Below are 55,734 nucleotides of genomic sequence, written 5' to 3' on the forward strand. Positions count from 1 at the left end.
CGGCTTCATGTTTCCGATCTTGAAACGGTTTAAAGCGGGCACAGTAGGATCCTTCCTTTCGATATCTCTATAATTAATAACTCAACTTTCGCACCTTGAAAATTAGTGTTAAGCCTTGAAATGACTAGGATTTCTTATTGAAAAATCTCGTTCTTGACAGAAAAACACCTTTCCGTTTGGTAAAATGGAAGTGGATAGTCTTCCCATCCCAAACAGAAAGGTGCGTAACTCTATGGTACAACACAACTTCCTGTCTGAAAAGGGCCAAGAACGAATCTCGACTTTATTTTCCGCTTTGCAAATCGGACAACTGTTGCGCAAAGCCGGCATTTCCAAGTCGTTCGGATTGTCCAGTCTTGCCATCTTTCAGCTGATCTTTACGCTCGTGTTTGAAGGGCGCAATTGGTTTCGTCTTCTGCATAGCGACCGCCGCCAGTCGTTGCCTGGCAAAGATGTAGTCTATCGATTCTTAAACCATCCACGCTTTGCCTGGCGACGATTTTTGCATGCCTTGAGTCTGAAGGTCGTTCAGCATTTTGATTCCTTAACCTCTTCGTCCCGCGTTCGGACGTTCATCATTGATGATTCGGTTCTTCGCAGGGATCGCAGCAAGAAAGCCGAGTTGCTTGCCCGCATCTTCGATCATACGACGGGGAGATATGCTCGCGGCTACAACATGCTCACGCTCGGATGGTCGGATGGCTTCAGCTTTGCGCCCATCGATTTTGTCATGCTCAGCTCGGCCAAGCTGACGAATCGCTTTTGCGAGATGAAGGAACGTCTGTCCAAGCGTACCCAAGGCTACAAACGCCGCATCGAGGCGCTTTCACGCAAACCGGATGCCGTGGCGGCTCTGCTTGATCGAGCGATTCAGGCTGGATTTAGCGCTGACTTTGTCCTGATGGACAGTTGGTTTACCCAAGCGCCTCTGTTGCGTGAACTGATGGCGAAAGGTCTGCATGTCATTGGGATGGTCAAGGCGATGAAACAACGATACCGGTTCGACGGAAAAAGCCTGACGCTCCATGAACTGTATGCCCTGTTGCCAAAGCAGAAAAACAAAGAAATCCTTGGCTCGGTCATCGTTCAAACCGCCTGCGGTTTGCCGATCAAATTGGTCTTTGTGCAAAACCGCCATCGGCGGCGGGATTGGCTGGTTCTGCTCAGCACCGATTTGGCGTTGGAAGAGGCTGAAATCGTTCGCATCTACGGCATGCGTTGGAGCATTGAGACGTTCTTCAAATTTGCCAAATCGTACCTGAAGCTGGGAACGGAGTTTCAAGGTCGTTCGTTTGATATGCTCATCAGCCACACCACGATCGTGTTTACCCGTTATCTCGTAATGGAATGGGAACGCCGTCACAACAACGACGCGCGGTCGTTGGGCGGTCTGTTTTTCCTGTTTTCCGACGAAGTTCGAGACCTGGATCTCAAAACGGCTTTGCAGCATCTGATCGCATTTTTCATGGCGTTCACGGAAGCGAAATCCAAACGGGATCAGTCTGCCGTTGTATGTCAACTCCAGCAATGGATTGCGAGTTTGCCCAATTATATCAAGGCTTTGTTCGGAAAATTAAGCTGCGAAAGTTGAGTTAATAAAATGTTTAAACCGGGTTTACAATTTAAATACCCTTAATATAATACATGAAATGTTATGAAGATGAAAATAAATCAATTCACCTCATTTAACAAGAAATTCCAAGTTAATGTCAGGTAAAGATCGATCTTATCGCCTTATTGACTTACCACCCCGGTTTTTGGTAAATTTAAGGCATCCGCAAGCAGTTCTTGCATGTAAGGAGAGATTTTGATGTCGGTGAGCGTTCTTAACTAATCAATTTCATAGCGACTGAAGAAAAGCAGAACGGGAAAGATCGCGTTTTTTTAAATGCGTCGTTTTCCCGACGATTTGCTGCACCCTTTTTCAGTCTGTGAATTAGTTAAGAACACACGATAGGACATCATTCAGCGTCTTTTTCCGCTGTTTGTATCTTCGGATGAATCGAGCCGAAGCCGTGCTGTTTTTCAGCGCGGCTTTTTTTGATTTTGCGGAGAATGACAAACGTTTTTATGCTTGCGGAAAAAAGAAGGGCAAAGGATGGCATTCGTCCGTCTTTTGTCCTTTTTTTGTTGCGGAAATCGGAAACATATTTATACGGGAGGCTTAACATGAACGAAAAATTTACGTTGCACATGTTGGAATATGAAAGCATCAAGCGGGAGCTGGCGGCGTTTGCCGTTTCTTATGAAGGAAGGGCGAGGATCGAAAGGCTGGCGCCGATGGAGGAGTTACGCCTGATCGAGCGGGCGATGGCCGAAACGGCGGAAGCGCGGGAACTGCTCGGCAAAGGCTCAAGCATTCCGCTTCCTTCGCTGGACGGGATCGAAACGGTGATGTCGCTGATGGGGACCGGATACCTGTTCACGGAGCAAGACTTGACCGCGATTCAAATCTTTCTGCAAAGCTGCGCGCAGCTCAAGAAATATATCGAGTCAAAAGGCGAAGCGGCTTGGCATATCGGAATTTACGCCGGTTCGTTGCGCGATCTGCCGGGAGTTCAGCAGGAAATTTTGCGCTGTATCCGGCATGGGGTCATTACGAACGAGGCCAGCAGGGAGCTTGAGAAGGTGCGCCGAAAGATCGAGATGCTGAAGGAGAAGATCGGGAAAAAGCTTCAAGGCGTCATGTCCCGCCATGCGGCGATTTTGCAGGAAAACATCGTGAGCGTCCGTGGCGGACGGTACGTCATTCCGGTCAAAAAGGAGTATTACCGCCAGGTGAAGGGACGTATGCTGGATCAGTCTACCAGCGGGCAGACCGTCTTTATCGAGCCGGACGAAATTTCGTCCCTCCAGGCCGAACTGGAGGCGCTGATGGGCGAAGAAGCGAGGGAGGAAGCGAAGATTTTGGGGTACCTGACCGATCTGGTGGAAAAAGAGGCCGAGCACTTTGCCAATAATATCGAAATCACGGGCACGTACGATTTTATTTTCGCAAAGGCCAAGTATGCGGCTTCGATGGACGCTGTCCCGGTACAACTGAACGATCGCGGCGAAACGGTCCTCCGGGGAGCCCGGCATCCGAAGCTGCTCGGCAGCATGGTGCCGCTGGATATGGAGATCGGCTCCGACTACAAAGCGCTGATTATCACGGGACCGAATACGGGAGGCAAAACGGTCGTGCTGAAGACGTTCGGCCTGCTCTCGCTCATGGTGCAATCCGGCCTGCTCATTCCGGTGCAGCAAGGCAGTAAGTTTGCCATTTACCGGGGAATTATGGCGGTCATCGGGGATGGGCAAAATCTGGAGCAGTCGCTGAGCACGTTTTCGGCGCAAATCCAAAGCCTGGTTACGATGCTGAAGCAGGCGGGTCCGTCAACGTTGCTGCTGATCGACGAATTGGCGGCAGGGACCGATCCCGGCGAGGGGATCGCGCTGTCGATCGCGATTTTGGAGGAGTTCAGCCGTAAAGGAGCCACCGTTTTGGTGACGACGCATTTTAACGAGCTGAAGACGTTCGCCTCCCGCGCGGAAGGGTTCGAGAACGCCAGGATGGAATTTGACGCGGAAACGCTGCGGCCGCTCTATAAGCTGACGATCGGGCACGCGGGGCAAAGCCACGCCCTTTCCATCGCGACAAAACTCGGAATCCCGGAAAACGTGATTGCACGGTCGGAGCATATCGCCGGCCGCCAACTCGGCGGGGAAGGAAAAATGGCGCTTTGGGATGAAATCGTTCCGCTCGCGGAACCGGAGGGGCAGGAAGCGAAAAGCGCCAAGGAGCCCCGCTCGATGACGACCGCCAGGCCTTTAGGTCCGGCCGAACCTAAGCACAAGGGATCGGGGGAGCCCGAACCGGAAAATGCGAACGATCCCAAACCGGCCCGGGTCCGGTTCGAAGTCGGAGACGCGGTGTACGTGCCGGCCTTCGGGAAGGTCGGCATCATCTGCGAGCCCGAGGACCATCGGGGGATGGTCGGGGTCATGATTCAAAAGCAGAGGCTCAAATTCAACTGGAAACGGCTGAAACCGTATCTCAAAAAAGAGGAGCTATACCCGGAAGATTATGACCTGGACATCGTACTGGATACGAAAGAGAACCGCAAAAAGCGGAAGCTGATGGGGAAACGTCATGTCGAAGGTTTGGAAATTGTCAGGAGAGATGGAGAGCAGTAAGCGGATAGATTGAACTGCGGATAAACTAAAGGGCCTTGTCGGGGACGTTTCGTCACACTCCGATGAGGCCCTTCCTGTTTAAAACAGGGACAGCGGGAGTTCAAGCCCGTCCGTAAGGATTTGAACGAACCGCTCCAGGAACACCTGGTCCTGCTCGTCAAATCTCCCTTTCAGCGGACTATCGATATCGAGTACCCCGAGAAGTTGCCCCTCCTTGACGATCGGGACGACGATTTCGCTATTCGAGGCGGCGTCGCAGGCGATATGCCCCGGAAAAGCATGGACATCTTCCACCCGAAGCGTCTCTTTGCGTTCGGCGCTCGTGCCGCAAACCCCCTTGCCCATCGGAATGCGAATGCAGGCCGGCAGGCCCTGGAACGGACCGAGCACCAATTCGCGTCCGTCGAACAGATAAAACCCGACCCAATTGATATCATTCATAAAAAAATTGAGGAGTGCGGAAGCGTTGGCCAGGTTGGCGGCGGTACTCCGTTCTCCTTCAATGAGCGAACCAAGCTGCGACAATATTGCGTTTTGTTGATCTTCGCGGGAACCTGTCAGATCACCGGCATGAAACATGGATGAATTCCCCCTTTATTGAGTACATCTCTTATTATACCGGATACGCGCTGTTTCCGCCCACTTTCCGACGGGTAATTTTAGATGAAAGATTTTACGCCGGAAAGGGGATCACGCTATGCGCGCCGACGTGCAAAATCTGTTTATACGCATTCAAATGCTTCATCAAGCTACCCTCGGAGATCTTACCGTCAGTGAGACCGTCCCGATCTTGGAGGCCCAAGGCTATAAAGTCGGGGAGCGGGAGGTTAAGCAGGAGCTGGAGCGTTTGACGGAGGACAATTTTCTCACCGTCCATAACGACATTTATTCGATGACGGGGGCGGGGATGGAAGAGCTGAAGGAAATTCGCGAAGTGCTCAAGCATTTATGCGACACGGTCCATTCGCCAAATCCCAAACAAGCGAAGGCAGGTTCAGCCTGATACGAAAAAACCATGATCAATGAAAAAGGGCGTTCCCGATGATGATTACGGGGAGCCCTTTTTACTTTTTAATGAAATGACACGCTCCGACAAAGGGTGCTATATTTTTTAAATTTTGCAAAATTTGTTTTTTGGCATCATCCGCTACAATAGTCCTAAGATGAAAAAGAAGGTGAAACGATGATTTACTCCTCCTCCTTCAGCCGCCTTGGCCAAAACCAGGCACGAACAAAAGTCAATGATGAACTCGTCGATATGATCGAACACCTGCGTTCCGAATTGATGAACGCCGTACAGCACGATAATTTCAGCAGTGAGGTAGTGTTGGAATTGAGCCAAAGACTGGACCATTATATCGTCATGGCGCAAAACCAGATGCTTGGAAAACAGGCTAAAAATAAAACCCGGTAAACAAAGCCGCTTAAGTTGCGGCGTAGGTTTCCGGCGACGATTGCTTAGGCAGGGGATGCACTCCCGTTTCTTCAAGATCCCGACCCAGCGCATCCTCGATCAAGGCATGGACCTCCTCCTCATAGCGTGCGGGATTGACTCCGTATGCATTGGCGTGCACCGCGCCCTCCACGAGAAGGAGACGTTTGGGTTCCGGCTTCCGCTCATACAATTCCTTGCTCATATATGTCGGCACATAATTGTCTTCGGTTCCGTGCACAAACAGGACGGGCATGCTGCTGTGCTCCACCGCTTCCAGCGGGCTGACCTGTTCCATCCGGAATCCCGCCACGCGCTGCATTCTCCGGTTCACGAGCCGCAGCAGCGGAAAAGACGGGATTTTGTTCAAGACTCTGACCTGATGGTACATCAGTTTGGATAGATCGGAGTATGGGCAGTCGGCAACGACAAACTTGACATGCGAATCCGCGATTCGCAGATACTCCAAAACGGTACCGCCCCCCAAGGATTGGCCGTGCAGGCCGATAACGGCATCCTCCCCGTAGTTTTTCAGAATCCAGTCGACCCAGGCTTCGACATCGAATTTCTCCATATATCCGTAGGTGGTGTAATGGCCTTGGCTGTTCCCGTGCCTGCGCTGATCGACGAGCAGCATATTGAAGCCTTCCTTTTCGAACATCCCGATATACTGTCCGGACACGTGCAGGGACACGGTATAACCATGGACGATAATGACCCATTTGTTAACGCCCGGAAAGGGCTCCAGCACAAACCCGCTCAATTTAAGCCCATCCTTTGAGGTGACGCTCACTTCCCTCTTCTGCAGGTTGTCGAATTTTTCCCGAGAAAACACGCCCGTTTTTTCCAAATAATTAAAAATGGCATCGGCCGTTTGGAGCTTCATTTGGGTAATTTGGCGAAAAGCGAATGTCGTCGCGCCACTGACGGCCAGCAAAAGCACCAGCAGCAAAATAATGAGAATCGAAAACATCATCAGAGGTTTCCTCCCTTTTCCCGTCCGGTTATAAATCTTTGTAAATAGTATCACCGAAAGAATGCGAAGAAAATCGCGATAACGTTATTTTTCATGTATGATACATGATGGGATATGTATGGCGAAAGTGCAAACTACATACGGCAAGGTGGGGAAAAAGTGTATAGATGCGGCGGTGACATTCCGGTAATCGATAGCGAGCGGCTTCGTCTGCGGCGGATGGAGCGGAAGGATGCCCGCGAATTGCACCGGTACTGGAGCGATCCGGAGGTTGTGCGGTATATGAATATACCTCCATTTGCTTCGATTGAAGATACGGTGGAAATGATCAATTTGCTGAACGGCCTGTCCGAAAGCGAGGATACGCTCCGCTGGGGGATTGAACTGAAGGAGACGGGCTTGCTGATCGGCAGCGTCGGTTTTAATGTGTGGGAGCTTTCCGGCGCTTACCGCGGAGAAATCGGATACGATCTTGGCAGGGATTTTTGGGGGCGCGGGTATATGTCCGAAGCTCTCAGGATGGTACTGGCTTACGGTTACGGGACGATGGGCCTTAACCGGATCGAAGCGCTGGTCGATCCAAGGAATACGGCATCCCGGGAGTTGCTCCGAGCGTTCGGGTTCCGGGAAGAGGGATTGCTGCGCGAATATCAAAAGACGGAAAACGGCTTTGTCGACTTGCTGATGTATTCCTTGCTTAAAAGGGAATATGCTCAGGGGAATTAGTCGGTGTGTAACAACGAAGAAAGGAAGTCATCACTTGTGAGTACTACTATAAAAAGAAAGTATATTTTGATCGGCCTGCTGCTCTCCACGTTTCTTGCCGCCATTGAGGGAACGGTCATCGGTCCGGCCGGGCCGAGAATCGTCGGAGATTTAGGCGGGGTGGACCTGCTAAGCTGGGTATTTACCGCCTATTTGCTGACGATGGCGGTAACGACGCCGATTTTCGGGAAAATCAGCGATTTGTACGGGCGAAAACCGGTGTTCGTGATCGGATCGGTCCTGTTTTTGGCCGGCTCGCTTTTGTCGGGTTTATCCCAAAGCATGGAACAGCTGATCCTGTTCCGGGCGATCCAAGGGATCGGTGCCGGGGCGTTGACGCCGGTTACGTTCACGATTGTCGGAGATATATATTCTATTGAAGAAAGAGCGAAGGTGCAGGGGTGGATCAGTTCGGTCTGGGGGATTTCGTCCTTGGTCGGTCCCTTGCTCGGCGGATATTTCGTCGATTCGCTGAACTGGCGGTGGGTATTCGGATTCAATGTGCCGTTCGGCCTGCTGTCGCTCATTTTTATCATCAAGTTCTTTAAGGAAAACGTGGAGAAACGAAAAGTAAAGATCGACATTGCGGGAGCGGTCACCTTTACGATCGGGGTTACGGCATTGCTGCTGGGCCTGGCGACCGGCGGGCAGCAGCTCGCTTGGAACTCGCCCCTGCTGCTCGGGTTGCTGGCGGTGGCGGTTTTGTCGCTGGGATTATTCTTTTTTGTTGAAAAAAGGGCGGAGGAACCGCTTGTTCCGCTTAAATTGTTCCGCGTCCGCGACATCGCCTTTTCGAATGTGGCGAGCTTGCTGGCCAGCGCGCTGCTGATCGGACTAACCTCCTATTTGCCGTTATGGGTTCAAGGGGTGCTCGGCAAAAACGCGACCATTTCAGGGCTTGTGTTGGCCCCGATGTCCATTAGCTGGATGCTCGGTTCCGTCGTTGGCGCACGCTGGATCATTAGCCGCGGCTCCAGGCTCACCTCGCTCATAGGGATGCTGATCATCGCGATCGGGGCGGGCGGAATGGCGTTTATTCAAGAAGGCACTCCTCTGTTCGTTATGCTAATATTTAATGCGCTGTATGGCCTGGGCTTCGGTTTTTCTTTTTCCGTGTTCACGATCATCGCCCAGTCTTCCGTCAATTACAATTTACGCGGAGCGTCCAATGCGTTGAATTCCTTCGTCAAATCCATCGGACAGACGGTCGCGGTCGCGGTGTTCGGCAGCTTGATCAATCTCGGAATCGTCTCGCGTACATCGGGCGGTACCGCGTCAGGAGTGCAGGTGTCCCAGGATGACATCAACAATCTTCTCTCTCCGGAGAAGGTGCATCTTCTTCCAAAGCCGCTTTGGGAGGAATTGAAGCATGTGCTCGGCGGCAGCCTGCATACCCTGTTTCTGGTCATGGCGGTTATCGCCGTTCTCGGCGTTTTGTCCACCCTTGGCTTGCGCAGCAAAGCGCCCGAACCGGAAGAGGGATAACATACTGGACTTTTTCGCTTTCGTCGTCCGGCGGGACTTCGCATAAAACATCGCGCTCTTTCGCACCATAAGGTGAAAGGGGAGGTGTTAACGTCATGAATGAGGAAATGAACCTTGACCAAAGCTCGTTGGTCCACGCATGGCAGGAGCAATTGCCGGCATACTTGAATCCGGGAGATTCGGCTCAGGTGGAAGCGGATCTCGGGAATCCGCAAGGATTACGCATTCATATTAATGCGGCGGGACGCCAATTCTATTCGTTTGACTTCGAATGCTCCTATATGGATCCGCGGGAGGTTCAGGTGAAACTGGTCGACGTGGAGAGGGAAGGGCAGACCATCAATGAACAGAATCCTAAGGTTCAGGAGTTGACCGAGGACTATGTCCGCCATCTCCATGAATGCGCCCAAGCTCTGCACCGGATCACCAAGCCCAACTAGGAAAGCGAGGACAGCTTGCCATGACGAAAGCCAAGCAATTTGCCGGCGATAAAAACCTCCAAAACGTCGTTCAGGATTTGGAGCATACGCCGGTAAACAGCCACGATGCGCAGCAAATGCAGCAGCAAACCAATGACCGCCGCCATCAAGACGCACTGAATCACGATAAAACCAAAGATATGGATCCTTCCCATTAATGAAAAGCGGCTGTTCCGGTGAAATTGTTTCCGGATCGGCCGTTTTGGTTTATGTGCTTTTAGCGATGTGGCGGCGGCTGGCTTCCGTCGATAAGGTGCGCCGATCCGCCTACGGCGGATAGGGTGAACCATCTGTTACGCTACCTGGCCGTATTTTCAGAAAATTTTGCCGGCTAAAGAGCTGCTGTCCCGCTGCTAACGGAACTCAGAGCCGCTATTTGGCCGGAATCCCAGTCTTTTGGAAATCTAACGGAACCCAGCGCCGCTATTTACCGAATGAAGGTCGGTTTTTGAGCAAAATGAGGCAAATAAGAGCGGTGAGATCCGTTAGAGCGGAGAAGTTTCACTTTTTCGCATGATAAGAGCACTGAGTTCCGTTAGAGTTCCACTAGAGTGCCAAGAGTGATCCGTTAGAGTTCCATTAGGTTGCCGCTAAAATTCCAAGCTCAGCCCAAGCTGTTACGCGCTACAGTCGAGTCGAATAAGCAACTCACCATCCGCTAACGGAACTCAGAGCCGCTATTTGGCCGGAATTCCCGTTTTTGAGAATCTAACGGAACTAAAGGCCGCTATTTACCGGATGGAGGCAGGTTTTTGACCAAAATGAGGCAAATAAAAGCGGTGAGTTCCGTTAACATAGGGGAATGCCCCTTTTTTCGCACAATAGGCGCACTGAGTTCCGTTAGAGTACCATTGGAGTTCCGCTAGACTACCGTCAAAGTTCCAAGCTCAGCCCAAGCCGTTACGCGCTACAGTCGAATAACTAACTCTGCACCCGCTAACGGAACTCAGAGCCGCTATTTGGTCGGAATTCCCGTTTTTGAGAATCTAAGAGCACTGAGTTCCGTTAGAGTACCATTAACGGAACTCAGAGCCGCTATTTGGCCGGAATCCAGCCTTTTGGGAATCTAACGGAACCTAAAGCCTTTATTAACTGAAAAGGGGAAAGTTTAGGAGCAAAATGAGGCAAATAAGAGCAGTGAGTTCCGTTAGAAAAGAGAAAGCCCTTTTTTTCGCATAATAAGAGCACTGATTTCCGTTAGCGTACCGAAACTCAATCCAAAGACGTATTAATGCGCTACATTCGAGCATACCACTCTTCCGCTAACGGAACTCAGAGCCGTTATTCGGCCAGAATTCTCGTTTTTGAAATTCTAACGGAAGCCACGGCCGCTATTTACCGGGGGGAGGTAGGTTTCAGAGCAAAATGAAGCAAATAAGAGCAGCGAGATCCGTTAGAGCGGGGAAGAGTCTCTTTTTCGCACAATAAGAGCACTGAGATCCGTTAGACTTCCGATACTCCAATCAACCTCCTCCTTTAGGCAGACGGCAACTCGAAAAAGCCGCCCAACACGCGGCCTGTACCAGGCAGTCACGTATTAAAGCGGCATGTGTTAATCACCAAGGCGTTTCAAGTTTTCTTGTTTTAAGCTCTAGTCTCCTACTTACGTGCCAATGGCGCCAGTTTCTCGGCTTCGCGACCCATCTTTTTGAGCAGTTCGATCATTACTTGTTTCTCTTCTTCGTTCAGGCCGCTAAGCGCATGATCAATCCGGTTGGAAAACTCGGGGTACAGCTGGTCCATCAATTCCTTACCTTTGGGCGTAAGCTCCGCAAAAATGACGCGCCGATCGCGCGGGCAAGGGGTGCGGTGCAAATAGCCGGCGGCCTCCAGTTTGTCGATCACATAAGTAACGTTCCCGCTTTGCAGCAGCAGCTTGGCCCCGATTTGTTGAATCGGCTGCGCTCCTTTGTAATAAAGAACCTCCATCACGGCAAACGCCGTAGGATTGAAGCCCTGGATTTTGCTTCCGGTCACGGCATGCTCGTTGACGCTTTTGAACGATTTGGCAAAGACCCGGTACAGGTGCAGCGATAAATCGGTTCCGCGTTCTTCGGTTTTCAACATGTTTATCCCGCCTTCTTTTATATTCTCACAATGTGCTTATTAGTAAGGAATATCATTATCTTAGATCAAGAAATTTTCGAAAAAAATATAATTTATCACAATTTGAGATTTAATATTTTTAAAATTGCAATGTTTTCAAGCTCATGCTCCGTCTGCGGACGGAGAAAAATTTCCTCCCGCAAATCCAGATCAAATCATGCGTCCGGCGGATGGAGGAAGGTTTCTGTTCCCTTAAGATGAATCTAGAAAAATAACGGAACAGGTGGAGATAAAAATGAAAAAGCTTACGGCGACTGCCGGTCAAAAAGGATTGCTTCAAAACCGCGCCTATTTGGCGTTAATGGCTTCCCAGTTAGTCTCGAATTTGGGCGATTGGCTGCATGTTTTAGCGCTGCTGACCATGATCGGCCTGAAGTGGAACGCGACTCCTTGGGAAATTACGGCATCGATGCTTTGCATGGTGCTGCCGATGCTGCTGGGAGGACCGGCTGCCGGACTGTTGGCCGACCGGTTTGAACGGAAAAAACTGATGATCCTGTCGGATGCGGCAAGAATAGTCATCGTGTTGGGACTCGTATTCGTGACTCAATTATGGCAGGTTTACATTTTGCTGGTGGCAAAAAGCATGTTCGATGTTTTGTTTTCCCCGGCGAAAAACGGAAAGATCAAAGAAGTCGTCGCACCCGAGCATCTGGATAAGGCCGTCTCCTATAGCGCGGTGATCGAGCAGGGCAGCAAAATCATCGGTCCGGCGCTGGGCGGCATGCTTGCCGCCGCTTTCGGGATCGCTTCCTGCTTTATGATCGATGCGGCCTCTTTTCTCGTGTCGGGCTTGATTTTGCTGGCGGTGCCGGGAAAAAGGGCAGCCGTGAGTCAAGATTCTCCGGAGCCTCGTAATACGGCCGAAAAGTCGGGCTTCTGGAAAGACATGGCTGCAGGAATGAAAGTGATCGCCGGCATTCCGCTCATCGCCTTCGGCCTGCTGACCCTTACGATGGCTTTGCTCGTTCTGCAGGTCGCCGATTCGCAAATCGTCGTCTTGTTTCGCGAAATCCCAGGGATTCCGGAGGATTATCTGGGATGGTGCATTACGCTAAGCGGCGTGGGAACGTTGGCCGCCGCGGGGATCTCGGGGGCAATGCGCCGATTGTCTCCACTGGCCAAGATGGGAGCGGGCGGTGCGCTGCTCGGAATCGTCTTCGCGGTCGCCGGATTCTATGGGCTGCACGGTCCGTTTAATCATATCGGTTATGTTCTCCTGATGGGGATGTTTTTCCTGGCGGGCGTCGGAGCGGGTTTCACGTTTATTCCGTTCCAAATCGCCCTTCAGCAGCGGACCCCCGAACCGTTGATCGGAAGGGTGTTCGGTACGGTAACGAGCGTTACCTCGGCGGCGGCGGCCATCGGTCCTGTCTGCGGCGGGTATCTGGTCACCGTTTTTGGCCCCGCGCCCGCTTTCATCGTATCGGGTGGATTAATGGCGCTGATCGGAATCGTGCTGTTATTCTTTAAACCGTTGATTATGAAAAGGGATGCGGCATCATTGGAGCCGGCTGCTATCGGTGCATAAACTGAAACCCCGCAGGGAATCGGCTCGTATAGAAGTCATCAGTAATAGAAAAAGCGGGGAGTATCAATGACGGATACACTAATGAGCGTAGCGATTTAAGAGGCGGGATACGAGGCTGGAAAGCCGATGATCGGGCAAGTGTTTTTCGCGGTCAGATCCGGAAATCTGACGGGCTTGATCGGACCAAACGGGGCAGGCAAGAGCACGGCCATAAAGGCCATTCTCGGCCTGCTGCCCGAGGTGAAAGCGGAAGTGAACTTTGCCGGAAGCCCGGAGAAATACGCGTATATTCCCGAGCATCCGGTCTATTACGAAACGTTGACCTTATGGGAGCACCTTGGTTTGGCCGCAGCCGTATGCGGCATGGAAGAGGCCGTGTTTGAACGCGAAGGCGGAAAACTGCTCGATAAATTCAGAATGCGGGAGGTGCGGGATCACCTTCCGGGCAGTTTTTCCAAAGGGATGCGGCAAAAAATGATGCTGATGATCGGCTTTCTGCAAAAGCCGGATGTTTATATCGTGGATGAACCGTTTATCGGATTGGATCCCCGCGCGACCCGGGATTTTCTCGGTTTGCTGGAGGAGGAGCGGCGGCGCGGGGCCGGCGTGTTGATGTGCACGCATGTTTTGGACACGGCGGAACGGATCTGCGACGATTTTGTGTTGCTTTCGGGCGGAAGGGTTGCCGCTGTCGGAACGCTGGATGACATCCGGGCGTCCGCCGGATTGCCGGATGCCCCCTTGTTCGATTGTTTTGAGGTGTTGACCGAATGAATGTGAAAAGCTTGTTTGCAAGAAGATGGAGCGATCATGTACGGGAGCAGTACCGTTTGCTGCGGTTTACCTTTGACGGGATCGTGATGCTGTATATCGGCATCCCGGCCCTTTTATTGCTTGGAAGGCTTTACTACGCCCTTTGGAAAGAAGCGCTTCCGGTCTGGCTGCAACATTTGCCGGACGCGGCAGTGCCGGTTTTTCTGCTGATTGTCACATTCGCCTTCAGCGGAATCTTGTTGTACATCGAGGCGGCCGATGTGCTCGTTTTGAAGCAAAAGAAGCGCTGGCTCCACGGCATCATGCTCAGGGGCGCAGCCGTCAGCATGCTCTGCAACTTCTCGGCTATCGCGCTTTGTTTCGCTTTGATCGCACCGCTGCTGGTCCGGATCTACGGGTGGGGAGCGCCTGACATTCTGGCCGTTTACGGGCTGACATGCGGAGTTAACGCCGTGTGCGCATGGATGACCCATTTGATCAGGGTGATCTGGTCGGGCTGGAAGCAAATGATGCTTCAGGCGGCGGGATTCATCCTGCTGGGCGGTTCCTTTATATTGGCGGGAACGGTGGGGTCGGCTTGGCACTCACCTGAAACAGCGTTTCCGGCTTTAGCCGTATGTACCGCCTTGACGTTCGTTCTAGCCTGGCATCGGTTTCATCTCAAGGGGCGATTTGAAGCCGAAGTACGCGAAGATGAACGGCAAAAAACGAGACTTACCGGTCTTTTGCTCGCCAATTCCGTCGATCCGCCGCAAAAAACGAAGTCCCGCCCTTGGTTGTTCCGTCGCAGCGGCAGACTGCTGCGTTCCGAACGGACGGAGGACCGGCTTGCGGAGACAATGTTCAAGTCGTTTTTGCGCGGAAGGACGTTAAGACTATACGGACAGTTTGCGCTGCTCGGTTGTAGTGCGGTATTCCTGCCGCCTTTTCCGGTCAATCTCATTGTTTACGCGGCGCTTCTGCTGCTCCTGGTCTATTGGCTGAATGGACATAGACAAGCCTTCTTCGCAGGAGATGCGATGTCCGTTCTCCCGCTCCGGGAGGACACGGAATTTCTCTCGGCCCCCCGGACGATGCGGCTGCTTCTCTATCCCGCCGTCGTCCCGTTGACCTGCGTGATCGGAGCCACGCTGGCTCACGCTTGGTGGGGGGCGGTGTTTGCCGTGCCTGCCGGCTTGATCATTGTCCGGTTCGTATCGCCCTTATGGACGCTGTTCCCGTCGAACGCCCGAAGCAGACGACGCACAACTCCCCGGTAACAGGTCCTGCCGGGGATCGGAAACTGCATTATAACTCTCCATGCGCGGATTTTGCGGCATGGTTTCCTGCCGTATATCCGGTCGCAAAGGCGGCCGTGATGTTGTAACCGCCGGTGTAGCCGTGGATATCCAGAACCTCGCCGCAAAAGAACAGGCCAGGCATCAGCTTGGAGCCCATGGTTTTCGGATTGATTTCCTTCAGATGAACGCCTCCGCCGGTGACGAACGCTTCTTCAAACGGCCGGGTTCCGGTGACCAGTACCTTAAAATTCAAGGCTGCCGCCACAAAATCCAGCCAAGGCTCCTTCGGAAGATGTTCATAAGTCGTGTCGCCGGACAAACCGGCTCTTTCGAACAGGAACGGAAGCAGCCGTTCCGGAATCGTCCCCTTCAGCACATTTTTCAGCGCCTTCTTCGGCTCGGCGGCCGCAAGGCTGCGCAAAAAGGCGTCAAGATCGCCGGGAGAGCGGTCGGGGAACAGATTGATCGACATCGTGACTTCGGAAACGCCATGCTTCTTTTTAACTTGGCGGATAAAACCGCTGCAGCGCAAGGCGATCGGGCCGGACAGGCCGAAATGCGTAAAGATCATGTCCCCCCGGTGGGCGATCACGGTTTTTCCTTTCGGGTCGAGGACGGACAGCTTTACATCGCGTAAGGACAAGCCTTGAAGTTCACGGCTGACGATAAACTTCTCCTTTGAAACGATCGGCACCTCGGTAGGGAACAGCTCGGTAATCTTATGCCCCGCGGCTTCCGCCCACGGGTATCCGTCACCGGTAGAACCCGTATGTGGCACCGATCTTCCTCCCGTGGCAATGACGACCGAATTTGCCGCTATCACCTCGCCGCCTTGAAGTTTGACGGCCTCCACGCCTTCCTCGCCGTAAATGATCTCCTGCACCGGATGATGGGTCAATAGCTGAACGCCAAGCGATCTCGCTTTGCCGATCAAGGCGTCCACAACGGTTTTGGCTTTATCCGAAACGGGGAACATTCTCCCGTTGTCTTCTTCTTTTAAAGCGATGCCCAGATTTTCGAAAAATGCAATGATATCCTTGTTGCTGAACAGGGAAAAGGCGCTGTACAGAAATCTCCCGCCTCCCGGGATATAAGTAATCAACTCATCGATCTCTTTGGCATTCGTCACGTTGCAGCGTCCGCCTCCGGAAATGCCGAGTTTCCGCCCGAGCTTGTCCCCTTTGTCGAGCAACGCCGTCCGGGCTCCCTGCTCTGCGGAAGCGATCGCGGCCATCAGTCCCGACGGTCCGCCTCCGATCACGATAACTTCGAAATTCCTCATCTGTTTTGCTCCTTTAAGTTGTTTGTACTTTTTCACAAATTATTATATTTATTTCACTAAAACATGAAATATTGTAAAACTTTGTCGCCTATGATTTAATCGAAAATAGATGAACTCTTCCGCCAAAGGAGGGAGAACGTGCGTGAGATCAAAGAAGTGCTGCTGCAAATGCTGATTGCGGGATTGCCTGCCTTTTTGTTTCCGTTGACTTATGGAAAATTCACCGTAAACCGGGCGTCCAGGAAAGGAACAAATTGTAAGATTAGCCATTTTGGAGAATTATTATACACCTGTACGGGAAGCATGCTGCTATGCACGGTATTTTCCACACATTTGTGGGATGAAGTCCCCGTCAATTATGGAATCTTGCCGTTATTTGCCCTGATGCTGTACGGCCGGCTTCGCGACGGAATCACGGTCGGGCTTCTCTATTTGCTTCTGTATCCCTTATTTGCATTAAACTTCACTTTTTCCGGATTTATTTTGGAAACCGGCATGCTTCTTTATCCTTTGGTTTTGATCGTCTCGGGATATTTCAAAATGACCGGCAGACACGGCAAAGTCGTCATCCTTTGCGCTTTTTTTGTCGCCGGCGAAATGATGATCACGTCTTCGCGGTTTCTCACGGGAACAGCGACGCTGCGAACCGATCTGGTTTCCCTGGGGACAGGGTTCATAAACATCCTTGTTACCTTGGTGATCGGCAGCCTCTTTGTCTACATGATCGAGCATACTCTGGAAAAAGAAAAGCTGAGACTGCAGGTCATGCAGTTGTCACGCAATTATTTCCGCGAGGCGGAGAAGCTACAGCAAAGCATGGATGCAGCGCCGCTGGGAATCGTTTTGCTTGACCGGCAGGCCGGAATCGTTGCCGTCAATGAGACGTTCATGCAATTGTACCGCCGCAGCAGCGAATCCACGGCGACCCGCGAGGATCTGTTCCGGAAGAAGCTCGATTCCGTGTTGTCCGAGGTTCATTTTGAAGTGCTTTTTTCCCGGGCCGTGCAAACGCTTAATGAAAACATCAAAACCCGCGAGCTTCTGCAAAGCGGTGATCAGATTTATTTTACCAGTACCTCTCCGATCAAAAAAGCCCATACCGATGAAACGACCGGCGCGGTGCTCATTATCCAGGATATTACGGAGCTGGAGACGTTCCGGAAGGAGTTGAACCATGTCGACCGCCTCTCCTTAGTGGGACAGATGGCCGCGGGCATTACCCATGAAATTCGCAATCCGATGGCTGTGGTCCGCGGTTTCCTGCAGTTAATGCGCGAGAAGAGCCCGTCCTCCTTGGATCATTATTATCGAATCGTCATGGAGGAGCTCGACCGGGCCAACCATATCATCAACGACTTTTTGTCCCTGGCCCAAAACCGGACGGTGACGATGGAGTTGTGCGGACTGCACGACATTATTAAAGAACTGACGCCTCTTTTATGGGCGGACGCGAATTTGCGCGGACAAAGCATCGAAGTCAAGGTGGACGAGGGGGTGCCCGAGCTGCGCCTGAATCGGAAGGAAATCAAACAGCTGATTTTGAATTTGAGCCGCAATGCCATGGAAGCGATGCAGGATAAAGGCCAACTGGAGCTTGAAACGAAGCGGGTATCCGGCGGGGTAGAACTATATGTGCGCGATAACGGTCCCGGGATTCCGCAGGCCCAACAGGAGCGGCTGTTTGAGCCCTTTTTTACGACGAAGGCGCAAGGGACGGGCCTGGGCTTGTCGCTCTGCCTTAGCATCATGGAACGGCATGGCGGAAAGATCGGCGTGGAATCCGAGGAGGGAAAGGGAACGGTATTTACAGCATTTTTTCCAATTTGACTTATAAAGGTAGTTCAACACGCGCTTATGATAAATAGGACCTTTGATGTAAAGTTGGCTTTCTTTTCCCGGAATTGTATAATTGAAATAAATCAAATTGAAATAAATCTAATTGGGAGTGAAAACATCATGTCAATGTCCTTCGATCAATATATGAGAGATATGGTACAACCGATGCGGGATGAGCTGACTACCTTGGGAATCCAGGAGCTGCGCACCCCCGAAGAGGTGGCAAATGCCTTGCCGGACGCGAAAGGAACCGCGCTGGTCGTCGTCAATTCGGTATGCGGATGTGCTGCCGGCCAATGCCGTCCAGGCGTAGCCAAAGCGTTGCAGCATGATCTGACCCCGGATCACCTGTTCACCGTATTTGCCGGACAGGATAAAGAGGCGACCGCGAAAGCGCGCGAATATTTTGCGCCATATCCACCGTCCTCGCCATCCATCGCACTGATGAAAGACGGAGAGCTCGTTCATTTCATCGAGCGGCATCAAATCGAAGACCGTTCGGCAGAGGAAATCGCCGCGGATTTGACCAGCGCTTTCGACCGTTATTGCAGATAACGACCAATTGCATAAGCTTACGGAGAGACGTCCCGCAATCCGGCAATAACCGCCGATTCGCCGGGGCGTTTTACATATATAAGGTAGTTTTTGAACATTCACTATAAAAAAAGGGAGAGGGCTGGGAGAATGAGCTTGCAAAAGGAGATTATTGAACGCTTGGGCGTCAAGCCGGTGATCGATCCGGAGGAGGAGGTTGTCAGACGCGTCGCGTTTTTGAAGGAATATGTGTTGAATTCCCGGACAACGGGCCTTTTGATCGCGATCAGCGGGGGAATCGACAGCGCCGTGGCCGCCGGGCTTTGCAAACGGGCGACGGATGAGCTGTCGCAGGAAACGGGGCGCGAGTATATGACGCTGGGCGTTTTTCAGCCTTACGGGGAGCAAGAGGATATCGGGGACAGCTATGAAGTCGCCAAAATCTTCGGATTAACCCATACGGTCGAGACGAACATCGAGGAGACCGTGGATGAAATCGCGCTGGAAGTGGAATACGGGTTGAAAAGAATCGGCCAGCACCGGCACATGAGTTATAAAGGAAAAGGTAACGTTAAGGCCCGGACGCGGATGGTCATCCAATATGCTTTGGCGACCGAACTGAATTTGCTCGTGGTCGGAACCGATCACGCCTCCGAGGCGGTTACGGGCTTTTATACCAAATGGGGGGACGGAGCCGTCGATATTACGCCGTTAAGCTCGCTGAATAAGCGTCAAATTCGACAAATCGCCTCCTATCTCGGCGTTCCGCAAAGCGTCATCGACAAGGCGCCGACGGCAGGCCTCTGGGAGGGACAGACGGACGAGAAAGAGCTCGGAATTAGCTATGAAGCCAACAGCGATTACTTGGAAGGCAAGGAAGTGGAACCGGAGGTTCGGGAGCGGATCGAAAAAATGTACCGGATCACGGAGCACAAACGCAGTGCGATTCCGGGAATTTGATACGGTTCAGTCAGGTCGCAACAAGCGCGTGTTGCTTTGGGGATGGCCCTTTGCAGTCCGCGTTTTTTTTTGCGTGTCCTAATTTGATGAATCTTTTGGCGGTACGGTCCCGTATACATAATAGCAGCTTGTTTCCAATACATACCTAGTGAAAGAAAATGGGAGCTTGGGAGGGAATCGTTTGAAAAACTTGTTCACGATTTTTGTGTCGCCGGTGGAGACGTTTCAAAGGGTAAAAGAGAGCAAAACGGCCTGGATCATTCCTCTGGTCGCCTTGATTCTCGTTTCGCTCGTTTTGGTTTATCTCCAAATGCCGATCCTGGAGCAGACGTTGCTGGAAGGCTTTAAGAATCAGCAGGGGATCGACCCCGCCACGCACGATGCGTTGATCGCAGGCAGTAAAATGATGGCTTGGATTACGACTCCGCTTTTTGCAGCGGCCGGCATTTTTATTATGGCATTGTTGTTTATGCTGCTTAATCTCATTGTCCGAGGTGAAGCCAAATACATGCAGCTCGTAACCCTGGCCGGTTATGCGGCTTTGCCGGGAATGGTCGGCGGATTGATTACCGGAGTCATGTTGTTTGTTTCGGATGCAAAGTCATTGACGGATGTGACGCTCAGTTTGGGGGCTTTTATAACGGAAAAAACGGGAGTCATGTATCATCTGTTATCCTTGGCCAACCCGTTCGGCATTTGGGAGCTGGCTTTGTATGTGGTCGGAGCCGCAGTGATGATGAATCGTCCCCGTAAAACCGTCGGACTTTGGATTGTCGGAATCTGGCTTATTTTTTCGGTAGGTTCGGCGCTGCTGATGTACCGGTAAACTATAGGACATAGGATAGGGTGATGGAAGTGTCAAAGAAAAAGTGGATCATCGGGGCTGTCCTGGGGCTTGTCGTTATTGGTCTTGTTCTGGTGAATATGTTGAACATGAAGCAGGCGGCCGCGGTGAAAACCGCGGAAGTGTCCGAAGGGACGATCACGGAGCAAATCTTTACGAACGGGAAGCTGGAGCCTGCCAATATCACGAAGGTTTATGCCGCCGGAAGCGGAATCGTGGAAGCCGTAAAAGTCAAGCTTGGCGATCAAGTCGCCAAAGGACAGGTGCTCCTGACGCTTAAGACGGAGGACATCAAGGAGCAGCTGGAGAAAGAGCGGCTGAATTTACAGCTTACGGAAGCCGAGCGCCTGCAGGCGAAGAAGCAGCATTTTGAAAATTTCAAAAAAATGATGAGCGAGGATCCCGGGCAGGAGGCGGAGGAGCTCGATTTGAGCTCTTACGATCTGCGGATTCAAAGCAGCAAACTGACGATTGCCGCGCTTGAAAAGAAGCTGGGCGGCAATGAAGTGCATGCCCAGGCCGACGGAACCGTAACCGCGTTGGCGGTCAATGCGGGACAGATGATCGCGGAGGGCAGCGAGGTCGCCTCGATCGCGGATTTGTCGTCGTTCAAAGTGCGGGCTTACCTGAATGAGCTGGATGCGGGAAAAGCCGGAATGGGCATGAAGGCCGTCGTGACCGGGGAATCGATTTCCGGGACATACGACGGGGAGGTGACTTACCTGGCGCCGACAGCGGAGATCGCCGATCCCGCCTCCAAGGACGCGACGGTGGAAATGGCCGTCACCCTGGAGACAGTGGCGCCCGAGCTGCGACCCGGCTACAACGTGTCGATCGCTATGGAGATCCCGGACAAGCCGCGTCTGCTCGTCCCGATCTCCGCGGTCCGGTACGAAGGGGAACAGCCGTATGTCTTTAAGGCTGAGGAAGGTATCGCCGTCAAAGTTCCCGTGACGATCGGCAAAGAGGGCGAGGAACAAATTGAAATCGTGTCCGGCGCCGCCAAGGGGGATCAGATTATCGTGGAGGGCGCGGAATCGTTAAGAGACGGCGACAAGGTGAAGGTCCAATGATTACCTTGACGGATATCACCAAAGTGTACAAAAACGGGCCTTTGGAGGTTGAAGCGCTGAGTCATATCGATTTGCGGATCGAGCGCGGGGAGTTCGTCGCCATTATGGGTACATCCGGCTCGGGAAAGTCGACGCTGATGAACATTATCGGATGTCTGGATGTTCCGACCTCGGGCAGTTACGTGCTGGACGGCGAGGAGGTTCATAAACTGAACGAGGATGACCTGGCCCGGGTGCGGAACCGCAAAATCGGCTTCGTCTTTCAGAGCTTCAATCTGCTCGGCAGGCAGACGGTGCTGCAGAATGTTACGCTGCCGATGATGTATGCCGGCATTTCCCGGGAAAAACGGCAGGCGAGAGCGCTTGAACTGCTGGACAAGGTCGGCCTGAAGGGCCGGGTCAAGCATCGGCCGAACGAGCTATCGGGCGGACAGAAGCAGAGGGTGGCGATCGCCCGGGCGCTCACGATGGATGCGCCGATTTTGCTCGCGGACGAGCCGACCGGCAATCTCGACACGAAATCCTCGCATGATATCATGGCGCTCTTCAAGGAGATTCACCGGGAAGGGACGACGATCGTCCTTGTCACGCACGAACCGGACATCGCGGAGCATGCCGACCGCGTGCTTCTGTTCGGGGACGGCAAACTGCTCAAGGATACGCGCAAAGGGAGTGTCCTTCAATGAGCATTTGGGAAAGCATATGGGTGGCTCTGGACAACTTGAGGATGAACAAGCTCCGTTCTTTTTTGACGATGATCGGCATCGTGTTCGGGGTCGCGGCGGTCGTGACCGTCGTATCCATCGGCCAAGCGGGGCAGACCTCGATCATTTCCATGGTTTCGAACTATAAGGATGGATATTTTGTCATCTATCCGAATATGAGCGATGCCGGTTCCCAAGGGGGGGACACCGACTTCAGACTCCGGGATTTTGCCGAAATCCGCAAGCTGCCGGGCGTTCAGTACGTATCTTCTTCGCTGACCTATGGAATGACGACCAAGCTGAAGCAGGATTCGCTGCGTTTTACCGTGACGGCGACCACCTCGGATACGGTAAAAATGCAAAAGATCGATCTTGCGGCGGGGAGGTTTTTTAACTCCCAGGAGGAAAGGGGCAGGCAGAAGGTCATCGTGGTCGACAAAAAGTACGCCGAAAAGGCGTTCGGATCGGCCGGCGGGGCCATCGGGAGAAAGGTCGTGCTGAATAGCGGCACATACCGGATTATCGGGGTATACAAGACGCAGGAGAGCATCTTGAGCGGCATGGAGGGGGAGCAGTATTCCGGATTTGCGCCGGTGACCGCCGTCACCTTCGGCGAGGCCGGAGACAACGAGCGCTTCGGCATGCTGGAGGTCGTCGCTTCATCGCCGGACCGGATCGACGAGACGATCAAGTCGCTGAAGGACTGGATTTCGAAGCGGAAAAACGTCGATCCCGACATCTACTTCACGCAAACGGGAAAAGAAGCCGAACAAATGGTGTCGAGCACATTCTCCGTTCTGCAGACGATCATCGGCTCGATCGCGGGCATCTCGCTCCTTGTCGGTGGAATCGGCGTCATGAACATCATGCTCGTGTCGGTCACGGAGCGGACGCGCGAGATCGGGATCCGCAAGGCGATCGGCGCGACGCCGGGAACGATCATGCTGCAATTCATGATCGAGGCGGTCATCCTGTCGTTTATCGGCGGAACGCTGGGGGCGCTGCTCGGTTTGTTTGCGGCCTATGTTTTCGCCCTTATATCAGGCTGGCCGTTCGTGGTATCGGTCTGGGCGATCCTGCTGGCCTTCGGTTTTTCGGCGGCGGTAGGGATTTTCTTCGGCCTTTACCCCGCAAACAAGGCGTCCAAGCTGCATCCGATCGAAGCGCTGCGTTACGAATAAAAGGCTAAAATCCCGCCAAGCGGCTGTTTATAGGCTTGGCGGGATTTTTTTGCGCGTGGGTGTATGATTTGGTGGGAGTAGTTGTGAAGTGTGCATATGGTGGTGCGTGTATGTTATAAAGTGTTATGTTGGGGTGGTTGGAAAATTTCCAATGAAGATGAGTAAAGTAAGGTCTGCGCAGGCGAGCTAATGTCGAGTTGCGGTAATGGCCGATGCTGGACTGTCGTACCCGTGGCAGTTACCGCATCGCAGACGAAAGGTGTGGCCCAGCAGTCAGGAACAATTGGCGGTACATTAAAGACGGTCATCCGGTACCGCGTGAGGCGGCATCCAGGGAAGCAGCCCTGTCGCCGACCAGATGGTCGCACTCCGGGTTGCTGCTCTGTCGCTGCCCGAAAAGGCTACCGCCCTGTCGGCGACAGGACGGCTGTACTCCCAGGCTAGCACACCGTCGCCGACTGAACGTCCGCACTCCCGTGCTACTGATCTAGTCACCGAACGGTAGCTCTCTCCGAACTATTGTCCTATTGTCCTGCCGCTGGCTGTACCGGAATGTATATATCGATCTGCTTGCCTTCTTCAGGCCAACAGCGCCGATCATACCACTCAAAGTCCGGAGCACAGGCCTGCTCGTAACCGGAAGAAGGGAACCACTCGGAGAAAATTTCGTTCCAGGTTTGCTGAATGGAATCGACAAATTGCTCCCCGTTCGCCGGCGGTGTCGTAAAGATGGCATAGGTCGCTTCGGGAACCTCGTATTCGACCGCGCCTTCCGGAACCACGGCCCCGGAGTCTGCCTCGAACCCGATGATGTACTGGAACGATCCGTCCTCATCGATCGTACCGCACAGCCCCAACTCGACGTCGGGGTACTTTTTGCCCGTAATACGCTCCCCGAGCCGGTCTTTCATGTAAGTTTGCCAAAAGGCAGGAATCTCGCGGCTATTTTGTCCATTCTCCGTCGTCGTCCTAATGGAGTACCCGATAACCCTCATGGCCGGGTATTTTTCAATTTTGTATTCCATATCCCATTCTCCCCGTTTTCTAAAAATTTGATCATCGAACGGCAGGTGAGGCACCGCTACGGCAGTGACAAAAGGCGGAGCCCCGAGCTTGCGGCAGGCGGTCGGCAGCATGCCGTACATTTTCCGGAACGCTCTCGTGAAAGCCTCGTGAGAACCGAAGCCGCACTCCAACGCGATATCGAGCACTTTCCGGTCCGTATACGCCAGCAGCTCCGCTGCCTTGGACAGCCGGCGTTTCCGGATGTACGAAGTGACGGTATCCCCGACAAGGTGCAAAAACGTCCGGTGAAAATGGTACTCCGAATAGTGCATCGCCTGGGCGATTCCTTTTAACGTCAAATCCTCATCTAGCCGTGATTCGATGTAATCAATGCATTGCCGAATGATTTTAAGCTGATTCATGAATCCCTCCAGACCGGTCTATGACATGAGTATAGAGAATGAGCGGGACGAAAACTTGATCATTCTTGCTGTCCGGAACCGCCAAGGGAGGATGGGAGGGTTAAATTGTCCCGGATGAAAGCTTGTGTAGCTTCAAGCGCCGCGGAGAACGGCGCGGTAAATCCCTGAAACGGGTGGACCGTACCAAAAGTATGATTGCCGTCGGGAATTTGAATCCATGGAATATCGGGACGGAGCCGGACCAGTTCCGCGGATCCTTTTCGCAAATGGGCGCCGTCTTCGGTTCCCTGGATTAGCGCGACAGGAAAGTCCTTGCTGCAGGCCAGTCTTCCGAGAAGATCGTAACGTTCGCGCTGCCGTTCCAAATCCTCGAGGATCACTTTGTCGAGCGGCATTTGTTGGCCTGTCCGTCCGTTTAATACGTGGCTTCGCCCGTTCCGGCGCATCTCTTCCTTTTGTCCGTCGCTGAACAGGTCCAGATTGGTGATTCCGTTCCATGAGATGACGCCTTGAACCTGGGCGGGGTGGTCCAGAGCATGAATGAGGCAGACCGCAGCTCCCTTGCTGTGGCCGATGAGGAACAACGGGAGCGCGGCGAGATCCGGGTCGGACCGAAGATGGGCGATCAGCTGCCGTAGATCGGAAAGCTCACGGTCATAAGTATTTATCGCAAACTTATCCAGTTCGGTAAATTCTTCGGGATCGTCGCCAATGCCGTTATGCGAAAAGTTAAACGTAATCACTTCGTTGGTGCGGCTTAAAAACTCGGCGGCGTGCGGGAACATGCCCCAATCTTTAAAGCCTTTGAATCCATGCGCGAGAACGACCAAGCTTTGCGGTGCCGTTTGTGCCGGGTAACGAGTGCATCGCAGAATATGGCCGCCTTCCAATGTGAGTTGAAAAGAGTCCGGCATGAATAACTCATCCTTTCCGGATTTTTTTACAGGAATCCTGTTTTTCCCATTATAGCATAGGGGAATGCTCGGACTCGCTTGGCGGGGGGTTCCCTGCTACAATGGAAATGTTGACGATTAACCAAGGACTAATTAGGAAGAGGGTCAATCTTTTGATATATGGAATCGGTCATGATGTAGTGGAAATCGGCCGGGTGGAGCAGATGCTGGCCGCAAAAACCGGCGAAAGGTTCAGCCAGCGCGTGCTGACTCCCAGGGAGCTTTTGCTGCCCGGATGCACCACGCGCCCTGCCGAGTTTTTGGCGGGAAGATTTGCGGCGAAGGAAGCCGTAAGCAAAGCGTTCGGATGCGGCATCGGACGGGTGCTCGGCTTTGCGGATATGGAAATTTTGCCGGTAGCTGAAGACGGGAGCGGGAAGCCGTATGTAAGGCTTTCGGACGATGCGTGGGAACGTTTGGGGCTCAGTGCGGCGAATTACGCCGTGCATCTCAGCATCACCCATGAACGGCATCTGGCTTCCGCTTTTGCCGTGGTGGAACGAGTAAGGTAAAGGAGAACGACATGCAGGAGAGTGCGAACAATAAACTATATTTCAGCACGGAGCTGCTGGAATGGTATGAACGGAACAAACGGGATCTGCCATGGCGGAGACACCGGGACCCGTATTTCATCTGGATCTCCGAAATCATGCTGCAGCAAACGCGGGTAGACACCGTCATTCCGTATTTCCAGCGGTTTATCGAACGGTTCCCGACGGTGAAGGATTTGGCGGAAGCGCCCGAAGAGGACGTGCTCAAATGCTGGGAAGGACTCGGCTATTATTCCCGGGCACGCAACTTGCAAGCGGCCGCGCGCCAGGTCATGGAGCGTCACGGCGGCGTCATTCCGGCGAACAAGGCCGATGTGGCCGCGCTTAAGGGAGTCGGCCCGTATACGACGGGCGCGATCCTCAGCATCGCATTCGATCAGCCGGAGCCGGCGGTGGACGGGAATGTGATGCGGGTGCTGTCGCGGTATTTTCTGATTCGGGAAGATATCATGAAAACAGGTACCCGCACGTTGATGGAAGAGCTCGCCAAGGAGCTCATTCCGCGCGGCCGGGCCGCGGATTTCAACCAGGCGCTGATGGAGCTGGGCGCGCTCGTGTGCACGCCGAAATCGCCGCACTGCCTTGTATGCCCGGTGATGGCCCAGTGCGCGGCCCGGCTTGAGGGCGCCGAGGAGACGCTGCCGGTGAAGAGCAAGGCGAAGCCGCCGCGTCCCGAGTACCGGCTTGTCGCCCTCGTGGAGGGAGGCGGCGAGCACGCCGGGCACGTGCTGGTCCGCCGGCGGCCGGACGCGGGGCTGCTCGCGCGGATGTGGGAGCTGCCCCACATCCCCGCCGCGGCCGATGCCGCCGAAGGGGCCGGCCTGCCCGACGGGCCGGCGATGGACCGGCTCGCCGCGGCGCTGGGCGCCGCGGGCGTAGCCGCCATGCCTGCGGAAGCGTTTATGGACGCGGAGCATACGTTCAGCCATATCCACTGGAGTCTCCGCGTCTTCCGCTTCCGGGAAGCTTCCGGCGGCATCGATGCCCTTCCGGGCCTCGCCGCCGTCGCCGAAGCCGGGGCCGCCTATGAAACCGGCGCCCCGGGCGAATCCCCCGCGGAGTACCGCTGGATCTCCCGGGAGGATATGGACGGCCTCGCTTTTCCGAACGTATTCCTAAAGATTCTCAATCGATACTTCTCAGCCGGCCGTTCGGAGGAATAAACCACTATATCGACAACAACCTAAAAAAGGCTGCCCTCGCCAACGTTATGTTTGCGGAGGGCAGCCTTTTTTCGTGCATAGGAGCTTCAAATCATCCGGTTTTCCGTCGTCTTCATCGTGTTCTGTTTGTCCGGCTCCCGGTGTTGATCGGGAGATACTTGCCCATGGTCAGTAGGCCGGTCCCCGCTGACGTTGCGGGCGAAGTTCGTGAATTGCGCTTTATGCGCATCCGCCTCATGCTTCGCCTTCAGCAGTTCCTGCGGATCGTTGGTCAAATCGTGTTGGTTATCCTTAGACATGGGATCGCCTCCTAAGTTTATTTTTTCGCAGCCTCGTACCGTTTGTTCACTTCGTCCCAGTTTATGACGTTCCAGAACGCCGCAATATAATCGGGACGCTTGTTTTGATATTTCAAATAATAGGCATGCTCCCAAACGTCCAGTCCGAGGATCGGCGTCAGGCCTTCGGACAGCGGGTTGTCCTGGTTCGGAGTGCTTGTTACCGCGAGCTTGCCGTCCTTGCCGACGACGAGCCAGGCCCAGCCGCTGCCGAAACGGGTTGTGGCGGCCTTAGTAAAGTCCTCCTTGAATTTGTCGAATCCGCCCAGCTCCCGGTCGATCGCCTCAGCTACGGCACCTTTCGGTGCGCCGCCGCCTCCGGGACCGATGATTTGCCAGAACAGCGTGTGGTTGGCGTGCCCTCCGCCGTTGTTGCGAACCGCGGTGCGAATGCTCTCCGGCACGCTGTCCAGATTGGCGATCAAGTCCTCGATGCTTTTATTTTGCAGCTCCGGCGCGCTCTCCAGAGCGGCGTTCAGATTGGTTACATAGGTATTATGGTGCCGATCGTGGTGAATGTTCATCGTCTGTTCATCGATATGGGGTTCCAGCGCATTTGCGGGATAGGGAAGTGCCGGCAATTCATAAGCCATGATCAAAGTACCTCCATTGTTGTTGTCGATTTTTGTGATGTCATTAAACTTTTTACCCGTTTATTCCAAAAACAAACGTTGTGTAAAACCAAGATGAACGAACCTATTATTGGAAAGCGTTAAAAATATTATTCATTTACATTTCCGGAACTGGAAAATAATATTCAACAAATAAATGTAAACGCTTCATATTAAGCGCTTACAGAAGAAAATTGATGTATTTCGTAGATTTATATGGTTTAATGGACAAGGAAGCAGTTTTTTCTCGTTTTTTGTCTGGATTCAATTATTCGGTGAATGTAAAAATGAACCGTCCAAATTTACATGAATCTATTATAAGTAGAGAAAAGGGAGATCATAGCATGCTTATTCGTTCCTTCCAGTTGAGTGATGCAAATCAAGTGATGGAGCTCTTGCAGGCCGCGTTAAAGGAAGACTGTTACGAAGACACAAAGCGGGCTTTCGCCAGACAATTGTCCTGGGATTCCGAATTGATTATGGTTGCGGAAGTGGATGGGGAGATAGTAGGAACGTTGATCGGTACGATTGACCAGAATACGGGCTTCATCTACCGTACGGCCGTACATCCCGACTATCGCCGCCAAGGCGTCGGCAAAAATCTCGTAACTGCTATGGAACAACGATTCAAACAGCGCAACATCAGCCGGATCATGATTGCCGGAGACGATCACAACAAGGCGATTGCTCCGTTGTACGAAGCGATGGGTTACGGCGCAAGCAAATTTCTGGAGGCGTTCCAGAAGCTTGGAATCGCAGCTGCGAGCTCGTTGTCCTAATTTATAGATAAATTTCACCGTTTTCTGCTATATTCTGCAGCTTTTAAGCATATCTTCCATCCGTTGCAATTGGGTGAAGGATATGCTTTTCTATATATTATGAGGTTTTAGTTTACTTGCCGAGGACTGTACTGCACTCGAAAATTTGGAGGTCGCTATCGTGAAAGAAGTAATGATTTATACGGATGGAGCCTGTTCGGGAAATCCGGGTCCCGGAGGCTGGGGTGCGGTTCTGTTGTATCAAGGGCATCGCAAGGAAATGTCCGGAGGTGAGCCGATGACGACCAACAACCGGATGGAGATCCAGGCGGTCATTTCGGCGCTGAGCCAGCTCAAGGAGCCATGCCGGGTCAAGGTGTACAGCGATTCCGCTTACGTGGTCAATTGCTTTCAACAAGGGTGGATCCGCGGATGGCTTAAGAACGGATGGAAGAATAGCAAAAACCAGCCCGTGGAAAATAAAGAGCTATGGGAGGAGTTGTGGCGCCTGATGGGCAACCATCAAGTAGAGTACGTGAAAGTGAAGGGCCACAGCGACAATGAACTGAACAATCATTGCGATTTGCTGGCGCGCGAAGCCATTAAGCGATTATCGGCAAAATAAGAAGAGCAGTACCAAGTGTCAGGTGCGGCCGAGACGAATTATAGACACCAAGATTACTTAAATAGGAAGGAGGGATAGAGGATGATGACAAGCGAACATTCATCGGCCGATTCCCGGGTGACGGACTTGTCAGCGTGGGATGAACTGAAGCGTGAAATTAAACGGATCGCCCCATCGCTGGGAATCGACGATGTCGGGTTTGCCTCCGCGGACCCGTTTTTGTCGTTGAAGTCGATCCTGTTGGACCGCCGGGAAAAAGGATACGAATCCGGCTTCGAAGAACCGGATATCGATAAGCGCGTCTATCCCGAACTGACGTTTGAGCAGCCCGCTTCGCTAATCTCGATCGCCGTGGCCTATCCTTCGAAAATGGACGATCCGCCCAAATCGGAGCCGGGAAAACGCCGGGGAATTCTCGCCAGATCGGCGTGGGGCCAGGATTATCATCAAGTGCTCCGGGAGGCGATGGCCAAGCTGAAGGCGTTTATTCTGGAACGGGTGCCCGATGCGCGGATTGAAGATATGGTAGATACGGGCGTTTTGGCTGACCGGGCGGTGGCGGAGCGGGCCGGCATCGGGTTCAGCGGCAAAAACTGCGCGATTATATCGCCCAAATGGGGCTCCTGGATTTATCTCGGGGAGCTTATCACCAACATTCCTTTTTCGCCGGACAGCCCGGTAACGGAAGATTGCGGCGAATGCACGAAATGTCTGGATGCTTGCCCGACGGGCGCTTTGGTGGGGCCCGGGCAATTGAACGCGCAGCGGTGCATTTCCTTTTTGACGCAAACCAAAGGGTTTCTCGACGAGGAATTCATGGTCAAAATCGGCAACCGGCTTTACGGATGCGACACTTGCCAGGTGGTATGCCCGAAAAATAAAGGGAAGTCATGGAATCACAGACCCGAGCTGCAGCCTGACCCGGAAACGGCGAAGCCGCTGCTGCTGCCGATTCTTGATCTGAGCAACCGGGAATTCAAGGAGCGTTTCGGAAGCAGCGCTGCCGCGTGGCGCGGGAAAAAGCCGATCCAGCGTAATGCCGTCATTGCGCTCGGCAATTTTAAGGACGCCTCCGCGGTTCCGAAACTCATCGACGTGATGAACAACGATCCGCGCCCGGTACTGCGGGGAACCGCAGCTTGGGCATTAAGCCGGATCGGCGGGCAGGAAGCGCTTGAAGCGGTCGAAAAGGCTTGCGGAACGGAAGCAGATCCGGAGGTGCTGGAACGCCTCGAAATCGCCCGCGGCAAGTTAAATGAAGCCTTGATGTAGCTTGCATTTCCTCGCTTGAATCGATTCGGCTTGAATGCTATGATATGTTGAGTGCTGGCCGTATGGCTTGTTGCAAGGAGATTTATTACAGGGGTGGCGTGAGTCATGGATATCGTAATTCCAATTATTACGTTAATCGTCGGTTTGGTCGGCGGTTTTGCGATCGGCGTGTTTTATTTGCGCAGACAACTGACGAAGATGCAGAGCGATCCGCAAATGCTTCAGAAGATGGCGAAACAAATGGGCTACAACTTAAACAGCAAACAAATGCAGCGTGCCCAACAGATGATGAAAAATCAAGGGGGGCAAATGCCTCAGGCCCCGGGAAAACGCAAAAAGAAGTAAGGCGCTTGAGTTCGACAGCTTGACTTCATTTATTGACTGAAAGGAGGAGGCGCTAATGGCAGGAGTTAAAGATTACGTCAACACGCAGGCTCACGACAACAGGGAGCAAATTGAGCATCATGTTCGCGAAATTCTCAAGCTGGTCGGGGAGGACGTCGAACGGGAAGGGCTGTTGGAAACGCCGGCCCGGGTAGCCCGGATGTACGAAGAAATTTTCGCCGGGTACGAAGTCGATCCGCGGGATGTTTTGGGAGTTACGTTCGAAGAGAACCACGAGGAGCTCGTTATTGTCAAGGATATCGTGTACTACAGCCAATGTGAGCACCATATGGCGCCTTTCTTCGGCAAAGTGCATATCGGATACATTCCGAGCGGCAAAATCGCCGGGCTGAGCAAATTGGCACGTCTGGTGGAGGCGGTGTCGCGTCGCCTGCAGGTGCAGGAGCGCATTACCTCGCAAATCGCCGATATTATGGACGAGGTGTTGAAACCTCAAGGCGTCATGGTCGTCGTCGAGGGCGAGCATTTATGCATGTGCTCCCGGGGCGTCAAGAAACCGGGCAGCAAAACGGTGACTTCCGCGGTACGGGGAACGTTCCGTTCGGACGCCGCTTCGCGGGCGGAGTTCCTTTCGCTGATTAAAGACTAGACGAGCTGTACGTCAAAAAACCTTTGGTTTTAAGGGGATATCCCTTGGGGCCAAAGGTTTTTCTTATGGGCATTTTCTAATGCATTGCTTGTATTTAAAAGCCGACATTTTCGCGGTTGGGATGCAAGCACCGGATACCCCCGCATCAGATCACTGTACTAACTCACAGTACTAACTCACAGTACTAACTCACAGTACAAATTCACAGTACAAATTCACAGTACAAATTCACAGTACAAATTCACAGTACAAATTCACAGTATCCTGTACCCGCTTCGACAAACGAGTTCCCGTCGGCAATATCCGTCCATCGAACCCGTATCCATGCCAATTCTAATCCAGCTCAAGTCAACCTAACTCCCGCATATATTCCTCAAATTTACTCCTTCACAAACCGGTACGCTTCCGTGATTCTTTTGGACGTACTCCCGTTCTCCCACGGTTTTAGCATATCGGACATGAATTCCTGCCACTTCAAATTTGCAGGATCACTCGCAAGCTGCTCCATGGCCGAATCGTAGTCCTCCACCTCCATAAAAGCAAAGAGTGTTCCTTCATGGTAAAAAATATGATAGCGATGAATGCCGACCTCGGCAAATTTCCGTTCCAGCTCGGGATACACTTGCTCATGCCGCTTCAAATAGGCTTCCCGATCCTTGGGATCGATTTGTAGCACGAAGGATACATGTTCCATAGACGCAGACCTCCCAAAAGGTTTATTCAAGCTTTTTCAATATGGCTTGCCGCTGCTGATGTACCCGCGCCGTGATGCTTCCGCTGCTGTGAAATTCTCGAGCTCGGCTCGGATATCGATCTAGTAGATCGGTTTTAAATGGCGTTACTTACTGGACGTTTCGGTATTATGAGCGTCTGCTGAAGGCCGGCTGCCGCCAAAGCTAACTAACGGAAGTGAGCGCCGTTATTCTAATAGAAAGCGGTCGTTTGCGTAACCTAACGGAACTGGAAGCCCTTATTCGCCATTCAACACGGTTATTTTACTCGGAATCTGCCCCATAAGAGCGCTTAGTTCCGTTAGACATGGAGATCATGCGATAAAGACCAAATAAGGGACTGTGAGTTCCGTTAGCCATGTATTCGTATCTGCCGGCCACTCATACTCAGATCGTTCTAGTAGATCGATTTCAAAATTCGATACTAACTGGACGTCTCGTCCCATGATCGTCAGCTTGGAGGCCGGCTTCGTCCAAAGCAAGCTAACGGAAGTGAGCGCCGTTATTCCAATAGAAAGCGGTCGTTTGCGTAACCTAACGGAACTGGAAGCCCTTATTCGCCATCCAACACGGTTATTTTACTTGGAATCCGTCCCATAAGAGCGCTTAGTTCCGTTAGACGTGGAAATCATACAATAAAGACCAAATAAGGGCTGTGAGTTCCGTTAGCCATGTATTCGTATCTGCCGACCACTCATACTCAGATCGTTCTAGTAGATCGATTTCAAAATTCGATACTAACTGGACGTCTCGTCCCATGATCGTCAGCTTGGAGGCCGGCTTCGTCCAAAGCTAGCTAACGGAAGTGAGCGCCGTTATTCCAATAGAAAGCGGTAGTTTGCGTAACCTAACGGAACTGGAAGCCCTTATTCGCCATTCAACACGGTTATTTTACTCGGAATCCGCCCCATAAGAGCGCTTAGTTCCGTTAGACGTGGAGATCATGCGATAAAGACCCAATAAGGGCTGTGAGTTCCGTTAGCCATGTATTCGCATTCCGTTGGCTTGGCCCTGCATACCGTCAGCTACCCCATTCCGAAATCTGCATTCCGCTAACCATGTATACCGTTGGCCACCGATGCGCGATAAGCCACCTATGTGCTAAGCCACCTATACGCGGTAAGCCACACATGAAGCAAGCCGTGCATTCCATAAGCCATGTGTTTCATCAGCAAAGCATTCTGTTATCCGTCTGTCCGATCTTGGCATACTCACTTGCGGCATCTTGGGAGCTTCCATAGTATACGGAATTTATAATACGATCTACTAGCCCTTATTCTATTCACAAATGGAAGGGTTTTCAATATAGGTTACTCTAAATGCCGAACAAGAACAAGGCAGCCGTTTAAAACGGCTGCCATTTTAATTTTCTGGCCTGTTCGTAGCGCTGCGCTACGGCCGGCCAGTTGACGACGTGCCACCAGTCGTTGATGTAATCCTTGCGTTTGTTTTGGTGCTTCAGGTAGTAAGCATGCTCCCAGACGTCCAGCGGGAGGAGTGGCACGACATCCCATTGCGACAGGTTTTGATGCTTCTCGGCATTCAGGATTTCCAGCCGGTGGCTGCGAGGGCTCCAGACGAGGATGGCCCAACCGCCGCCCTCGACTTTTTCCGCGGCGTTGGAGAATTGTTTGTGGAATGCATCGTAGCTACCGAAGTCGCGCTTGATCTGCTCCAGAAGTTCGCCTTCCGGCCGGCCTCCGCCCTGCGGACTCATCGTATCCCAAAAAATCGTGTGCAGGTAATGCCCTGCCCCGTTAAAAGCCAACTCCCGCTCCCAGTGTTTCACCAGATCGAAATTGCCGGATTTCCTGGCGTCCTGGAGTTTTTTCTCGGCTTTATTCAAGTCATCGACGTAGGTCTGATGGTGTTTATCGTGATGAATGCGCATCGTAGCTTCATCGATATACGGTTCAAGCGCATTGTAAGGATAGGGGAGGGGGGGCAGCGTATGTCCGCCGATCGGGACGGGGCGTTGGTTTATCGGTGGGCCTGCCTGATCCTTTTGGGCTTCCTGCGCCGGTATACCCGCAGTTTCCGCCTCGCTTCGGATGTTTTCCTGCTCCTGATCATCCAAACTGTCCAAGGTAACGGATTCGTGGGCGGAGGTAAAATTACCGGCTGCAATATCCCCGTCAGGACGGAACGGATCAAGGATTGGGGGGGCGCCAGCCATGGTGTTCGCGATCTGGCCGGGGGTGTTGAGCGTCTCCAGCACGCCGAGAAAATACTCCGACTCCCGGATAATGTGAAGCAGCACGGTCTTGGCGAGCGGGATGGCTTTAGCAGCAGCACTCTGGTCAAGGATCGTGTACAGCTGTCGGATAAATTCCTTGGATTGGCGGAAGGAAGCGTCCAGGATCCGCTCGGTTTCTTTGATCAACTGAGGGTCGCACGCCGCCTCTTTGGACGAGAGGCCGTACTTAAGCAGCTGGTTTGCGGCTTCCTCGGTAGAAGAAAATACCTGTTTCCATTCATCCAAAAGCTTGACGAAGTGCGGCTCAAGACCTGGAACTATGGCCTTGATGACATCTGTATGCTCGCTCTCCTGTTCTTTCCAGAAGCGGATTTCTTCCAAGATGCGGACAGGCAAATAAGGCCCGTAAACGAACAGCATCGGATTTAACCTCCTTAACGGAATGTGTCGTCGTTACGACCAGTTTATTCCGGCGAGGGTTTGGCCTATGCTATTTCGTTACGGACCCGGTAGTTTCCGTGGTCTTGGCGGACTGCTGTTGCCCGACTCTGCTAAGGAAGGTAGAGACGAGGCGCAAATATTCTTTCGGATGTTCCCGGAAAATCAATTCATGATGGGAGCCTTCCACGATCCATACGTCCGAAGCCGGATTGGTCTGATTGGCGGCCAGTTGTTCGGCGATCGGATAAGGGGCCTTTTCATCCTCGGTTCCATGGACGAAAAGAACCGGGAACGGATAGTCTTTGGTCTTGACCTGCGGATACGGAATCTGCCGCAGACTTGTGCCGTTAAGTACCGGAAGCAGCAATTCGATGATTTCCAGCGACGGATGCCGCGGAAGATCGATATTCTGGCGGATATTATGATACATCGTATCCGGCTCAAGCAGGAATGTGCTGTCGAGGATCATTCCGTCGATATCTTCGCTCGTTAAAGCCGCCTGCAGGGCCGTACCGGCACCCATGGAAAATCCCCAGATAATGATTTCCTCGCCGCCGCGCTGTTTCGCAAATTCGATAGCACCGAGGAGCTGCTGGGCTTCCTTTTTGCCTCCGGTCGCAACTTCCTTCGTGTTTTGTGCGGCAAAGCCGTAGTCAAACATCACGACATTAAAATTCAAACGATGTGCGTAATGGGCGAGATCGTACATCGGAATCCAGGATTCTTCGCGATTCGCCCCGTAACCATGGCTGAATACGATCGTCTTGTTTGAATCGGTGGCCGGAATATACCAGCCCTGCATGACCTTGCTGCCGTCCGCCGCCGGGAAGTAAATATCTTCGTATTCCAGGTTTTTGGAGAGCTTGGGATTGGAGTAGAGCGGGGCGACCGTCGGATTGGACAGGACCCAGGCAATATACCCGTGCAGGGAAACGAAGCAAAAGAGCAGGAAAAACAAGACCGACAGCAGTAAGGCCACAAAGATGTGTTTGAAGCTGAAAGGCTTGTTTTCGAGCAAGGACGGAGCAGGTTCATTGACATTAGCGGACAAGAAAAGGTCGTTTCTGCCGGGCGGGCTCATGTTTTCCCCTCCTTGTCATTTTATTTATTCATCATATGCAAGTGATATACGCCGGTTATGTATCAATAGGCAATACATACCCGCTTCCGGCGAATATAATCGGAAAGTGTCGAAATGAGACGAATGTTATATAAAAATATCGTAATTCCAGCCCCTTGATATGTCAATAAACGGGTTAATTTGGTTAGCATTAAACGGGTCGTTGACGGAGTGAAGTCCAATTCTTTATAATTTATGTAACTGTGTTTCACTCAGTGAAACAAAAGGAGGCGTGGTCCAGATGGAGGACCGGAAACTGACAGTACGTGCCGTGGAACGGGCACTTGATATATTGATGTGCTTCACGAAGGGGAGCGACCTTGGGTTGACGGAAATCGCCGGAGAAATCGGCTTGCATAAGAGTACGGTGCACCGGCTGCTTACTACTTTGGAGGAAAAAGGGTTCGTCATCCGGAATTCGGCGACGGAGAAATATCGGCTGGGCCTGAAAATATGGGAGCTTTCGGCGCATTTGTCGCAGAACGACGATCCCGCGATTTTGCTGCTTCCGCAAATGGAGCAACTTCGCGACCGGCTTGGAGAGACGGTCAGCCTTTATTTGCGGGACGGCACCGAGCGGCTGCGCATTCAGGCGGTTCAAAGCAACCAGGCCATCCGGCGGGTTGCTCAAATCGGCGCAAGGCTGCCGCTCTATGTCGGAGCGTCGAGCAAGGTGCTCGTTGCTTACGCCGAAGAGGCGATCGTCCGCGCCGTGCTGGACGGCCCCGACTGGCCTTCGGCCGTGGACCGCGAGGCTTATGTGGCCCAACTTGAAGAAATCCGCAGGGTCGGCTACGCGACCAGCTATGAGGAGCGGGAGCCCGGTGCGGCGGCGGTAGCTGCGCCGATCTTTGACCGAAGCGGCCGGATTGCGGCGGCTCTGTCGGTTTCGGGACCCGTCAGCCGGCTGTCGCCGGAGACGTTGGTGGAATTTGCCCCGATTCTGATCGAGACGGCGCGGGACATGGGCATGATGATTCATACTTGAAGGAACGAAGCAGGCTACCCGGTAAAGATATCATGCCGGTAATAGCCTGTTTTTTTATGCCCAACATGTATTCCTTATATACGTTGACATGTATATACGTAATAGTGTATATTATGGCCATGAATACAGCAGCCTTGCAATTAACCTTGTTCACCATTGCAGAGCCTAACCGGTTTAACATTGTGGAGCTTTTAAAGCAGGGCCCCCGATCGGTTAGCGACATCGTAGAAGAATTGAAAATCGGCCAGCCCCAGGTTTCCCGGCATTTGCGCATTTTGAGCGAAGCCGGACTGGTGGGCGTCCGTCGTAAAGCGCAGCAGCGCATTTACAGTCTTGAAGCGAAGCCGTTTCAGGAACTGGACGCATGGCTCGATTCCTTCAGCCGCTTGTGGGAAGATCGTCTGGACAGCTTTGAAGAATACTTGAAACAAATTCAAAGAGAGGAGTAGGAAAGCACATCCGCATCGATGCATATCTCAGGGAGGGTTCTTTATTAGAAAAAAGACGAAGGTCATTAAAGATTTGGAACGCCGGGAGCTTATCATTGAACGATTCGTCGCCGTAAAGCGCGAGCTTGCTTGGCAAGGATGGACCAGGCCGGAACATATCGTGCATTGGTGGGGGCCCGGCAATTTCAAAGCGACCGTTTACGAAATGGACGTCCGTCCTGGCGGCATTTGGCGGTACAAATTGGCCCCGGTGGACGGAAAAGGCGACGAAGCCTACTGCAAAGCTACATACTGTGAGATCAACGAACCGTCGCGGCTTTTTTACATCGATTCGTTTACGGACAGAGACTGGAACGTAGTGGAGGGAAGCGAAATGCCGACCGTCATCACGTTTGAAGAGGAAAGCGGAGGGACCAGGCTGACCATTACGACCCGATTCTCCGCCATCGAGGAGCTCGAGGCCGCCGAGTCCATGGGGATGATTGAAGGCTATCAAGATACCCTGGCCCGGCTGGAGAAACACTTTACGTTAAGTAGAAAACCATAATAAATCCCGGGAGGATAACGATAATGGAAAATATTCAATCGGTGAGTACGGTCATTTCCAAAGACGGCACGACGATTTCTTACGAAAAACTCGGAACGGGTCCGGCTTTGATCCTGGTGGCCTCCGCGGCTGCCGACCGTCAGGATGCCGGGCAACTAGCTGCCCGGTTGGCTGAGCTCTTTACCGTATATAATTATGATCGAAGAGGCCGCGGGAACAGCACGGACGCGGGGGCTTATGCGGTTGAACGCGAAGTGGAAGACATCGGCGCATTGATCGGCGAAGCGGGCGGCAGCGCATGCCTTTTCGGAAGCTCCTCAGGCGCGGTGCTGGCTTTGGAAGCCGCCGCCAAGCTGGGGGGACGGATCGCCAAACTTTTCATATATGAGCCTCCCTTTATCATTGATGACGGCCGTCCTCCGGTTCCGGTGAATTACGTACAGCATCTCAATGAGTTGGTGGGGGCAGGCAAAAGAAGTGAAGCCGTAGAGTACTACATGATCGAAGCCGTAGGCGTCCCAGCCGAGTATATTGAGTTTATGAAAGCAGACCCGTCCTGGGCCAATATGGAGGCAATGGCGCATACTCTTGCCTATGACGGCATGATCATGGGAAATACCCAATCCGGGCAACCGCTGCCGACGGACCGCTGGTACGTGAATGTACCGGTGAGTGTCGCGGTTGGCGAGAATTCGCCGGCATTTCTCCATCATGGGGCGAAGGCCTTGGTAAATATGCTGGGTCAGGCTGAGTACCGGGTGCTTGCCGGTCTGGATCATTCGGCGGTGGTCATGGCCGCGGATGCTCTGGCCGAAGAGATGAGCCGATTTTTCCAGGGATAACCACAATAAAAAGAAGCCCCCTGCGGGGCTTCTCAGATTGTCGAGAAACCCACGTCTTTGAGACGGTGGGTTTCTCTTTTTTATTTGCAGTGTACTCTCAAGGTTTATAAAGAGGGGATCATCCCCACTTTTCCAGGCGATCCAGATGGATCGCCATCTTCTTCATGTTCTGCACAGCGGCCGTCATCAAAGCTTGTTCTTTGACGTTAGCCAATCCGCGTAAACGGCAATAGCGAAACCCATGGAGCTCTTTGGCATCCGCGAAGCTTCGCTCAATCGTTTCTTTTCGTTTGCGGTACAACTGTTTGCCGTCACGGCTCAGCCGGTTGTTTCGTACCCACTCTTTGCTGTCCTCCCATACGTGACGGGTCAACACCTTTCGGTGGTTACGGGAATGAGTGCATTGCGCAAGCATAGGACATTGTTTGCAATGCTCCGGGTCCGACGCATACTGTCGGTAACCCTTTCGGTCGGTCGTCCGGTATGTCAGACGGTGCTCTGCTGGACAGATATAAGTGTTGTTTTCGGCGTCGTAAATAAACTTCCACTTCGGAAATAGGCCTTGCTTGGGGTGAAATCTCCGGTGTGCAATCACTGCAAAAATTTTTCGTTCTTGTAAACCACGGCAAATCGGCGTCGTTAAATAACCCGAATCCAGCGCTACAGCTTCTACTCGAAAACCAAAACGTTCTCTCTGACGGTCTAAACGAGATAAATACGGAACCGAATCATGGACATTTCCCGGCGTGATGTGGACATCGGTAATGAGATTGTATTTGAGATCCACCGTCCGGTGGTCGAGATAAAAGAACCCTTCTGGCTTTCCGTCACGAACCATATAGCCGCTCTCTGGATCTGTGGTGCTCACTTTAATTTCCTTGGTTTCACTCACTTCCTCTCGCTCTTTTAGGGCTTTTTTCCATGCGCTTTACGGTCCTCCGTGACGGCTCCATTGAGTTCGTCAATATAGTCCTTGGTGTTTTGCAGAACTTCCTGCTTGGTATATTGGTGCTTGTTGGCGTTGGCTTTCACATGAGTCGAATCGGTGATAAGTACGCGTCCGCCCACCATTTTATGTGAAATGGCTTGGAGAACGATTTCATCAAAGATCTCTTGAAAAATATCCGTATCCTTAAAGCGAGTTCGCCGGTTCCAGCTAATCGTCGAATGGTCTGGGACTTTATCGGTCAGGCCCAGACCCAAAAACCAACGATAAGCCAAATTGGTTTGAACCTCTCGTTCCAACTGGCGTTCGGAGCGAATGCCATAAAAATAGCCGAGAAAAATCATCTTAAACAGGATGACTGGATCAATGGCCGGGCGTCCATTGTCCGCACAATACAGGGGCTGAACCTTTTTTTCAATAAAAGAGAAGTCGATATACTTGTCTACTTTACGCAGCAAGTGATCTTGTGGAACCAGTTCTTCGATCGAAACGAATTCATAGCTTTGTTGTTTTTCCCGATTAGATCTCAGCACCAAAAACACCATCCGTTCATGAGTAGTTACATATATTATACAACATTAACGCGGTGCCGTCTTAAATTAATTGAATCAAAAGAAGGCCGTCGAGACTTTCTCGACAGCCTGAGAAGCCCCCTGCGGGGCTTCTTTCTTTTCGCGAGGATCAACGCTATTTCGTCTTTTTCACCCATGCCGCGATATCGTCCACAATGCTTTTCGCTACGTTGGAAGGCTGGTAATATTCCGCCCCCGTGGAAATGCCGTCAAACTCGGCCAACAGGTGATTTACCTTCGGATACGATTTGTACTCGACATCGGAGCGGCTAGCCAGCGCTTGCTTCCAGCCGTCCAGCTGTTTCGCCGGAACCTGCCAATCGTTCTCTCCCTGAAGGATAAGGAGAGGAACATCCTGTTTCTTGGCAACCTCGGATGGGACGTAATTTTTCATTTCAAACCACCAGTAGGCCGGCGGCATCGGGAAGTTTGCAGGCATATTGTCCACCGTATATTGCGGGTCGTTGATCAACTCGGCAATCGCGGTATATTGCGCGGCCTGCTGCTCGTATGCCGTCGCATCCTGGCCGAGTTGCTTGATGCGGGAGACGAGCTCTTTCTGCTGTTCGGCCAAAATATCGGCAAACTTGCCGCTAGGGCCGGACAGCAGGACCGCACCGGCGATATCGCCGCTTTGGTCCGCGTCTACCAACATCGGTACCGCAAAAGCCCCTTGGCTATGGCCGGCGACGTAAATCCGGGAGCTGTCGATGCCTGCGGTTCCTTTCAGCAATTTGACGGCCGTGAGGGCATCGTCGACGGTTTCCCGCTTCAGCGTGAATTTCGGATCCGAGGATACTTTTAAGGCGTGTTCATAAGTCACTTTGTCATACCGCAGTACGGCGATCCCTTTGGAAGCAAGTCCAACGGCAAGATCGCGGAATACTTTTGCGCTGCCGATCGAAGAATCGCGGTCATGCGGGCCCGAGCCTTGTACAAGCACGACGGCCGGGAACGGGCCTTCCCCTTTAGGCATGGTCAGAGTGCCGGGGAGAGCGAGCGCTCCTTCGCCGACAACGACCTCTTTTTCGGTATAAGCGTCCTGGTCGTCGTAGGAAGGCTTTTGATATTGGGAAGGTCCGGCGGTTGCGAAATAGTAATCGTCGACTTTTCCTTCCGCGTTCATTCTCAGCGTTATGCTGAAAGGAGCGTTTGCGGCTTGGAACGTATACGTCACGTTGCGGTGAACGGCCGTAGTCCGTTCCGTCCTTGCGGTTTGCGCGGACACTTTTCCGAACAAGGATTCATAATTCGTCCATAATACATTCAATACGTCCGTGGAAAGGATCGGAGCGACCGACGGGCTGACGTACTCCGCTGCCTGGGTTCCGTTTCCGGATTTCAGCAGCGATATGAACGCATCGGCCGGATCTTTCTGGGCTTCCGCGTCCTCAAACATTTTCGTTATCAATGAGGCTTCGACCAGCGTGTGCCCCGATACGATTCGGACGGTTTCATCCAAGGTAATTGCTTCTCCGTTTAACGTCGCCTGTTTGCTGCCGATTTTAAGGACCAGCACCTGGCTTCCTTTTTTAACGGTGACGGTTTGATCACCGGGGTTCCACTCGATAACCGCTCCCGAACCGGAGGCCGCTTCCCGCAGGGGAATGAGGGCCGTTCCGCTTTGGCTCTTCGAATCGGAAGGAGCGGCAAAGGCGGATGCCGCCGGAAGCGACAGGCTTAGCGCAAGGGTGATTGCCGCGGCGGACTGCAGTTTTTTCTTGTGTTTGGACATCGTAGTTCCTCCTCTAACATGATTTATATAAAATTTGGTTTAACCCGCAATAAAGGCGGTTGCCGCGACGGCAACGAGGATTCCGCCCAGAATGAGCCAGCCCGCAGGATGCGCGAAGTTCAGCGTCCAGCCGATGCCCATTCTTTTCTCCACAAAGATCGAAGGATCCTGAGGATTGTAATAAATGCCTCCAAGCTTCCAGTGATTATCGTCATTCGCCGGTTGTACGTCGGACCCCGTTTTGGTACGGCCGATCCGGCTGCCTCCCTGACCCGTATTAAAGGAGAGAATGACGGCGAACAACACGACAAACACGGGAACGGCAAAGCTGACCAGCAGGATGATATCCGTGTCCAGCGGATGAACCATGTTCAACTGGATGAAAGAGAACAGCAGTACCATGGCGAGCCCCGACAAAATCGTGAACAGGGACCATCTGCGCCGAAATAGCATATTTTGACGGATGGAGCGTTCCGGATCGCCGGAGTAGGTTTGCTGCTTGCTGCGCAAAATGCTCCAGTTGATGAACAGGAACAGCAGCGTCATCACCGCTTGCATCACATTAGGAAAAATAACGGCCCGATACGATTTGTCCGCGCTGCTCACGATATTGCCTTGAAGGTCGAATTTCATGGCTATCGTTGCCGGGATCTTGTCATAGTTGGCAATTACCATAACAAAACTGAATACGATGATCGCCGCGTGGACCAAGAACCAGTAATTGGAGACGATCAGTTTGTTTCTGCGGAAGCCCGTATCCACGGCAATAACGGATTTGGTATTGGTCGAGGGAGCGGACGACGGCAGAGACGGACGGATTTTTTTCATTTTGATGTGAAAAGCAAGATTCATGACAATGGAAACCGCTACCATCATCAATATATATACGCCTATGCTGCCATCCGGTTGCGGCTGGCCCTCCGAACGGGTCATGCCGTATATGCAAAGCACAAACAAGACGGTGTAAATGGTAAGGCTAATTAGCGCATACGTCTTCCGCATCCGGCGTACGGGTTCGCTGCGGAAATGTTCTTCGCTGACGGAGACGCCGAAGCTGACCGTTTCCCTCGTCAAGTAGGGCATGAACGCCAGAGAAGCCAGCAAGGGCAGGAACATCAGCGCAAAAATCAGGACGGATACAAGGTGCATGTTAATTCCCCTCTTTCGAGTTCTGTTGTGTTATTTCATTGTATATTTGATTGACAACGCCCATCAGCTGGTCCTGATTCATTCCCCGGCAAATGGCTTCGGCAATGATCGGTCTCAGCTCCCGGTGCTGTTTGTCCGCAAACTCCTTCGTAACAGGCGGCATGCCGTCGGGATGAACGACGACGCCGCGCTGGCGGTGGACCTGAATGTAGCCGTCCTGCTTGAGCAGGGTGTAGGCTTTGTTGACGGTATGGAGATTTACGCCGATATCGGATGCAAGGCTGCGTACCGACGGCAGCGGCTCCCCGGGCTGCAACGCTCCGCTGGCGATACCTTCGATAATCTGGTTCACCAGCTGAGTGTAAATGGGGACCTCCGATTGCAAATCAAGCTCGATAATCAAATGAACCATTCCTTTTGTGCTATCTGTTATACTAGTAATATAACAGATACTTTTTATGGCGTAAAGAGGAGAACGCTTGGTTGGGGCAGGGGATGTCGATGCATGGCTCGGATTGTTGCATTGTACGCTGACTGGTGCCGCCGTAGCCAACCGCGTAAACTGCGTAAGCCAGCTGCGAGAACTCAAGTAGCTAATCGCACCTAGTTAACCCCAAAGAGATTGACCGCACACATCCAACTGCCGGGAAAACAACCACAAACCGTCAACTACACAAGCAGCCAAGCTTATAACCCGCCGATTGCCTTCCAACCTTAGCCCGCTAGTGATCGGCTAGCGAAACTAGGTAACCTTATTAGCGGAGAAAGCGGCTTTCTCAAAATCTAACGAAACTGTGTAACTCTATTTGCCGAAAAATCATCCTACATGGAACCAAACTAAACAAATAGCGCTACCTCGTTTCATTAAATATTGAAAGTTGCCGAAAATGGTGGAATAAGAATACGTAGTTTCGTTAGAGTGAAGCAAAAGGGAGGAGTTCCTATCATCATGTGATAGGGGATGGCTTTGCACAGCAAAGCATCCTTCTGGCCTTGGCTTTGTGGGTAACTTGTTCTTCTCGTTCCCTTATCCACAGGTGTCGGTTGGGCTTTGCAGGTGACTTTAGCGGATCCGAGAGTGCCCCCGGTGGTCACGGATGCGGCCAGTGAGGTGCTGAGCGAATGCGGAGACCTGGGAGGACCGTTGTAGCGCTGTTGCTCCGCGCTTCCGAATTACGTTTTTTCGTATATGCATTGCTCATGGGTCTGCAGATACATTTGAAGGAAAATGATATAATGGTCATTATTTGGGAAACCATTCGAGATGAACGGTTGAAAAACGGGGGATCGCTGTGGCAACAATTGAAGATTTTTTGAAGTTGGACATTCGGATCGGTACTATAATAAAAGCAGAACCGTTTCCGGAAGCTCGAAAGCCTGCAATAAAGTTAGAGATTGACTTTGGCGAGATGGGCATCAAGCGCTCTTCCGCTCAAATTACGAGAAGGTATGAACCTCAGCAGCTTATCGGCCGTCAAGTGGCTGCAGTAATAAACTTTCCCGTTCGGCGAATCGCTGGTTTTGAATCAGAAGTATTGGTAATCGGAGGTGTGCCGGAAGAAGGCGATGTCGTGCTTTTAAAACCGGATGAAACCGTCAAAAATGGAACGCCGGTTGCCTGATCGGCTCTGTATCACATGCCTCGGCATTTACTTTGCCGGGGCTTTTATTGCGAAAATACGTCGAAGCGGGTTCGCCCAGAGCATAGTATAATTACTCTTATATAAGTAACTGGGAAAGGGGCGCTAAGAGTGGCAAGAACGAAGGCTTTTGATACGAATGAGATTCTGCATAAAGCCATGTATATCTTCGGAAATCGTGGCTATGAAGGTACCTCGTTGCCGGATTTAATCAATGGGCTGGGCATTGCCCGCCAAAGTATATATGATACGTATGGTACGAAGTGGGAGCTGTTTTTCGCAGCTGTCAAACATTATATGGAACAGAAAAATCAGGAGCTGAAGAGACTTTGCGATGGGCCGGGAACGGCCGTTGACAAGGTAGAGCTGGTATTTACCACAATCATAAAAGTCCTTACAGACCCTGAGCTGCGTCTGGAGTGCTTCATTATTAGCAGCGCTATCGAGCAGGCGCCTCACAATAAGGAGCTGGCGGCTTATCTGCAGACGAACACCGAACTGTCGGAGCAGATTTTTTACACTATGCTGGAACGCGCGGTGGAAGAAGGGGAAATAAGCCCGGAGGTGAACATCCGAGACCTGGCCCGGTTTCTGGTGCATGAGCGGATCGCTCTGATCACGTCAGCCAAGCTGGGAATGGATGAGCCGAAGCTGTTTGGCATCTTACAGATGGTACTGTCGGTCTTTCGGACGCTACAAGGACAAGGTAGCAAAGCGATAGATAGATCTCAATGAAATGTAAACGTCAAAAGGCTCTCCTAGGGTCATCTTAAATGGTGATGACAGGAGAGCCTTTTTATCTTAAGGTACCATTTGGTCAATTAGATGAAACGATGTCTTATGCTCCGAAATGAATTGCTCCAGGGAACGCGGCTCCCGGCCGGTTACACGAAGTACCGTGTCGGTTACCTGATCCTCCATTCCTTCGAGGCGAATACGGACATCCATTCCGGCCAGGTATTCGGCATAGCTCGCCGGCAAGCCGGAAGCCCTATGCCTTTCTGCGAGCTCTTCCGGTGTAACACGAATATGCTTGGCGTCCAGGCCGGTAACGCTGCGGATCACTCTGGCCACATTATCATAAGTGAGGGATTCCGGGCCCGTAATGATGAGCTCCCGGTTATGGGGCTCCTTGTCGGTCAGGGTATGGAATCCCACAGCTGCAATATCGTTTGCGTCGACGAAGCCTACCTTGCCGTCTCCGGCTGCCGTATAGATGTGCCCGCTGTGGCGCAAGGAGTGCCCGTGCCCGTGGCTGGGATCCGTGAAATTCTGCATGAAGTAGGAGGGGCGCAGTACGGCCCATTCCGGGGCATGGTCATGCAGATAACGGTGAACGCCGCCGAAGATGGGGCCATCCTCCGGAATCGAGGCGCTGGATAATAGGACGAAGCGCTTAACCGAAGCGTCAAGTGCTCTCTGGATAAAAGGAATCATGACTTCTTCAGGATGCAGGCTCGCAGGTGCAACCAGATATACGGCATGGATGCCCTGCAGGAGGTCATCATGATTAGAGTCATCGAACCAGTCGAATGGGACGTGTTCACCGACTTGTTCATCCCCGGGCTTGGGTAAGCTGCGTCCGGCTCTTCGAATCAGATAGCCCTGACTGTGCAGCAGCTGTGCAATGCGGGAGGAAGTCTTGCCCTGTCCTCCGGTTAGCAGAATACGAGTGGATGATTTATTAGGCATACGATTATCTCCTTTAGTTCTCATTGATGTCGGGTTTCAATTGACGGCTAGCGGATTCCAGTAATCCTGGTAGCGGACAATCCTGCCATCTTGAACTTCGACTACGGATATATAGCTTTGTTCATAGGATCCGCCTGTAACCAGGTTGTTCCCGTTCGCTTCGAACTGAGCGAAGAACACCGGAGCGTCGGCCGCTACATGAATGACCGGTGGGGTGAAGGAGGTGATATCAAGCGCTTTTTCCAGCTTCTCGAGATACTGACGCAGTGCCGCCTTGCCGTTCAGACGTTTAGGATTCGGTTCCTGGGCATAAGGAAACTCGAAGACGATATCGTCAGCAAACAAATCGAGAAATGCAGCATAATCCTTACGAATATAACGGTCTGCGAAAAGTTGGATGAGCTGCTCAGCCTGCTCGTAAGACAAGGTACTCATTTCAGTTGCCTCGCTTTCTTGTGAGTATGGGTGTCTTAGACAAAAGGTGGAAGTTCTAGGTTCACTATATCACTTTCCGGACTGATCAGTCAAATATATTCAGACCGATTGGTCAAAATAATCCCCTTCTTTCTTTCAAGCGCAAAAACCCCCGGCACCATTCGGTACCGGGGGTTTTTAAAAATTATTTATTTGCCTTCCGCAATCATCTGGCGCAGGACGGTTTGCAGAATACCGCCGTTATGGTAGTAGTCCACGTCGACCATGCTGTCGAGGCGGGCGGTTACGACGAACTCGAACTGAGTTCCGTCCTGACGGGTCGCGATGACCGTCAGTTCCTGACCCGGCTTCACATCGTTGCTCAGGCCGACGATATCGAACGTTTCGGTGCCGTCGATGGCGAGCGTATTCCAGCTGGTGCCTTCCTGGAACTGGAGCGGAAGTACGCCCATGCCGACCAGGTTGCTGCGGTGAATCCGTTCAAAGCTTTCCGCAATGACGGCTTTTACGCCGAGCAGGTATGTGCCTTTGGCCGCCCAGTCGCGGGAGCTGCCCGTGCCGTATTCCTTGCCGGCGATGACGACGAGGTTTTGGCCTTCGGCTTGATACTTCATCGATGCATCATAAATGGACATTACTTCGTCGGACGGCAGATATTTCGTAACTCCGCCTTCCGTACCCGGAGCAACCTGGTTGCGGATACGGATGTTCGCGAAGGTGCCGCGCATCATGACTTCATGGTTACCCCGGCGTGAGCCGTAGGAGTTGAAGTCTTTGCGGGCGACGCCGCGGTCGTTCAGATACGTGCCCGCCGGGCTTGTCGGCGAGATGTTGCCGGCCGGCGAGATATGGTCGGTCGTGACCGAATCGCCGAGCAGGGCAAGCACGCGAGCGCTGCGGATATCCGCGATATCTTGCAGACCGCCCTGGATGTGTTCAAAGAACGGCGGATTTTGGATATATGTGGACTTTTCGTCCCATTCGTACAATTCGCCTTCCGGTACCGGAATGGAGTTCCAACGGGCGTTTTGCGTAAATACGTTCTCGTACTTGGCGCGGAACATTTCCGGGCTGACGGACAGGCCGATCGCTTCCTTAATTTCCGCGGAAGACGGCCAGATATCCTTCAGGTATACCGGCTGGTCGTTCTGGTCGTATCCGAGCGGCTCGTTTTGCAGGTCGATGTTGACCGTTCCCGCAAGGGCATAAGCCACAACGAGCGGCGGGGAAGCCAGGTAGTTCGCTTTAACTTGGGCATGCACGCGGCCTTCAAAGTTCCGGTTCCCGGACAAGACGGCCGCAACGGTCATGTCGTTCTCCGCGATGGCGGCGCTCACTTCGTCCGGCAGCGGGCCGGAGTTCCCGATACAAGTCGCACAGCCATAACCGGCGACGTGGAAGCCGAGCGCTTCGAGCGGCTCGATCAATCCGGCTTTTTCCAGGTACTCGGTAACGACCAGGGAGCCCGGGGTCAAGCTGCTCTTGACATAGGCGGGTTTCTTGAGACCGCGTTCCACGGCCTTTTTGGCCAAAAGCCCGGCGCCGAGCATAACGCTCGGGTTCGAGGTATTCGTGCAACTCGTAATTGCGGCGATGACGACCGCGCCCGTGGTCAGTTCGCTTGTTTCGCCGTTCGGGTGGTTGACCGTTACTTTTTGCGCGATTTTCTCGTCGCTGAGCCCGTAGCCGCCCTTGTCGACAGGAGTACGGATAATGCCGTTAAAGCTCTCCTTCATTTCGGTGAGCTCGATGCGGTCTTGCGGACGCTTCGGTCCGGCAAGGCTCGGTACGACGGAGGCCAGATCCAGCTCGATCAAATCGCTGAATTCCGGATCCGGAGTTTCGCTCGTGCGGAACATGCCTTGCGCCTTGTAGTACGCTTCAACCAGCGCGATTTGCTCTTCGGTGCGTCCGGTGCTGCGCAGGTAAGCCAGCGTTTCCTGGTCGACCGGGAAATAGCCGATGGTTGCTCCATACTCAGGCGCCATGTTGGCAACCGTAGCGCGGTCCGCGAGGCTGATATTGGCCAGACCCGGGCCGTAGAACTCGACGAATTTGCCGACAACGCCTTTTTTGCGCAGCATTTGCGTTACGGTCAGAGCAAGGTCGGTCGCCGTTGCGCCTTCGGCAAGGCTGCCCGTCAGCTTGAAGCCGATCACTTCCGGCGCGACAAAATACAGCGGTTGCCCCAGCATGCCGGCTTCGGCTTCGATGCCGCCGACGCCCCAGCCCACAACGCCGAGACCGTTGATCATGGTCGTATGGGAGTCCGTACCGACTAGGGAATCCGGGAAGACGACCGTTTCGCCGTCAACCGTTTTGGTCGCCGCAACCGAAGCGAGGTACTCCAGGTTGACCTGGTGCACGATCCCGGTAGCCGGAGGAACGGCGCGGAAATTGTTGAACGCCGTTTGCGCCCAACGCAGGAAACGATAGCGTTCTTCATTGCGCTCAAATTCAACGTTCATATTATATTCAAGCGCCTCAGGCGTGCCGAAGGCATCGACCATGACGGAGTGGTCGATCACGAGATCGACGGGAACGAGCGGGTTGATTTGCTTCGGATCACCGCCGGCTTTCTTCACTGTGTCGCGCATCGCGGCCAAATCGACCACGACGGGAACGCCGGTAAAATCCTGAAGGACGATCCGTGCGGGAATAAACGGGATTTCCTTGTTATCGTCCCGGCCTTCGCTCCAGCCGGCGATTTGCTTCACGTGTTCTTCGGTAATCGCTCTGCCGTCAAACTGACGGACAGCCGCTTCGAGCAATACTTTGATGGAAAAAGGCAGTTTGCTTATTTTGCCGAGTCCTTGCTGCTCCAGAGCTTGCAGGTCATAGTAGCGATAGCTCTTGCCACCGACCTCAAGCGTCCGGCTGCTGGAGAAAAAATCGTTCTTTGACATGTGTGGACCTCCTTGTTTCACTAGATGAAACCCAATTTCAAAAACTCACTATATTTAGTATACCGTCCGTCCGACGGGGAGTAAAGAACTTTTTGTTCCTATTTTGCTGGCCTTTGCAGGAAATTGCCGATCGTCTTCCACGCATTTCCGACCGCGCTTACCAGAGCTTACTTGGTGCATAATCATTACAACACTGCCGGCATTTTTCGGCCCTTTCTCTGCAACTACACGCCACTTACTCGGCTTTCTGCGGCAGTAACTCGGCGCATTGACGGTATATACTCGGCACATACTCGGCCATGCCGGTTCATATACATTCTTAAAGTTGAATAACCTCTTTAATAGTGGGTAAAAGGAGGTCATCGCATGGCGGAGGATTGGAAGAAAACGTTATCCCTCTACGTGAATCAGCATAACCAGGATGAAGTCGATTACCGGGCAAGGACGGACCATTCGATCATTGCCGATCTGGATTATTTAATGCGACGCGGAGAACGGAAGCGGCATCTCGAGGAATGGTACAAAGACCGCGGCGCCATACCGGTCCGGAGCGAAACGCGCGCGCGTCTATTGCGGGAAATCGAGAATCGAGAAGGGGAAATGGAAGTAGAGCTGTTACTGGCTCAAAAAATGGACTATGAAAAAGGAGGGGCCCGCCATCAGGAGGAGCGCATTCTTAAGCAGCGTCTGACCCTTCAGCGCGATGGGGAAGGCTGGGCCGTTACCCGCGTCGTCGAACCGGTGCCGGAGCGCAGCGCTCCCGCGCTTTCACATGCCGGTCCGGAACATGGACAGTCCGGCGGCAGACGAGGCAGCACCGCTTCCAGGCCGTTTTTAAACCGCGAAGTGCTCGGCGGATACGGCCTCCGCAGCACGCCGTACAGACGGGAAGACGCCGTGCTTTATGCGGATCGGTGGTGGAATAGTTTCAATCCAGAATTCACCGCGTTTGAAGTCGATTGCACCAACTATATCTCCCAGTGCCTCTTTGCAGGCGGAGCCCCAATAAACTATACTGGAACAAGAGAATCGGGCTGGTGGTACAAGGGATACGTCGGCGGCCGGGAAGCCTGGAGCTACAGCTGGTCGGTCGCAAACGCCCTCGAGCGTTTCTTGACGAACAGCGATTCGGGACTGCGGGCGGATCTGGTGAGCAAACCGGAGCAGCTGCAGCTCGGAGATGTTATCATTTACGACTGGGACGGAAACGGGGCTTACCAGCACAGTACGATCGTGACCGCGTTCGACGCGGGCGGGATGCCTTTAGTGAACGCGCACACCGTGCCAAGCAAGCATAGATTCTGGGATTACCGGGATTCTTATGCCTGGACCGGGAATACGGTATATCGTTTTTTCCATATTTCGGACCGGTTCTGAGCTTATTTCACAATTATCGAAAAGAGGATGCACACATGGGACAGGAAAAGTTGACTGTTGGGCTGATTTACGGCGGAAAGTCGGGAGAGCATGAAGTTTCGCTGCAGACGGCCTTTGCGGTTTCAAAAGCGTTTGATTACGCAAAATATGAATTGCTTCCTTTTTATATTACAAAACAGGGAGAATGGAGAGTCGGAGAGAAGTTGACCGGGCCCTTCGACTCGCTGGACCGGCTTCAGCTGAATGACGGGGCGGGCGAAACGTCGGCGGCGATCAGCCTGCTTTTCAGCGGGCTTGCCTCCGGCGAGCCGGCGATCGATGTCGCATTCCCGCTGCTGCACGGAACCAACGGAGAAGACGGAACCATCCAGGGCTTGTTCGAAATGGCCAACCTGCCCTATGTCGGGGCGGGCGTTTTGGCCTCGGCGGCGGGAATGGACAAGGTCATCATGAAAAAGCTGTTTGCGGAAGCGGGGCTTGAGCAGTGCAAATACTGCTTCTTCACCGCGGCGGAATGGGAGCATAACAGCCATGTTTTGCTGCAGGGCATCGAAGAAAAGCTCGGCTATCCGTGCTTCGTCAAACCGGCCAATCTGGGATCCAGCGTCGGGATCTCCAAAGCGAAAACGCGCGAGGAACTGCTCCAGTCGATTGCGCTCGCGTTCCGCTATGACGTGAAGGTGATCGTCGAGGAGTTCGTCGATGCCCGCGAGGTGGAAGTCGGCGTACTCGGCAACGACGAGCCTTTGGCGTCCGTTCCCGGGGAAATCGTGTCCTCGGGCGAATACTACGATTATCAGGCTAAATATTTGGACGGGAAGTCGCAAATGCTGATTCCGGCACCTTTGGATACCGAGCTGGCCGATCGCGTCCGCGACCTTGCGGTAAAAGCGTTCAAAGCGATTGCGGGCAGCGGCCTGTGCCGGGCCGACTTTTTCGTCAAGAAGAATGACGGCACGATTTGGATTAACGAAGTAAACACGATGCCGGGCTTTACGCCGTTCAGCATGTATCCGCTGCTCTGGCGCGAAACGGGCGTGTCCTACGAGGCGCTGCTTGACCGGCTGATCGAACTTGCGCTGGAACGTTACGAAACGCGGCAAAATCTGAACTTCGAAAACGGGATTTAACAAACGAAAGGCCCGGAAAGGAAGGATCGACGATGGGTTTTCAAACGGAATTCAATTCGGTGTGCAAATTTAAAAGCGAACAGGAACTGTACGATCTTTTGGAGTATGGCCGGGGAAAAATGCGGAAGACCGGTTTGCGCATTTTTCCGACAGGGCAGAAGGTGATAGCCTATACGCCGGATAATAAGGCCGTCGCCATCGTTAAAATTACGGCTTGCGTGGCCGAGATCAACTTTAATGGAGAGGAAGTAACCGCGGTCGAGCTGGACCTTGTCCGCAAGCTGACCGAGGAGGAGTCCGCCGTCCAGACGGCGCTCGCCTACGAAATGTTTTTCGGGGAAGCCGGATCCAAGTGATCGTCAGATTCGGTTACGTGGCGATGTCCACCGTCGTCAAAAACGCATCTCCTTCGCGGACGATGACCTACAAAACCTTCAGCAGCCTGACGGATCGCGATGCGGCCGTACGGCGGCTGGAATCGATTGCCGCGGAAAATCTGCACAATACGCTGCGGCTGCTGCGGCATAACACAGCCCACGATATACGGGTGTACCGTTTTTCGTCAAAGCTGATTCCGCTTGCGACTCACGAAGCTCTAAAGGATTGGAATCCTTTTGGCGCTTTGCGGGAGCCGTTTGCCGAAATCGGGGATTTTGTGAAGCGTAACGGCTTGCGAGTATCTTTTCATCCGGATCATTTTACGGTATTCAGCACGCCGCGTCCGGAAGTGCTTCGCAATTCGGTGCGCGATTTGGAGTATCACGTGGATATGTTTGAAGCGATGGGCTTGGACGGCAGAGCGAAAAACAATATTCATGTTGGCGGCGCATACGGAGACAAGCCTTCGGCCGCGGAGCGTTTCAAAACGCAAGTCGCCGCGCTTCCGGACCGTCTGAAACGGCACCTGACTCTGGAGAACGACGATAAAACGTTCAACGCTCCGGAAACGCTGGCCGTTTGCGAAGCGCTTGGTTTGCCGATGGTGTTGGATCTCCATCACCAATGGGTCAACAATGAAGGCGAGGATGCGGCGGATCTCTGGCCGCGCGTGCTCCAAACCTGGACCAGCCCTCTGGCCCAGGCGGATTCCCCGCCGGACGACCCCCTTCCGCCGAAAATTCACGCCTCGAGCCCGAAGAGCGAGCGGGACCCCCGCGGTCATGCCGATCATGTGCTGGCAGGTCCTCTGCTTGATTTCTTGCGGAAGATTGCAGGGGTCACGGACCGGGTCGACGTGATGCTGGAAGCGAAGCTGAAGGACGGAGCGCTGTTCGCGCTTATGGAAGACTTGGACCGCTTTCAAGGGGATGGCGTAGAAATGTTGGATGGAGCCACCATCCGTGTCCAGTCTTGATTCCATGCGGCTCCTGCCCTTGAATTTTTTGGAGAAATAAGGTAAGTTGAACGAAAAGGAACCGGCTTCAAAATGAGGAGGAGGCTTTTATTCATGGGAGATTTGCTGGCTGGAAAAAACATTATCGTCATGGGGGTTGCCAATGACCGCAGCATCGCTTGGGCGATTGCCCAAAGCCTTGCGGCGCAAGGCGCGCGTCTCGCGTTTACATATGAAAGCGAGCGCGTGGAAGGACGGGTGCGCAAGTTGGCGGAAACTATTCCGAATTCGCTCCTGGTCCCTTGCAACGTAACCGTCGATGAGGAAATCGACAAGCTGGCGGACACGCTCCGCTCGGAATTCGGCGTACTGCATGGCCTGGTTCACAGCATCGCTTTCGCGAAAGCGGAAGACCTGGCCGGAGAGTTCCTGGACACCTCGCGCGAAGGCTTCGCGCTGGCCCACGATATCAGCGCCTATTCGCTCGTTGCGGTGTCGCAGCGTCTGGCCCCGCTGATGACGGAGGGCGGAAGCATTATGACGATGACATACATGGGCTCGGAACGCGTGATGCGCAACTATAACGTCATGGGCGTGGCGAAGGCGGCGCTCGAGTCGTCCGTCCGCTATTTGGCGAACGATCTGGGTCCAAAGAATATTCGGGTTAACGCGATTTCCGCCGGTCCGATCCGGACGCTTGCCGCCAAGGGAATCAGCGATTTCAACTCGATTCTGAAGCAGGTTGAGGAGAAGGCGCCGCTGCGGAGAACGACGGAGACGGCGGAAGTCGGGGACACCGCCATGTTCCTGCTGAGTCACTTGTCGCGCGGGATTACGGGCGAAGTGATTTACGTGGATGGCGGATACAACATTGTAGGGGCTTAACCGGCCCTAAGAAGCTGGAGAAGTTCGTTCCCGGTGACGCTTTCGTTAAGGCGCGCCGGGTTACGGACTTTTTTGCAAGGTAAATAGGAAACGGAAGCTATATAGGATGAGTCTAAGAATTAAGATGTTGGCAAGGGAGCAAAATGATTCCGAAGAAACGGGAGTGTTCGCCTTTGTGATCGGATTTCAACCTCTTATGATTTTATATAATCAAGAAATTTGGGAGCAACAGCGATCGTAGGAACATTTTGCGTACTTGCCCTTACATCAAGATTCTATAGAGCATCGTTATATAGCTTAGAAAATGAAGAAAGTAGTGTGAAAGCATTGGAATCCAAACCTAGTATTCCTTATGTTGTAGGCAGCAAAAGCCCGCTTGCGGTCGCGATCAACTGCGGCGCGAAAGCAGGGGAATGGATCAAGAGCCGGCTCGGCCAGGTGAAGGATTTGAATACGAAGGTTTCGCCGCAGGATTTGGTGACCGAAGTGGACAAGGGCGCGGAACAAAT

General features: G+C 52.9%; 56 protein-coding genes and 1 pseudogene (2 of these 57 running past the window's edge). 37 read left to right on the forward strand and 20 right to left on the reverse strand.

Translation table 11 applies throughout. The features are described from left to right. Positions 1-42, reverse strand: the start of a protein-coding gene (locus ACSFXJ_RS03620) for an LTA synthase family protein (protein ID WP_435923865.1). Its footprint begins 1,824 nt before the window's first position; only the first 42 of its 1,866 coding nucleotides appear in the window; its start codon is at positions 40-42; the stop codon falls past the left edge of the window. 190 nt (positions 43-232) lie between these two features. Here ACSFXJ_RS03620 and ACSFXJ_RS03625 point away from each other — a divergent pair, with 190 nt between their 5' ends. Beyond that, positions 233-1,591: an IS4 family transposase gene (locus ACSFXJ_RS03625; RefSeq protein WP_435922015.1), complete on the forward strand. Its 1,359-nt coding sequence runs from the start codon at positions 233-235 to the stop codon at positions 1,589-1,591. 578 nt (positions 1,592-2,169) lie between these two features. Then, a complete protein-coding gene (locus ACSFXJ_RS03630; protein WP_435923866.1) occupies positions 2,170-4,176 on the forward strand; it encodes an endonuclease MutS2 in 2,007 nt (668 codons plus the stop codon). 78 nt (positions 4,177-4,254) lie between these two features. Here ACSFXJ_RS03630 and ACSFXJ_RS03635 read toward each other — a convergent pair whose 3' ends face one another. Beyond that, positions 4,255-4,755 (reverse strand): GAF domain-containing protein, encoded by a 501-nt coding sequence (locus ACSFXJ_RS03635; protein ID WP_435923867.1) that lies wholly within the window; start codon positions 4,753-4,755, stop codon positions 4,255-4,257. Between the two features lie 118 nt (positions 4,756-4,873). On the opposite strand from ACSFXJ_RS03635, the gene ACSFXJ_RS03640 reads away from it, so the two are divergent. After that, positions 4,874-5,179 carry a hypothetical protein gene (locus ACSFXJ_RS03640; protein ID WP_435923868.1) on the forward strand — a complete coding sequence of 102 codons (306 nt, stop codon included), beginning with the start codon at positions 4,874-4,876 and terminating at the stop codon, positions 5,177-5,179. A gap of 180 nt (positions 5,180-5,359) precedes the next feature. Further along, complete coding sequence (locus ACSFXJ_RS03645; protein ID WP_435923869.1) at positions 5,360-5,590, forward strand: aspartyl-phosphate phosphatase Spo0E family protein; 231 nt, start codon at positions 5,360-5,362, stop codon at positions 5,588-5,590. 10 nt (positions 5,591-5,600) lie between these two features. Here ACSFXJ_RS03645 and ACSFXJ_RS03650 read toward each other — a convergent pair whose 3' ends face one another. Then, positions 5,601-6,584 carry an alpha/beta hydrolase gene (locus tag ACSFXJ_RS03650; protein WP_435923870.1) on the reverse strand — a complete coding sequence of 328 codons (984 nt, stop codon included), beginning with the start codon at positions 6,582-6,584 and terminating at the stop codon, positions 5,601-5,603. A 114-nt stretch (positions 6,585-6,698) separates the two neighbouring features. Here ACSFXJ_RS03650 and ACSFXJ_RS03655 point away from each other — a divergent pair, with 114 nt between their 5' ends. From ACSFXJ_RS03655 to ACSFXJ_RS03670, 4 genes are all read left to right on the forward strand, one after another. Next, positions 6,699-7,310 (forward strand): GNAT family N-acetyltransferase, encoded by a 612-nt coding sequence (locus ACSFXJ_RS03655; RefSeq protein ID WP_435923871.1) that lies wholly within the window; start codon positions 6,699-6,701, stop codon positions 7,308-7,310. A 36-nt stretch (positions 7,311-7,346) separates the two neighbouring features. Then, positions 7,347-8,834: an MDR family MFS transporter gene (locus ACSFXJ_RS03660; protein WP_435923872.1), complete on the forward strand. Its 1,488-nt coding sequence runs from the start codon at positions 7,347-7,349 to the stop codon at positions 8,832-8,834. A 95-nt stretch (positions 8,835-8,929) separates the two neighbouring features. Next, the gene (locus ACSFXJ_RS03665; protein WP_435923873.1) at positions 8,930-9,274 is read left to right on the forward strand and encodes a hypothetical protein; all 345 of its coding nucleotides are present in this window, start codon (positions 8,930-8,932) and stop codon (positions 9,272-9,274) included. 20 nt (positions 9,275-9,294) lie between these two features. Next, positions 9,295-9,471 (forward strand): hypothetical protein, encoded by a 177-nt coding sequence (locus tag ACSFXJ_RS03670; protein WP_435923874.1) that lies wholly within the window; start codon positions 9,295-9,297, stop codon positions 9,469-9,471. 1,441 nt (positions 9,472-10,912) lie between these two features. On the opposite strand, the gene ACSFXJ_RS03675 is transcribed toward ACSFXJ_RS03670, so the two are convergent. Then, positions 10,913-11,380 (reverse strand): MarR family winged helix-turn-helix transcriptional regulator, encoded by a 468-nt coding sequence (locus ACSFXJ_RS03675; protein WP_435923875.1) that lies wholly within the window; start codon positions 11,378-11,380, stop codon positions 10,913-10,915. 274 nt (positions 11,381-11,654) lie between these two features. Between ACSFXJ_RS03675 and ACSFXJ_RS03680 the strand changes: the two genes are divergently transcribed. From ACSFXJ_RS03680 to ACSFXJ_RS03690, 3 genes are all read left to right on the forward strand, one after another. Next, on the forward strand, positions 11,655-12,950 hold the full coding sequence (locus ACSFXJ_RS03680; RefSeq protein WP_435923876.1) for an MFS transporter: 1,296 nt from the start codon (positions 11,655-11,657) through the stop codon (positions 12,948-12,950). Between the two features lie 126 nt (positions 12,951-13,076). Next, positions 13,077-13,724, forward strand: coding sequence for an ABC transporter ATP-binding protein (locus tag ACSFXJ_RS03685; RefSeq protein WP_435923877.1), 648 nt, complete (start codon positions 13,077-13,079; stop codon positions 13,722-13,724). Continuing rightward, positions 13,721-14,983: an ABC transporter permease gene (locus ACSFXJ_RS03690; protein ID WP_435923878.1), complete on the forward strand. Its 1,263-nt coding sequence runs from the start codon at positions 13,721-13,723 to the stop codon at positions 14,981-14,983. The genes ACSFXJ_RS03685 and ACSFXJ_RS03690 overlap by 4 nt, the downstream gene beginning before the upstream one ends. A gap of 28 nt (positions 14,984-15,011) precedes the next feature. Here ACSFXJ_RS03690 and ACSFXJ_RS03695 read toward each other — a convergent pair whose 3' ends face one another. Further along, positions 15,012-16,286 carry an NAD(P)/FAD-dependent oxidoreductase gene (locus tag ACSFXJ_RS03695; RefSeq protein ID WP_435923880.1) on the reverse strand — a complete coding sequence of 425 codons (1,275 nt, stop codon included), beginning with the start codon at positions 16,284-16,286 and terminating at the stop codon, positions 15,012-15,014. Positions 16,287-16,424: 138 nt separating this feature from the next. Between ACSFXJ_RS03695 and ACSFXJ_RS03700 the strand changes: the two genes are divergently transcribed. The 7 genes from ACSFXJ_RS03700 to ACSFXJ_RS03730 all read left to right on the forward strand — a co-directional run bounded on the left by ACSFXJ_RS03700 (position 16,425) and on the right by ACSFXJ_RS03730 (position 23,418). After that, the gene (locus ACSFXJ_RS03700) at positions 16,425-18,113 is read left to right on the forward strand and encodes a two-component system sensor histidine kinase NtrB (RefSeq protein ID WP_435923882.1); all 1,689 of its coding nucleotides are present in this window, start codon (positions 16,425-16,427) and stop codon (positions 18,111-18,113) included. Positions 18,114-18,242: 129 nt separating this feature from the next. Next, positions 18,243-18,677: a BrxA/BrxB family bacilliredoxin gene (locus ACSFXJ_RS03705; protein ID WP_435923883.1), complete on the forward strand. Its 435-nt coding sequence runs from the start codon at positions 18,243-18,245 to the stop codon at positions 18,675-18,677. A gap of 129 nt (positions 18,678-18,806) precedes the next feature. Then, complete coding sequence (gene nadE, locus ACSFXJ_RS03710) at positions 18,807-19,616, forward strand: ammonia-dependent NAD(+) synthetase (RefSeq protein WP_435923884.1); 810 nt, start codon at positions 18,807-18,809, stop codon at positions 19,614-19,616. A 181-nt stretch (positions 19,617-19,797) separates the two neighbouring features. After that, positions 19,798-20,442 (forward strand): Yip1 family protein, encoded by a 645-nt coding sequence (locus tag ACSFXJ_RS03715; protein ID WP_435923885.1) that lies wholly within the window; start codon positions 19,798-19,800, stop codon positions 20,440-20,442. Positions 20,443-20,465: 23 nt separating this feature from the next. Beyond that, on the forward strand, positions 20,466-21,533 hold the full coding sequence (locus tag ACSFXJ_RS03720) for an efflux RND transporter periplasmic adaptor subunit (RefSeq protein ID WP_435925670.1): 1,068 nt from the start codon (positions 20,466-20,468) through the stop codon (positions 21,531-21,533). After that, a complete protein-coding gene (locus ACSFXJ_RS03725) occupies positions 21,530-22,219 on the forward strand; it encodes an ABC transporter ATP-binding protein (RefSeq protein WP_435923886.1) in 690 nt (229 codons plus the stop codon). Before ACSFXJ_RS03720 ends, ACSFXJ_RS03725 begins: the two co-directional genes overlap by 4 nt. Next, positions 22,216-23,418, forward strand: a complete 1,203-nt coding sequence (locus ACSFXJ_RS03730; RefSeq protein ID WP_435923887.1) for an ABC transporter permease — start codon at positions 22,216-22,218, stop codon at positions 23,416-23,418. Before ACSFXJ_RS03725 ends, ACSFXJ_RS03730 begins: the two co-directional genes overlap by 4 nt. A 294-nt stretch (positions 23,419-23,712) precedes the next feature. Here ACSFXJ_RS03730 and ACSFXJ_RS03735 read toward each other — a convergent pair whose 3' ends face one another. Genes ACSFXJ_RS03735 through ACSFXJ_RS03745 form a run of 3 tightly spaced genes read right to left on the reverse strand, consistent with a single transcriptional unit; the run spans position 23,713 to position 25,759 of the window. Continuing rightward, complete coding sequence (locus tag ACSFXJ_RS03735) at positions 23,713-23,913, reverse strand: hypothetical protein (RefSeq protein ID WP_435923888.1); 201 nt, start codon at positions 23,911-23,913, stop codon at positions 23,713-23,715. A gap of 29 nt (positions 23,914-23,942) precedes the next feature. Further along, positions 23,943-24,845, reverse strand: a complete 903-nt coding sequence (locus ACSFXJ_RS03740; RefSeq protein ID WP_435923889.1) for an AraC family transcriptional regulator — start codon at positions 24,843-24,845, stop codon at positions 23,943-23,945. A gap of 59 nt (positions 24,846-24,904) precedes the next feature. Then, positions 24,905-25,759, reverse strand: coding sequence for an alpha/beta hydrolase family protein (locus ACSFXJ_RS03745; protein WP_435923890.1), 855 nt, complete (start codon positions 25,757-25,759; stop codon positions 24,905-24,907). 152 nt (positions 25,760-25,911) lie between these two features. Between ACSFXJ_RS03745 and acpS the strand changes: the two genes are divergently transcribed. Together acpS and mutY are read left to right on the forward strand one after the other, a co-directional pair. Next, positions 25,912-26,310, forward strand: coding sequence for a holo-ACP synthase (gene acpS, locus ACSFXJ_RS03750; RefSeq protein ID WP_435923891.1), 399 nt, complete (start codon positions 25,912-25,914; stop codon positions 26,308-26,310). A gap of 11 nt (positions 26,311-26,321) precedes the next feature. Beyond that, positions 26,322-27,512 carry an A/G-specific adenine glycosylase gene (gene mutY, locus ACSFXJ_RS03755; protein WP_435923892.1) on the forward strand — a complete coding sequence of 397 codons (1,191 nt, stop codon included), beginning with the start codon at positions 26,322-26,324 and terminating at the stop codon, positions 27,510-27,512. Between the two features lie 86 nt (positions 27,513-27,598). Here the strand turns inward: mutY and ACSFXJ_RS03760 are convergent, their stop codons facing one another. Both ACSFXJ_RS03760 and ACSFXJ_RS03765 read right to left on the reverse strand, forming a co-directional pair. Then, on the reverse strand, positions 27,599-27,811 hold the full coding sequence (locus ACSFXJ_RS03760; protein WP_435923893.1) for a hypothetical protein: 213 nt from the start codon (positions 27,809-27,811) through the stop codon (positions 27,599-27,601). Between the two features lie 17 nt (positions 27,812-27,828). After that, entirely contained in the window at positions 27,829-28,443 is a 615-nt protein-coding gene (locus ACSFXJ_RS03765) for a superoxide dismutase (RefSeq protein WP_435923894.1), read from the reverse strand. A gap of 362 nt (positions 28,444-28,805) precedes the next feature. Here ACSFXJ_RS03765 and ACSFXJ_RS03770 point away from each other — a divergent pair, with 362 nt between their 5' ends. From ACSFXJ_RS03770 to folE, 5 genes and pseudogenes are all read left to right on the forward strand, one after another. Further along, complete coding sequence (locus ACSFXJ_RS03770) at positions 28,806-29,240, forward strand: GNAT family N-acetyltransferase (RefSeq protein ID WP_435923895.1); 435 nt, start codon at positions 28,806-28,808, stop codon at positions 29,238-29,240. Between the two features lie 160 nt (positions 29,241-29,400). After that, positions 29,401-29,844: a ribonuclease HI gene (rnhA, locus tag ACSFXJ_RS03775; protein ID WP_435923896.1), complete on the forward strand. Its 444-nt coding sequence runs from the start codon at positions 29,401-29,403 to the stop codon at positions 29,842-29,844. Positions 29,845-29,928: 84 nt separating this feature from the next. After that, positions 29,929-31,104 (forward strand): annotated as a pseudogene (queG, locus tag ACSFXJ_RS03780) (tRNA epoxyqueuosine(34) reductase QueG); the annotation flags it as partial. A gap of 117 nt (positions 31,105-31,221) precedes the next feature. Further along, positions 31,222-31,461 (forward strand): YneF family protein, encoded by a 240-nt coding sequence (locus tag ACSFXJ_RS03785; RefSeq protein ID WP_435923897.1) that lies wholly within the window; start codon positions 31,222-31,224, stop codon positions 31,459-31,461. 55 nt (positions 31,462-31,516) lie between these two features. Next, positions 31,517-32,110: a GTP cyclohydrolase I FolE gene (folE, locus tag ACSFXJ_RS03790; RefSeq protein WP_435923898.1), complete on the forward strand. Its 594-nt coding sequence runs from the start codon at positions 31,517-31,519 to the stop codon at positions 32,108-32,110. Positions 32,111-32,489: 379 nt separating this feature from the next. Here folE and ACSFXJ_RS03795 read toward each other — a convergent pair whose 3' ends face one another. From ACSFXJ_RS03795 to ACSFXJ_RS03805, 3 genes are all read right to left on the reverse strand, one after another. Continuing rightward, entirely contained in the window at positions 32,490-32,804 is a 315-nt protein-coding gene (locus ACSFXJ_RS03795) for an L-rhamnose mutarotase (protein ID WP_435923899.1), read from the reverse strand. Positions 32,805-34,186: 1,382 nt separating this feature from the next. Next, positions 34,187-35,458 carry a Fe-Mn family superoxide dismutase gene (locus ACSFXJ_RS03800; protein ID WP_435923900.1) on the reverse strand — a complete coding sequence of 424 codons (1,272 nt, stop codon included), beginning with the start codon at positions 35,456-35,458 and terminating at the stop codon, positions 34,187-34,189. A 70-nt stretch (positions 35,459-35,528) separates the two neighbouring features. Continuing rightward, a complete protein-coding gene (locus ACSFXJ_RS03805) occupies positions 35,529-36,560 on the reverse strand; it encodes an alpha/beta hydrolase (protein WP_435923901.1) in 1,032 nt (343 codons plus the stop codon). A gap of 280 nt (positions 36,561-36,840) precedes the next feature. On the opposite strand from ACSFXJ_RS03805, the gene ACSFXJ_RS03810 reads away from it, so the two are divergent. From ACSFXJ_RS03810 to ACSFXJ_RS03825, 4 genes are all read left to right on the forward strand, one after another. Further along, positions 36,841-37,587, forward strand: coding sequence for an IclR family transcriptional regulator (locus tag ACSFXJ_RS03810; protein WP_435923902.1), 747 nt, complete (start codon positions 36,841-36,843; stop codon positions 37,585-37,587). 119 nt (positions 37,588-37,706) lie between these two features. Next, positions 37,707-38,036 (forward strand): ArsR/SmtB family transcription factor, encoded by a 330-nt coding sequence (locus ACSFXJ_RS03815; RefSeq protein WP_435923903.1) that lies wholly within the window; start codon positions 37,707-37,709, stop codon positions 38,034-38,036. A 73-nt stretch (positions 38,037-38,109) separates the two neighbouring features. Next, a complete protein-coding gene (locus ACSFXJ_RS03820) occupies positions 38,110-38,583 on the forward strand; it encodes an SRPBCC family protein (RefSeq protein ID WP_435923904.1) in 474 nt (157 codons plus the stop codon). A gap of 23 nt (positions 38,584-38,606) precedes the next feature. Beyond that, complete coding sequence (locus ACSFXJ_RS03825; protein WP_435923905.1) at positions 38,607-39,425, forward strand: alpha/beta fold hydrolase; 819 nt, start codon at positions 38,607-38,609, stop codon at positions 39,423-39,425. Between the two features lie 118 nt (positions 39,426-39,543). Here ACSFXJ_RS03825 and ACSFXJ_RS03830 read toward each other — a convergent pair. The 4 genes from ACSFXJ_RS03830 to ACSFXJ_RS03845 all read right to left on the reverse strand — a co-directional run bounded on the left by ACSFXJ_RS03830 (position 39,544) and on the right by ACSFXJ_RS03845 (position 44,230). Beyond that, a protein-coding gene (locus ACSFXJ_RS03830; protein WP_435921350.1) for an IS1182 family transposase occupies positions 39,544-40,904 on the reverse strand; the annotation gives its coding sequence in 2 pieces (ribosomal slippage) (positions 39,544-40,334 and positions 40,334-40,904; 1,362 coding nt in all). A gap of 154 nt (positions 40,905-41,058) precedes the next feature. After that, entirely contained in the window at positions 41,059-42,678 is a 1,620-nt protein-coding gene (locus tag ACSFXJ_RS03835) for a stalk domain-containing protein (protein ID WP_435923906.1), read from the reverse strand. 39 nt (positions 42,679-42,717) lie between these two features. Next, positions 42,718-43,827 carry a DUF1648 domain-containing protein gene (locus ACSFXJ_RS03840; RefSeq protein ID WP_435923907.1) on the reverse strand — a complete coding sequence of 370 codons (1,110 nt, stop codon included), beginning with the start codon at positions 43,825-43,827 and terminating at the stop codon, positions 42,718-42,720. Between the two features lies 1 nt (position 43,828). Then, a complete protein-coding gene (locus tag ACSFXJ_RS03845; protein WP_435923908.1) occupies positions 43,829-44,230 on the reverse strand; it encodes a GntR family transcriptional regulator in 402 nt (133 codons plus the stop codon). Between the two features lie 889 nt (positions 44,231-45,119). Here ACSFXJ_RS03845 and csaA point away from each other — a divergent pair. Both csaA and ACSFXJ_RS03855 read left to right on the forward strand, forming a co-directional pair. Then, entirely contained in the window at positions 45,120-45,449 is a 330-nt protein-coding gene (csaA, locus tag ACSFXJ_RS03850) for a chaperone CsaA (RefSeq protein WP_435923909.1), read from the forward strand. A 129-nt stretch (positions 45,450-45,578) separates the two neighbouring features. Beyond that, positions 45,579-46,202 carry a TetR/AcrR family transcriptional regulator gene (locus tag ACSFXJ_RS03855; protein WP_435923910.1) on the forward strand — a complete coding sequence of 208 codons (624 nt, stop codon included), beginning with the start codon at positions 45,579-45,581 and terminating at the stop codon, positions 46,200-46,202. Positions 46,203-46,268: 66 nt separating this feature from the next. Here ACSFXJ_RS03855 and ACSFXJ_RS03860 read toward each other — a convergent pair whose 3' ends face one another. The 3 genes from ACSFXJ_RS03860 to acnA form a co-directional block, all read right to left on the reverse strand. After that, on the reverse strand, positions 46,269-47,159 hold the full coding sequence (locus ACSFXJ_RS03860; RefSeq protein ID WP_435923911.1) for an NmrA family NAD(P)-binding protein: 891 nt from the start codon (positions 47,157-47,159) through the stop codon (positions 46,269-46,271). A gap of 36 nt (positions 47,160-47,195) precedes the next feature. Beyond that, positions 47,196-47,594, reverse strand: coding sequence for a nuclear transport factor 2 family protein (locus tag ACSFXJ_RS03865; protein ID WP_435923912.1), 399 nt, complete (start codon positions 47,592-47,594; stop codon positions 47,196-47,198). 188 nt (positions 47,595-47,782) lie between these two features. Next, positions 47,783-50,500 (reverse strand): aconitate hydratase AcnA, encoded by a 2,718-nt coding sequence (gene acnA / locus ACSFXJ_RS03870; RefSeq protein WP_435923913.1) that lies wholly within the window; start codon positions 50,498-50,500, stop codon positions 47,783-47,785. Positions 50,501-50,866: 366 nt separating this feature from the next. On the opposite strand from acnA, the gene ACSFXJ_RS03875 reads away from it, so the two are divergent. The 6 genes from ACSFXJ_RS03875 to ACSFXJ_RS03900 form a co-directional block, all read left to right on the forward strand. Then, entirely contained in the window at positions 50,867-51,877 is a 1,011-nt protein-coding gene (locus ACSFXJ_RS03875) for an amidase domain-containing protein (protein WP_435923914.1), read from the forward strand. A 35-nt stretch (positions 51,878-51,912) separates the two neighbouring features. Then, positions 51,913-53,007 carry a D-alanine--D-alanine ligase gene (locus ACSFXJ_RS03880; RefSeq protein ID WP_435923916.1) on the forward strand — a complete coding sequence of 365 codons (1,095 nt, stop codon included), beginning with the start codon at positions 51,913-51,915 and terminating at the stop codon, positions 53,005-53,007. A 32-nt stretch (positions 53,008-53,039) separates the two neighbouring features. Beyond that, the gene (locus ACSFXJ_RS03885; RefSeq protein ID WP_435923917.1) at positions 53,040-53,363 is read left to right on the forward strand and encodes a hypothetical protein; all 324 of its coding nucleotides are present in this window, start codon (positions 53,040-53,042) and stop codon (positions 53,361-53,363) included. Further along, entirely contained in the window at positions 53,360-54,361 is a 1,002-nt protein-coding gene (gene uvsE, locus ACSFXJ_RS03890) for a UV DNA damage repair endonuclease UvsE (RefSeq protein ID WP_435923918.1), read from the forward strand. Before ACSFXJ_RS03885 ends, uvsE begins: the two co-directional genes overlap by 4 nt. A 93-nt stretch (positions 54,362-54,454) precedes the next feature. Next, on the forward strand, positions 54,455-55,225 hold the full coding sequence (fabI, locus tag ACSFXJ_RS03895; protein ID WP_435923919.1) for an enoyl-ACP reductase FabI: 771 nt from the start codon (positions 54,455-54,457) through the stop codon (positions 55,223-55,225). A 318-nt stretch (positions 55,226-55,543) separates the two neighbouring features. Continuing rightward, positions 55,544-55,734, forward strand: the 5' end (the start) of a protein-coding gene (locus tag ACSFXJ_RS03900; protein ID WP_435923920.1) for an inositol monophosphatase family protein. It continues 679 nt past the right edge of the window; only the first 191 of its 870 coding nucleotides appear in the window; the start codon lies at positions 55,544-55,546; the stop codon falls past the right edge of the window.

This window comes from Paenibacillus salivarius (assembly GCF_051307165.1).
Lineage (GTDB): Bacteria > Bacillota > Bacilli > Paenibacillales > Paenibacillaceae > Fontibacillus.

What these genes read in the sequence shown, in the direction of transcription:
- ACSFXJ_RS03720 (WP_435925670.1), top strand. Translation starts at nt 20,466, where the DNA reads ATGGAAGTGTCAAAGAAAAAGTGGATCATCGGGGCTGTCCTGGGGCTT.
- ACSFXJ_RS03655 (WP_435923871.1), top strand. Translation starts at nt 6,699, where the DNA reads ATGTATGGCGAAAGTGCAAACTACATACGGCAAGGTGGGGAAAAAGTG.
- ACSFXJ_RS03680 (WP_435923876.1), top strand. Translation starts at nt 11,655, where the DNA reads ATGAAAAAGCTTACGGCGACTGCCGGTCAAAAAGGATTGCTTCAAAAC.
- ACSFXJ_RS03675 (WP_435923875.1), bottom strand. Translation starts at nt 11,380, where the DNA reads ATGTTGAAAACCGAAGAACGCGGAACCGATTTATCGCTGCACCTGTAC.
- ACSFXJ_RS03765 (WP_435923894.1), bottom strand. Translation starts at nt 28,443, where the DNA reads ATGGCTTATGAATTGCCGGCACTTCCCTATCCCGCAAATGCGCTGGAA.
- ACSFXJ_RS03695 (WP_435923880.1), bottom strand. Translation starts at nt 16,286, where the DNA reads ATGAGGAATTTCGAAGTTATCGTGATCGGAGGCGGACCGTCGGGACTG.
- ACSFXJ_RS03650 (WP_435923870.1), bottom strand. Translation starts at nt 6,584, where the DNA reads ATGATGTTTTCGATTCTCATTATTTTGCTGCTGGTGCTTTTGCTGGCC.
- ACSFXJ_RS03760 (WP_435923893.1), bottom strand. Translation starts at nt 27,811, where the DNA reads ATGTCTAAGGATAACCAACACGATTTGACCAACGATCCGCAGGAACTG.
- ACSFXJ_RS03885 (WP_435923917.1), top strand. Translation starts at nt 53,040, where the DNA reads ATGGGTTTTCAAACGGAATTCAATTCGGTGTGCAAATTTAAAAGCGAA.
- ACSFXJ_RS03625 (WP_435922015.1), top strand. Translation starts at nt 233, where the DNA reads ATGGTACAACACAACTTCCTGTCTGAAAAGGGCCAAGAACGAATCTCG.
- ACSFXJ_RS03730 (WP_435923887.1), top strand. Translation starts at nt 22,216, where the DNA reads ATGAGCATTTGGGAAAGCATATGGGTGGCTCTGGACAACTTGAGGATG.
- ACSFXJ_RS03810 (WP_435923902.1), top strand. Translation starts at nt 36,841, where the DNA reads ATGGAGGACCGGAAACTGACAGTACGTGCCGTGGAACGGGCACTTGAT.
- ACSFXJ_RS03825 (WP_435923905.1), top strand. Translation starts at nt 38,607, where the DNA reads ATGGAAAATATTCAATCGGTGAGTACGGTCATTTCCAAAGACGGCACG.
- ACSFXJ_RS03800 (WP_435923900.1), bottom strand. Translation starts at nt 35,458, where the DNA reads ATGCTGTTCGTTTACGGGCCTTATTTGCCTGTCCGCATCTTGGAAGAA.
- mutY (WP_435923892.1), top strand. Translation starts at nt 26,322, where the DNA reads ATGCAGGAGAGTGCGAACAATAAACTATATTTCAGCACGGAGCTGCTG.
- ACSFXJ_RS03740 (WP_435923889.1), bottom strand. Translation starts at nt 24,845, where the DNA reads ATGAATCAGCTTAAAATCATTCGGCAATGCATTGATTACATCGAATCA.
- ACSFXJ_RS03770 (WP_435923895.1), top strand. Translation starts at nt 28,806, where the DNA reads ATGCTTATTCGTTCCTTCCAGTTGAGTGATGCAAATCAAGTGATGGAG.
- ACSFXJ_RS03635 (WP_435923867.1), bottom strand. Translation starts at nt 4,755, where the DNA reads ATGTTTCATGCCGGTGATCTGACAGGTTCCCGCGAAGATCAACAAAAC.
- ACSFXJ_RS03640 (WP_435923868.1), top strand. Translation starts at nt 4,874, where the DNA reads ATGCGCGCCGACGTGCAAAATCTGTTTATACGCATTCAAATGCTTCAT.
- ACSFXJ_RS03630 (WP_435923866.1), top strand. Translation starts at nt 2,170, where the DNA reads ATGAACGAAAAATTTACGTTGCACATGTTGGAATATGAAAGCATCAAG.
- ACSFXJ_RS03685 (WP_435923877.1), top strand. Translation starts at nt 13,077, where the DNA reads ATGATCGGGCAAGTGTTTTTCGCGGTCAGATCCGGAAATCTGACGGGC.
- ACSFXJ_RS03745 (WP_435923890.1), bottom strand. Translation starts at nt 25,759, where the DNA reads ATGCCGGACTCTTTTCAACTCACATTGGAAGGCGGCCATATTCTGCGA.
- folE (WP_435923898.1), top strand. Translation starts at nt 31,517, where the DNA reads ATGGCAGGAGTTAAAGATTACGTCAACACGCAGGCTCACGACAACAGG.
- acnA (WP_435923913.1), bottom strand. Translation starts at nt 50,500, where the DNA reads ATGTCAAAGAACGATTTTTTCTCCAGCAGCCGGACGCTTGAGGTCGGT.
- ACSFXJ_RS03670 (WP_435923874.1), top strand. Translation starts at nt 9,295, where the DNA reads ATGACGAAAGCCAAGCAATTTGCCGGCGATAAAAACCTCCAAAACGTC.
- ACSFXJ_RS03795 (WP_435923899.1), bottom strand. Translation starts at nt 32,804, where the DNA reads ATGGAACATGTATCCTTCGTGCTACAAATCGATCCCAAGGATCGGGAA.
- ACSFXJ_RS03725 (WP_435923886.1), top strand. Translation starts at nt 21,530, where the DNA reads ATGATTACCTTGACGGATATCACCAAAGTGTACAAAAACGGGCCTTTG.
- nadE (WP_435923884.1), top strand. Translation starts at nt 18,807, where the DNA reads ATGAGCTTGCAAAAGGAGATTATTGAACGCTTGGGCGTCAAGCCGGTG.
- ACSFXJ_RS03805 (WP_435923901.1), bottom strand. Translation starts at nt 36,560, where the DNA reads ATGAGCCCGCCCGGCAGAAACGACCTTTTCTTGTCCGCTAATGTCAAT.
- ACSFXJ_RS03875 (WP_435923914.1), top strand. Translation starts at nt 50,867, where the DNA reads ATGGCGGAGGATTGGAAGAAAACGTTATCCCTCTACGTGAATCAGCAT.
- ACSFXJ_RS03705 (WP_435923883.1), top strand. Translation starts at nt 18,243, where the DNA reads ATGTCAATGTCCTTCGATCAATATATGAGAGATATGGTACAACCGATG.
- fabI (WP_435923919.1), top strand. Translation starts at nt 54,455, where the DNA reads ATGGGAGATTTGCTGGCTGGAAAAAACATTATCGTCATGGGGGTTGCC.
- ACSFXJ_RS03645 (WP_435923869.1), top strand. Translation starts at nt 5,360, where the DNA reads ATGATTTACTCCTCCTCCTTCAGCCGCCTTGGCCAAAACCAGGCACGA.
- ACSFXJ_RS03835 (WP_435923906.1), bottom strand. Translation starts at nt 42,678, where the DNA reads ATGTCCAAACACAAGAAAAAACTGCAGTCCGCCGCGGCAATCACCCTT.
- ACSFXJ_RS03865 (WP_435923912.1), bottom strand. Translation starts at nt 47,594, where the DNA reads ATGAGTACCTTGTCTTACGAGCAGGCTGAGCAGCTCATCCAACTTTTC.
- ACSFXJ_RS03880 (WP_435923916.1), top strand. Translation starts at nt 51,913, where the DNA reads ATGGGACAGGAAAAGTTGACTGTTGGGCTGATTTACGGCGGAAAGTCG.
- ACSFXJ_RS03690 (WP_435923878.1), top strand. Translation starts at nt 13,721, where the DNA reads ATGAATGTGAAAAGCTTGTTTGCAAGAAGATGGAGCGATCATGTACGG.
- ACSFXJ_RS03840 (WP_435923907.1), bottom strand. Translation starts at nt 43,827, where the DNA reads ATGCACCTTGTATCCGTCCTGATTTTTGCGCTGATGTTCCTGCCCTTG.
- ACSFXJ_RS03815 (WP_435923903.1), top strand. Translation starts at nt 37,707, where the DNA reads ATGAATACAGCAGCCTTGCAATTAACCTTGTTCACCATTGCAGAGCCT.
- ACSFXJ_RS03860 (WP_435923911.1), bottom strand. Translation starts at nt 47,159, where the DNA reads ATGCCTAATAAATCATCCACTCGTATTCTGCTAACCGGAGGACAGGGC.
- ACSFXJ_RS03785 (WP_435923897.1), top strand. Translation starts at nt 31,222, where the DNA reads ATGGATATCGTAATTCCAATTATTACGTTAATCGTCGGTTTGGTCGGC.
- ACSFXJ_RS03665 (WP_435923873.1), top strand. Translation starts at nt 8,930, where the DNA reads ATGAATGAGGAAATGAACCTTGACCAAAGCTCGTTGGTCCACGCATGG.